This is a genomic window from Citrobacter sp. RHBSTW-01044 (assembly GCF_013781945.1).
Taxonomy (GTDB): domain Bacteria; phylum Pseudomonadota; class Gammaproteobacteria; order Enterobacterales; family Enterobacteriaceae; genus Citrobacter; species Citrobacter braakii.
The window spans coordinates 633780-690131 of the sequence record NZ_CP056180.1; the positions used below are offsets into that span (position 1 = coordinate 633780).

The 56352-nt window shown below is 53.3% G+C and carries 59 protein-coding genes, 1 tRNA gene and 1 riboswitch (2 of these 61 running past the window's edge); of the genes, 27 read left to right on the plus strand and 33 right to left on the minus strand.

The window, feature by feature from the left end:
* From HV352_RS03100 to HV352_RS03120, 5 genes are all read left to right on the plus strand, one after another.
* Window positions 1-135, plus strand: partial view of a propanediol/glycerol family dehydratase large subunit gene (locus HV352_RS03100; RefSeq protein WP_016154580.1) — the 3' end only. It extends 1533 nt beyond the left edge of the window; only the last 135 of its 1668 coding nucleotides appear in the window; its start codon lies beyond the left edge, outside the window; its stop codon occupies window positions 133-135.
* An 11-nt stretch (window positions 136-146) separates the two neighbouring features.
* Window positions 147-731, plus strand: coding sequence for a propanediol/glycerol family dehydratase medium subunit (locus HV352_RS03105; protein ID WP_016154579.1), 585 nt, complete (start codon window positions 147-149; stop codon window positions 729-731).
* Between the two features lie 2 nt (window positions 732-733).
* Window positions 734-1162 (plus strand): diol dehydratase small subunit, encoded by a 429-nt coding sequence (locus tag HV352_RS03110; RefSeq protein WP_049040243.1) that lies wholly within the window; start codon window positions 734-736, stop codon window positions 1160-1162.
* Between the two features lie 10 nt (window positions 1163-1172).
* A complete protein-coding gene (locus tag HV352_RS03115) occupies window positions 1173-2984 on the plus strand; it encodes a diol dehydratase reactivase subunit alpha (protein ID WP_019077734.1) in 1812 nt (603 codons plus the stop codon).
* 113 nt (window positions 2985-3097) lie between these two features.
* Window positions 3098-3421 carry a DUF1889 family protein gene (locus tag HV352_RS03120; RefSeq protein WP_071524484.1) on the plus strand — a complete coding sequence of 108 codons (324 nt, stop codon included), beginning with the start codon at window positions 3098-3100 and terminating at the stop codon, window positions 3419-3421.
* Window positions 3422-3904: 483 nt separating this feature from the next.
* On the opposite strand, the gene HV352_RS03125 is transcribed toward HV352_RS03120, so the two are convergent.
* Genes HV352_RS03125 through HV352_RS03135 form a run of 3 tightly spaced genes read right to left on the minus strand, consistent with a single transcriptional unit; the run spans window position 3905 to window position 5129 of the window.
* Window positions 3905-4171, minus strand: a complete 267-nt coding sequence (locus tag HV352_RS03125; protein ID WP_181635185.1) for a hypothetical protein — start codon at window positions 4169-4171, stop codon at window positions 3905-3907.
* On the minus strand, window positions 4171-4650 hold the full coding sequence (locus tag HV352_RS03130) for a DUF2778 domain-containing protein (protein ID WP_109017374.1): 480 nt from the start codon (window positions 4648-4650) through the stop codon (window positions 4171-4173). The genes HV352_RS03125 and HV352_RS03130 overlap by 1 nt, the downstream gene beginning before the upstream one ends.
* Entirely contained in the window at window positions 4647-5129 is a 483-nt protein-coding gene (locus HV352_RS03135) for an Hcp family type VI secretion system effector (protein ID WP_101701232.1), read from the minus strand. Before HV352_RS03135 ends, HV352_RS03130 begins: the two co-directional genes overlap by 4 nt.
* A 613-nt stretch (window positions 5130-5742) precedes the next feature.
* Here HV352_RS03135 and HV352_RS03140 point away from each other — a divergent pair.
* Window positions 5743-6054: a hypothetical protein gene (locus HV352_RS03140; protein ID WP_181599315.1), complete on the plus strand. Its 312-nt coding sequence runs from the start codon at window positions 5743-5745 to the stop codon at window positions 6052-6054.
* Between the two features lie 461 nt (window positions 6055-6515).
* Here the strand turns inward: HV352_RS03140 and HV352_RS03145 are convergent.
* Window positions 6516-6591, minus strand: a tRNA-Ile gene (locus HV352_RS03145).
* Window positions 6592-6716: 125 nt separating this feature from the next.
* On the opposite strand from HV352_RS03145, the gene mug reads away from it, so the two are divergent.
* On the plus strand, window positions 6717-7223 hold the full coding sequence (mug, locus tag HV352_RS03150; RefSeq protein ID WP_103767095.1) for a G/U mismatch-specific DNA glycosylase: 507 nt from the start codon (window positions 6717-6719) through the stop codon (window positions 7221-7223).
* Between the two features lie 45 nt (window positions 7224-7268).
* Here mug and rpoD read toward each other — a convergent pair whose 3' ends face one another.
* The 3 genes from rpoD to rpsU all read right to left on the minus strand — a co-directional run bounded on the left by rpoD (window position 7269) and on the right by rpsU (window position 11479).
* A complete protein-coding gene (gene rpoD, locus HV352_RS03155; RefSeq protein WP_016154549.1) occupies window positions 7269-9113 on the minus strand; it encodes an RNA polymerase sigma factor RpoD in 1845 nt (614 codons plus the stop codon).
* Window positions 9114-9277: 164 nt separating this feature from the next.
* Window positions 9278-11023: a DNA primase gene (gene dnaG, locus HV352_RS03160; protein WP_003828467.1), complete on the minus strand. Its 1746-nt coding sequence runs from the start codon at window positions 11021-11023 to the stop codon at window positions 9278-9280.
* Window positions 11024-11263: 240 nt separating this feature from the next.
* Window positions 11264-11479, minus strand: a complete 216-nt coding sequence (gene rpsU, locus HV352_RS03165; RefSeq protein ID WP_001144069.1) for a 30S ribosomal protein S21 — start codon at window positions 11477-11479, stop codon at window positions 11264-11266.
* Window positions 11480-11714: 235 nt separating this feature from the next.
* Here rpsU and tsaD point away from each other — a divergent pair, with 235 nt between their 5' ends.
* Window positions 11715-12728 (plus strand): tRNA (adenosine(37)-N6)-threonylcarbamoyltransferase complex transferase subunit TsaD, encoded by a 1014-nt coding sequence (gene tsaD / locus HV352_RS03170; protein WP_049259813.1) that lies wholly within the window; start codon window positions 11715-11717, stop codon window positions 12726-12728.
* A gap of 48 nt (window positions 12729-12776) precedes the next feature.
* Here the strand turns inward: tsaD and ureG are convergent, their stop codons facing one another.
* The 10 genes from ureG to ttdA all read right to left on the minus strand — a co-directional run bounded on the left by ureG (window position 12777) and on the right by ttdA (window position 20852).
* Window positions 12777-13394, minus strand: a complete 618-nt coding sequence (gene ureG, locus HV352_RS03175; protein WP_016154547.1) for an urease accessory protein UreG — start codon at window positions 13392-13394, stop codon at window positions 12777-12779.
* 9 nt (window positions 13395-13403) lie between these two features.
* Window positions 13404-14075 carry an urease accessory protein UreF gene (locus HV352_RS03180; RefSeq protein ID WP_047358659.1) on the minus strand — a complete coding sequence of 224 codons (672 nt, stop codon included), beginning with the start codon at window positions 14073-14075 and terminating at the stop codon, window positions 13404-13406.
* Window positions 14075-14533, minus strand: a complete 459-nt coding sequence (gene ureE / locus HV352_RS03185) for an urease accessory protein UreE (RefSeq protein ID WP_016157501.1) — start codon at window positions 14531-14533, stop codon at window positions 14075-14077. The genes HV352_RS03180 and ureE overlap by 1 nt, the downstream gene beginning before the upstream one ends.
* A 9-nt stretch (window positions 14534-14542) precedes the next feature.
* A complete protein-coding gene (gene ureC, locus HV352_RS03190; protein ID WP_181635468.1) occupies window positions 14543-16246 on the minus strand; it encodes an urease subunit alpha in 1704 nt (567 codons plus the stop codon).
* The gene (locus HV352_RS03195; protein WP_047414048.1) at window positions 16239-16559 is read right to left on the minus strand and encodes an urease subunit beta; all 321 of its coding nucleotides are present in this window, start codon (window positions 16557-16559) and stop codon (window positions 16239-16241) included. Before HV352_RS03195 ends, ureC begins: the two co-directional genes overlap by 8 nt.
* A 9-nt stretch (window positions 16560-16568) precedes the next feature.
* Window positions 16569-16871: an urease subunit gamma gene (locus HV352_RS03200; RefSeq protein ID WP_019077709.1), complete on the minus strand. Its 303-nt coding sequence runs from the start codon at window positions 16869-16871 to the stop codon at window positions 16569-16571.
* A 10-nt stretch (window positions 16872-16881) separates the two neighbouring features.
* Window positions 16882-17706, minus strand: a complete 825-nt coding sequence (locus HV352_RS03205; RefSeq protein ID WP_197710786.1) for an urease accessory protein UreD — start codon at window positions 17704-17706, stop codon at window positions 16882-16884.
* Between the two features lie 123 nt (window positions 17707-17829).
* A complete protein-coding gene (locus HV352_RS03210) occupies window positions 17830-19293 on the minus strand; it encodes an anion permease (protein WP_049283285.1) in 1464 nt (487 codons plus the stop codon).
* Between the two features lie 48 nt (window positions 19294-19341).
* Window positions 19342-19947 (minus strand): L(+)-tartrate dehydratase subunit beta, encoded by a 606-nt coding sequence (ttdB, locus tag HV352_RS03215; RefSeq protein ID WP_016154539.1) that lies wholly within the window; start codon window positions 19945-19947, stop codon window positions 19342-19344.
* The gene (gene ttdA / locus HV352_RS03220; RefSeq protein WP_016154538.1) at window positions 19944-20852 is read right to left on the minus strand and encodes a L(+)-tartrate dehydratase subunit alpha; all 909 of its coding nucleotides are present in this window, start codon (window positions 20850-20852) and stop codon (window positions 19944-19946) included. The genes ttdB and ttdA overlap by 4 nt, the downstream gene beginning before the upstream one ends.
* 212 nt (window positions 20853-21064) lie before the next feature.
* Between ttdA and HV352_RS03225 the strand changes: the two genes are divergently transcribed.
* The gene (locus tag HV352_RS03225; RefSeq protein WP_142418110.1) at window positions 21065-22006 is read left to right on the plus strand and encodes a LysR family transcriptional regulator; all 942 of its coding nucleotides are present in this window, start codon (window positions 21065-21067) and stop codon (window positions 22004-22006) included.
* A 31-nt stretch (window positions 22007-22037) separates the two neighbouring features.
* Here the strand turns inward: HV352_RS03225 and plsY are convergent, their stop codons facing one another.
* Window positions 22038-22655 carry a glycerol-3-phosphate 1-O-acyltransferase PlsY gene (plsY, locus tag HV352_RS03230; RefSeq protein ID WP_142418109.1) on the minus strand — a complete coding sequence of 206 codons (618 nt, stop codon included), beginning with the start codon at window positions 22653-22655 and terminating at the stop codon, window positions 22038-22040.
* A 106-nt stretch (window positions 22656-22761) separates the two neighbouring features.
* On the opposite strand from plsY, the gene folB reads away from it, so the two are divergent.
* Both folB and bacA read left to right on the plus strand, forming a co-directional pair.
* Window positions 22762-23130, plus strand: a complete 369-nt coding sequence (gene folB, locus HV352_RS03235) for a bifunctional dihydroneopterin aldolase/7,8-dihydroneopterin epimerase (protein WP_003828442.1) — start codon at window positions 22762-22764, stop codon at window positions 23128-23130.
* 86 nt (window positions 23131-23216) lie between these two features.
* Window positions 23217-24035 carry an undecaprenyl-diphosphate phosphatase gene (bacA, locus tag HV352_RS03240; protein ID WP_016154535.1) on the plus strand — a complete coding sequence of 273 codons (819 nt, stop codon included), beginning with the start codon at window positions 23217-23219 and terminating at the stop codon, window positions 24033-24035.
* Between the two features lie 52 nt (window positions 24036-24087).
* Here bacA and HV352_RS03245 read toward each other — a convergent pair whose 3' ends face one another.
* Together HV352_RS03245 and HV352_RS03250 are read right to left on the minus strand one after the other, a co-directional pair.
* Window positions 24088-25323: a multifunctional CCA addition/repair protein gene (locus HV352_RS03245; protein WP_047414044.1), complete on the minus strand. Its 1236-nt coding sequence runs from the start codon at window positions 25321-25323 to the stop codon at window positions 24088-24090.
* Between the two features lie 61 nt (window positions 25324-25384).
* Complete coding sequence (locus HV352_RS03250) at window positions 25385-26005, minus strand: TIGR04211 family SH3 domain-containing protein (RefSeq protein WP_016154533.1); 621 nt, start codon at window positions 26003-26005, stop codon at window positions 25385-25387.
* 241 nt (window positions 26006-26246) lie between these two features.
* Here HV352_RS03250 and HV352_RS03255 point away from each other — a divergent pair, with 241 nt between their 5' ends.
* From HV352_RS03255 to glgS, 4 genes are all read left to right on the plus strand, one after another.
* Window positions 26247-27548, plus strand: a complete 1302-nt coding sequence (locus HV352_RS03255) for an inorganic triphosphatase (RefSeq protein WP_047414043.1) — start codon at window positions 26247-26249, stop codon at window positions 27546-27548.
* Between the two features lie 125 nt (window positions 27549-27673).
* Window positions 27674-30514, plus strand: a complete 2841-nt coding sequence (glnE, locus tag HV352_RS03260) for a bifunctional [glutamate--ammonia ligase]-adenylyl-L-tyrosine phosphorylase/[glutamate--ammonia-ligase] adenylyltransferase (RefSeq protein ID WP_137380602.1) — start codon at window positions 27674-27676, stop codon at window positions 30512-30514.
* A 59-nt stretch (window positions 30515-30573) separates the two neighbouring features.
* The gene (gene hldE, locus HV352_RS03265; protein ID WP_016157492.1) at window positions 30574-32007 is read left to right on the plus strand and encodes a bifunctional D-glycero-beta-D-manno-heptose-7-phosphate kinase/D-glycero-beta-D-manno-heptose 1-phosphate adenylyltransferase HldE; all 1434 of its coding nucleotides are present in this window, start codon (window positions 30574-30576) and stop codon (window positions 32005-32007) included.
* A gap of 307 nt (window positions 32008-32314) precedes the next feature.
* Window positions 32315-32521 carry a cell surface composition regulator GlgS gene (glgS, locus tag HV352_RS03270; RefSeq protein ID WP_019077704.1) on the plus strand — a complete coding sequence of 69 codons (207 nt, stop codon included), beginning with the start codon at window positions 32315-32317 and terminating at the stop codon, window positions 32519-32521.
* Window positions 32522-32555: 34 nt separating this feature from the next.
* Here glgS and ubiK read toward each other — a convergent pair whose 3' ends face one another.
* Window positions 32556-32852, minus strand: a complete 297-nt coding sequence (ubiK, locus tag HV352_RS03275) for a ubiquinone biosynthesis accessory factor UbiK (protein WP_003024618.1) — start codon at window positions 32850-32852, stop codon at window positions 32556-32558.
* Between the two features lie 132 nt (window positions 32853-32984).
* Window positions 32985-33134: riboswitch (FMN riboswitch) on the plus strand.
* Between the two features lie 106 nt (window positions 33135-33240).
* Between ubiK and ribB the strand changes: the two genes are divergently transcribed.
* Entirely contained in the window at window positions 33241-33894 is a 654-nt protein-coding gene (gene ribB, locus HV352_RS03280; protein WP_181635186.1) for a 3,4-dihydroxy-2-butanone-4-phosphate synthase, read from the plus strand.
* Window positions 33895-33977: 83 nt separating this feature from the next.
* Here ribB and dsbI read toward each other — a convergent pair whose 3' ends face one another.
* Genes dsbI through HV352_RS03295 form a run of 3 tightly spaced genes read right to left on the minus strand, consistent with a single transcriptional unit; the run spans window position 33978 to window position 37158 of the window.
* Window positions 33978-34655 (minus strand): protein-disulfide oxidoreductase DsbI, encoded by a 678-nt coding sequence (dsbI, locus tag HV352_RS03285; protein ID WP_181635187.1) that lies wholly within the window; start codon window positions 34653-34655, stop codon window positions 33978-33980.
* 14 nt (window positions 34656-34669) lie between these two features.
* Window positions 34670-35338 (minus strand): thiol:disulfide interchange protein DsbA/DsbL, encoded by a 669-nt coding sequence (locus HV352_RS03290; RefSeq protein ID WP_019077701.1) that lies wholly within the window; start codon window positions 35336-35338, stop codon window positions 34670-34672.
* Between the two features lie 23 nt (window positions 35339-35361).
* The gene (locus HV352_RS03295; protein ID WP_016154526.1) at window positions 35362-37158 is read right to left on the minus strand and encodes an aryl-sulfate sulfotransferase; all 1797 of its coding nucleotides are present in this window, start codon (window positions 37156-37158) and stop codon (window positions 35362-35364) included.
* A 398-nt stretch (window positions 37159-37556) separates the two neighbouring features.
* Here HV352_RS03295 and HV352_RS03300 point away from each other — a divergent pair, with 398 nt between their 5' ends.
* Window positions 37557-37733, plus strand: coding sequence for a hypothetical protein (locus tag HV352_RS03300; protein WP_016154525.1), 177 nt, complete (start codon window positions 37557-37559; stop codon window positions 37731-37733).
* 65 nt (window positions 37734-37798) lie between these two features.
* Here the strand turns inward: HV352_RS03300 and zupT are convergent, their stop codons facing one another.
* A complete protein-coding gene (gene zupT, locus HV352_RS03305; RefSeq protein WP_016157488.1) occupies window positions 37799-38572 on the minus strand; it encodes a zinc transporter ZupT in 774 nt (257 codons plus the stop codon).
* A 147-nt stretch (window positions 38573-38719) separates the two neighbouring features.
* Here zupT and ygiD point away from each other — a divergent pair, with 147 nt between their 5' ends.
* Window positions 38720-39508, plus strand: a complete 789-nt coding sequence (ygiD, locus tag HV352_RS03310; RefSeq protein ID WP_181635188.1) for a 4,5-DOPA dioxygenase extradiol — start codon at window positions 38720-38722, stop codon at window positions 39506-39508.
* A gap of 85 nt (window positions 39509-39593) precedes the next feature.
* On the opposite strand, the gene HV352_RS03315 is transcribed toward ygiD, so the two are convergent.
* The 3 genes from HV352_RS03315 to tolC all read right to left on the minus strand — a co-directional run bounded on the left by HV352_RS03315 (window position 39594) and on the right by tolC (window position 43063).
* Window positions 39594-40754 (minus strand): glutathionylspermidine synthase family protein, encoded by a 1161-nt coding sequence (locus HV352_RS03315; RefSeq protein WP_016154522.1) that lies wholly within the window; start codon window positions 40752-40754, stop codon window positions 39594-39596.
* A 5-nt stretch (window positions 40755-40759) separates the two neighbouring features.
* Entirely contained in the window at window positions 40760-41437 is a 678-nt protein-coding gene (locus HV352_RS03320) for a DUF1190 family protein (RefSeq protein WP_016154521.1), read from the minus strand.
* 147 nt (window positions 41438-41584) lie between these two features.
* On the minus strand, window positions 41585-43063 hold the full coding sequence (tolC, locus tag HV352_RS03325) for an outer membrane channel protein TolC (protein ID WP_088583064.1): 1479 nt from the start codon (window positions 43061-43063) through the stop codon (window positions 41585-41587).
* Between the two features lie 199 nt (window positions 43064-43262).
* On the opposite strand from tolC, the gene nudF reads away from it, so the two are divergent.
* The 5 genes from nudF to parE are packed head-to-tail and all read left to right on the plus strand — an operon-like array spanning window position 43263 to window position 47668.
* Window positions 43263-43895: an ADP-ribose diphosphatase gene (gene nudF / locus HV352_RS03330; RefSeq protein ID WP_016154519.1), complete on the plus strand. Its 633-nt coding sequence runs from the start codon at window positions 43263-43265 to the stop codon at window positions 43893-43895.
* Complete coding sequence (locus HV352_RS03335) at window positions 43892-44314, plus strand: DUF1249 family protein (RefSeq protein ID WP_016154518.1); 423 nt, start codon at window positions 43892-43894, stop codon at window positions 44312-44314. Before nudF ends, HV352_RS03335 begins: the two co-directional genes overlap by 4 nt.
* 24 nt (window positions 44315-44338) lie before the next feature.
* Window positions 44339-45166, plus strand: coding sequence for a 3',5'-cyclic-AMP phosphodiesterase (gene cpdA / locus HV352_RS03340; protein ID WP_181635189.1), 828 nt, complete (start codon window positions 44339-44341; stop codon window positions 45164-45166).
* Window positions 45166-45747, plus strand: a complete 582-nt coding sequence (gene yqiA / locus HV352_RS03345) for an esterase YqiA (RefSeq protein ID WP_003024575.1) — start codon at window positions 45166-45168, stop codon at window positions 45745-45747. Before cpdA ends, yqiA begins: the two co-directional genes overlap by 1 nt.
* Window positions 45748-45775: 28 nt before the next feature.
* Window positions 45776-47668: a DNA topoisomerase IV subunit B gene (gene parE, locus HV352_RS03350; protein WP_003024571.1), complete on the plus strand. Its 1893-nt coding sequence runs from the start codon at window positions 45776-45778 to the stop codon at window positions 47666-47668.
* A 100-nt stretch (window positions 47669-47768) separates the two neighbouring features.
* Here the strand turns inward: parE and HV352_RS03355 are convergent, their stop codons facing one another.
* The 4 genes from HV352_RS03355 to qseB form a co-directional block, all read right to left on the minus strand.
* Window positions 47769-48083 (minus strand): putative quinol monooxygenase, encoded by a 315-nt coding sequence (locus tag HV352_RS03355; RefSeq protein ID WP_016154515.1) that lies wholly within the window; start codon window positions 48081-48083, stop codon window positions 47769-47771.
* Window positions 48084-48113: 30 nt separating this feature from the next.
* Window positions 48114-48695: an NAD(P)H-dependent oxidoreductase gene (locus HV352_RS03360; RefSeq protein WP_181635190.1), complete on the minus strand. Its 582-nt coding sequence runs from the start codon at window positions 48693-48695 to the stop codon at window positions 48114-48116.
* Window positions 48696-48804: 109 nt separating this feature from the next.
* Entirely contained in the window at window positions 48805-50154 is a 1350-nt protein-coding gene (gene qseC / locus HV352_RS03365) for a quorum sensing histidine kinase QseC (RefSeq protein WP_109017385.1), read from the minus strand.
* Window positions 50151-50810 (minus strand): quorum sensing response regulator transcription factor QseB, encoded by a 660-nt coding sequence (qseB, locus tag HV352_RS03370; protein WP_109017386.1) that lies wholly within the window; start codon window positions 50808-50810, stop codon window positions 50151-50153. The genes qseC and qseB overlap by 4 nt, the downstream gene beginning before the upstream one ends.
* 152 nt (window positions 50811-50962) lie before the next feature.
* Here qseB and HV352_RS03375 point away from each other — a divergent pair, with 152 nt between their 5' ends.
* From HV352_RS03375 to ftsP, 4 genes are all read left to right on the plus strand, one after another.
* A complete protein-coding gene (locus HV352_RS03375; RefSeq protein WP_016154511.1) occupies window positions 50963-51358 on the plus strand; it encodes a YgiW/YdeI family stress tolerance OB fold protein in 396 nt (131 codons plus the stop codon).
* Between the two features lie 118 nt (window positions 51359-51476).
* Entirely contained in the window at window positions 51477-53735 is a 2259-nt protein-coding gene (gene parC / locus HV352_RS03380) for a DNA topoisomerase IV subunit A (RefSeq protein WP_016157479.1), read from the plus strand.
* A 195-nt stretch (window positions 53736-53930) separates the two neighbouring features.
* A complete protein-coding gene (plsC, locus tag HV352_RS03385) occupies window positions 53931-54668 on the plus strand; it encodes a 1-acylglycerol-3-phosphate O-acyltransferase (RefSeq protein ID WP_049268740.1) in 738 nt (245 codons plus the stop codon).
* Window positions 54669-54739: 71 nt separating this feature from the next.
* A complete protein-coding gene (gene ftsP / locus HV352_RS03390; RefSeq protein WP_109017387.1) occupies window positions 54740-56152 on the plus strand; it encodes a cell division protein FtsP in 1413 nt (470 codons plus the stop codon).
* Between the two features lie 16 nt (window positions 56153-56168).
* Here the strand turns inward: ftsP and HV352_RS03395 are convergent, their stop codons facing one another.
* On the minus strand, window positions 56169-56352 hold the end of the coding sequence (locus HV352_RS03395) for a TrkH family potassium uptake protein (protein ID WP_181635191.1). Its footprint extends 1292 nt past the window's final position; 184 of the gene's 1476 nt are visible here — the last part of the coding sequence; its start codon lies beyond the right edge, outside the window; the stop codon is at window positions 56169-56171.

Sequence of the window (56352 nt, forward strand, 5' to 3'; positions counted from 1 at the left end):
CAGTTCGACGTCGTCAGCGCCGTTAATGACATCAACGATTATCAGGGACCCGGCACCGGCTATCGCATCTCTGCCGAACGTTGGGCGGAAATTAAAAATATTGCGGGCGTGGTTCAGCCCGGCTCGATCGAATAAGGCGGTACACAGTGGAATGCACAACTGAACGTAAGCCGGTTTTCACCTTGCAGGTGAGCGAAGGCGAGGCGGCTAAAGCGGACGAACGCGTGGATGAAGTCGTGATAGGCGTCGGCCCGGCCTTTGATAAGTATCAGCACAAAACATTGATTGATATGCCGCACAAAGCGATTTTGAAAGAACTGGTTGCCGGCATTGAAGAAGAGGGCCTGCATGCTCGGGTGGTGAGGATTCTGCGCACTTCTGATGTTTCATTTATGGCATGGGATGCGGCAAATCTCAGCGGTTCTGGCATCGGGATTGGTATCCAGTCGAAAGGAACCACGGTGATTCATCAGCGCGATCTGCTGCCTCTGAGCAACCTTGAGCTGTTCTCTCAGGCTCCGCTGCTGACGCTGGAAACCTATCGCCAGATTGGTAAAAACGCCGCGCGCTATGCACGTAAAGAGTCGCCTTCGCCAGTGCCAGTGGTTAATGACCAGATGGTACGCCCCAAATTTATGGCCAAGGCCGCGCTGTTTCATATCAAAGAAACCAAACACGTGGTGCAGGATGCTGCGCCTGTCACGCTGCATATTGCACTCGTAAGGGAATGACCATGAACGACAACATCATGACCGCGCAGGATTATCCATTAGCGACCCGCTGCCCGGAGAAAATCCAGACTCCTACCGGCAAACCGCTAACCGAGCTTACCCTTGAGAATGTGCTGGCGGGTCGCGTAGGTCCGCAGGATGTGCGTATTTCTCAGCAAACGCTGGAGTACCAGGCGCAGATTGCCGAACAGATGCAGCGTCACGCCGTGGCGCGTAATTTCCGTCGTGCGGCGGAGCTTATAGCAATCCCGGATGCCCGTATTCTTGAAATTTACAACGCGCTGCGGCCGTTTCGTTCTTCGTTCGCCGAGCTTCAGGCCATTGCCGATGAACTGGAACATACCTGGCATGCCACGGTGAACGCCGGGTTTGTCCGCGAGTCGGCAGAGGTGTATCTGCAGAGAAATAAGCTGCGTAAAGGCAGCCAGTGACGGAGGTTGTATGCCGTTAATTGCAGGGATTGATATCGGCAACGCCACCACCGAAGTGGCGTTGGCGCAGCATGGCCGGTTTATCGCCAGCGGGATTGTCGCCACGACCGGTATGAAAGGCACACGGGACAATATTGCCGGGGTGGTGGCCTCCCTGCAGCAGGCGCTGAATAACACCCCGTGGTCGCTTCAGGACGTGGCGAAAATCTGCATCAACGAGGCGGCACCGGTGATTGGCGATGTGGCGATGGAAACTATCACTGAAACCATCATTACCGAATCAACAATGATTGGGCATAACCCGCAAACGCCCGGCGGCGTTGGCGTGGGAATGGGAACTACCATCGCCGTGGAGAAGCTGGCGGCGTTGAGTGAAGATCGGTTTGCCCAGGGCTGGATCCCGCTGGTTGGTGAGGAGAGGGATTTCCTCGAGGCGGTTTGGTTTATCAATGAAGCGCTGGATCGCGGGGTCAACGTGGTAGCGGCGATCCTGAAAAAAGATGATGGCGTGCTGGTGAACAATCGTCTGCGTCGAACAATGCCGGTGGTAGATGAAGTCACCCTGCTGGAGAAGGTGCCGGAAGGTGTGCTGGCGGCGGTGGAAGTGGCGGCCCCAGGACAGGTGGTGCGAGTGCTGTCGAATCCTTACGGCATCGCGACCTTCTTTACGCTGACGCCCGAGGAAACGCAAACCATCGTCCCCATCGCCAGGGCGCTAATTGGCAACCGTTCCGCCGTGGTGCTGAAAACCCCGCAGGGTGATGTGCGCTCAAGGGTGATCCCGGCGGGTAAGATTTTTATCCGCGGCGAAAAGCGCGGCGGTGAAGCCGACGTAGCGCAAGGCGCACAGGCCATTATGCAGGCGATGAGCACCTGTGCGCCCGTGTGCGATATTCGTGGTGAAGCAGGTACGCATGCAGGCGGCATGCTGGAGCGGGTGCGTAAGGTGATGGCCTCGCTGACCGGTCACGACATGCACGCGGTGTATATTCAGGATCTGTTGGCGGTGGATACGTTTATTCCGCGCAAGGTGCAGGGCGGTATTGCCGGGGAGTGTTCAATGGAGAACGCCGTTGGCATTGCGGCGATGGTGAAATCCGATCGCTTACAGATGCAGGCCATCGCCAGTGAGCTGAGCGTCCGGTTAAACATCCCGGTTGAAGTCGGCGGCGTGGAGGCCAACATGGCTGTCGCCGGTGCGTTAACAACGCCCGGATGTGCTGCACCGCTGGCGATCCTCGATTTAGGCGCAGGCTCCACCGATGCCGCCATTATCAATAGCGATGGCGTAGTGAAAGCGGTCCATCTGGCTGGCGCGGGGAATATGGTCAGCCTGTTGATTCAAACCGAGCTGGGCTTAAGCGATCCGTTTCTGGCGGAGGAAATTAAAAAATACCCGCTGGCAAAAGTGGAGAGCCTGTTCAGCATTCGTCACGAGAACGGCGCGGTGGAGTTTTTTCGCGAACCGCTCAGTCCGTCAGTGTTTGCCAAAGTCGTTTATCTGAAAGACGGCGAGCTGATCCCCGTAGATAACCAGACCTCGCTGGAAAAAATTCGGTTGGTGCGCCGACAGGCCAAAGAGAAAGTTTTTGTGACCAACTGCCTGCGCGCTTTACGCCAGGTGTCACCCGGCGGCTCTATTCGCGATATGACTTTTGTGGTGCTGGTGGGCGGCTCCTCGCTGGATTTCGAAATCCCGCAGATGATCACCGACGCGCTGGCGCATTACGGCGTGGTTGCCGGACAGGGCAACATCCGTGGTACCGAAGGGCCGCGTAATGCGGTAGCGACCGGGCTGGTTTTGGCCGGGATAGCGAATTAATCGTGCAGAAAACAGCCGCCGCAAGCGTTTAGCTGCGGGGTAAATCAAATAAAGGTGATGTTCTCTTTGATATCCCGGCGGAGTTGGGTACATAGTATAAATGTGTCTCTCACGTGGTTAATTTTAAGGATAAGAGCATGCCAACAGCAATTGAGAAAGCATTGGATTTTATTGGTGGTATGAACACTTCGGCGTCAGTACCCCATTCAATGGATGAAAGTACCGCTAAGGGAATCTTAAAGTATTTGCATGACTTAGGTGTGCCAGCAAGTCCAGAAGCTGTGATGGCACGGGGTGAGCAGGAGGGATGGAATCCCGAGTTCACGAAAAAAGTGGCCGGATGGGCAGAAAAAGTGGCCTCCGGTAACCGCATCCTTATCAAGAACCCAGAGTATTTTTCAACTTATATGCAGGAGCAGCTCAAAGAGCTAGTTTGAGCTGACTATCGAATCAAACTCTAACGGACGTTTCCATCTCTGGATGGCGACGTCCAGAGGGGGTTGCCTTTCGCATGTTCTCGCCTTATCACGTGAAACACTTTCCGTCCCTGCCTGACTTGTTTTTCTTGTTACTCATTTCACATTTCGGTGCAAACAGGTAGAGCGCTATCAGCCAGGTTCAGTTGATTTGGTCTTAGCGAACAAGCTGGACATTATCGACGTGGCTGAAGTGGATGTTAACCACTTAATTTCATGATAAATATAATAAAAATCCAAAAGGTGAACCGGTGAACACTTTTTTATATAAAGTAATTTTTGTGATTTTTTGAGTATGGATTGTGGAGCGTTAAAAGTTACAGGTAATAAAAACGCGCCCAATAACTTCGGCGCGTTTGTGGTGTATTTCCGCTGTAGCAACCTGTCAGGTGGTCATGTTCGAATCACAAGGTAATACGTTGGCAGAGCCTGGACACGTAAACGTCATGTGTTTTCACCCTGTGATTTTTTCCACTTCCTCTGTCTGGCAGCAGCAATAAACCAGATCGCAAACGTAGTGATGGCTATAGCCAGAAAATACAGAATCAGTGAAAACCCGTCATTCCAGTGCGCTTCCTGTATGAATCCATAGTTTTCCTGATACCACGCCATAAACGCTTCATCAGGGATGAAGTAACAAAGCAGGGTGTAAACCACTGTCAGGGCGAGCAGTTCAGAAAGCCATAAAAAAACATGTGTGGCCGGTTTCATCAGTACACCTGTATTGTGCCGAACGCTTTTAATTGAGCCGTAACCATAACTGATGGTGTGCTTAATAAAGCCTCAAGTAAGATTGCGTAATCTGCATGGCTGGGTAGCGTAATGCAGCCATCACTAATGCCCGATTTACCCGCGGGATGTAAACGGAAGTTACCCCGCTCAACACCGTCTATGAATGAGATATCATCAATTTGGCTATCCTGGCGATAAAGCGCAAACCATAGATCGCGATCTGAGCCGCTCTCTAAGCCGTGCACCATATCCCGCCAGCGGGAGTGAAGCCCGCCTCTTTGGCGCGTCACGATGTAGTAAAGACCGGGCGGCAATGGCCCTTTTTTTACTACTGTAATCGAAGCAGGGTTATTCCTGTGTGGCCCTGCATTTCCTGAGTACGCCGGGAAAAAACCCATGCCCGGGCAACTTAATGTTGATAGCTGTCCGCCATTAAGATGGAAGGTGCACCGGATCATCTTTCATTCCACGCATCAGAAAACTGAATGTTGCCATCACAGTATTTCCAGGTAATCCGCTCATACCGCATGGCTACGTTTTCAAGATGATTATGTTTTTCGGTCGCCGGGTTTTTGATATCGAGCATATGCGGCGCGGAGCTGACGATCTTCACGTTCTCAAGCAACATGTTGAAGTATTCAACTTCTTGCCCGGCGTCGTTAATTCTGTACCATTTAAATTCTGCGCTTTTAAGTGTCTGCCCGGTGGCAATAGCCTTGTAAAGATACGGGCTGGAAGAGTCGAACTCTTTTTGAAAGTTAAGGGGGGCATGTTGCCTGGTGCCGGTGAGTTTTCCGGTTCTGCTGTCTGTCGGAATATGCAGACTATGACCAAAAGATAGAATCTCTATGCTTCCCTCTCTATCCTGGACATCAACTGAACCTTTGATATCCGCGCCGCCGTCGTCTTTTAAAAATAAATATGCAGGAATAGCCATTATATAAACGCCTTTTAGTTAATGAGGTGACTAAATCCTATAACCTAAGCCGCTAGTATGTCTAAAATAATTTTATTGTAAGCTGGTAAATAACATATATGTGAATGTGTTATTTGGATTTATATAAAAAATAAATGAAAGGAAAGTATAATGGAGAATATTGAAATCGAGAAACATAAAAAATTCATAAATGCGATAATTTGGAATTAAAAAAACTGGAAGAATATAAGTGATCTTTAAATTCTGAAGCATTTTTCTTTGTCGATTATCATGGATTTTTATGTGGTTCACTTTCTGGTGAGATGCTGGCCGCCAATCGGGAACAGCTCAATGTAATGATAGAATATTTGAATGGATTGCGCACCGAGATAAACCGATGAAATCATTCAGGGTAATGTAAATTATTTGTTCGATATTGTTTGTTATCTATCGGATATTGATTATCTGCATTTTAGGTTATTTTAATAATTATTAACCTGTTTTATTAATTAACGTGGCACTCAGACGTGAGCCGCCACTGATCGCCCGGTTTCCTTTTCCGCTCCTGCGGTTTTCCTTCTCCCGGCGGCGGGTAATCTTCAATTTTTCGGAAGTGGCCCAACGACGCAGACGTGTGTTTGTTGTCGCAAGTGCTCGAGATGATTTCTATCCCGCAGCGGTACTTTTTGAGTTCGACGGCGTGCGCCGGGATATTGCGCCGGGTACTGAGCAAAATATTTTGCCGACGTTACCCGGAGCAGGTAAGTTAAGACGGCACGGAGAAAAGAAAGACGATGCCAAAGATAAACAAACTGCGAATTCGCAAAAAAAAACTACGCAAAACTGCGCAAAAAAAACTGCGAATTCGGAGTCGGTAAAACGCGAAAAACTGATCGACGCATACCGCCTGGCGGGTGCAAATGCAAAGGGTTTGCGGCGTTTGTGACCGCCAGCCAGCCCCTAAGAATTCCTAAGGTTTTACGAGCCATTAGCTTGCGCCGGGGCAAGCCAGATGTTAAGAAATGTTAAGGTTCAAAGAGCCATTCTCATGCTTAGAAATGCCAGGGTTACACGGGCCATTCGCTGGCAGCGTGACAAACATCAGAAACGCTATTCATCAGATTGCGCAGTGAAAAACTGGGTACGCAAGGTACGCAAAAAGACGTGCCAGCCTTTTTTATATGATGCGGGTGGGCTTATGCGTGGAGTTCGTCCACCAGCTTCACACATCGTCAATGTATGCAAATGTTAACGTTTTGCGAATGGCACTAAGCAAGAAATGCTGTAGATATGGTGGGCGGTCATAAAATAACCATAAATCACCATGGTTACCTTTCTGGAATATCCCCGGCATATCCCCGGAAAAAACAAAAGGGCCGACGATTACTCGCCAGCCCTTGCTGTGTTTGGTGGCCCCTGCTGGACTTGAACCAGCGACCAAGCGATTATGAGTCGCCTGCTCTAACCACTGAGCTAAGGGGCCGTGGCGGTGGATTATAAAGTAACTCCGCGTTGCAATCCAGACATAAGCGTACGGATGCTGTTTTTATAAACAATGTATTTTCAGTCCGTTATACTTGTTCCTCTGATGTATTGATGGGAGTAATTATGGTTAAGGACATACTGGCGCCGGGGCTGCGGGTAGTGTTTTGCGGCATCAATCCGGGGTTGTCTTCCGCAGGTACAGGATTCCCCTTTGCACATCCCGCTAATCGCTTCTGGAAGGTCATCCATCAGGCGGGATTTACCGATCGCCAGCTCAAACCCGAAGAGGCACAACACCTGCTGGACTTCCGTTGCGGCGTGACTAAATTTGTCGACAGACCGACGGTGCAAGCCAATGAAGTGAAGTTACAGGAGATGCGCAACGGCGGTCGTAAGCTCATTGAGAAAATAGAAGAGTATCAGCCCGCCGCACTCGCAATCCTTGGGAAGCAGGCATTTGAGCAGGGCCTCAGCCAGCGTGGGGCGCAGTGGGGAAAACAAACGCTGACTATTGGCGCGACGCAAATATGGGTTTTGCCGAATCCCAGCGGGTTAAGCCGGATTACGTTGGATAAACTGGTGGAGGCGTATCGGGAAGTGAATGACGCCCTGGCCAGGCGGGGACTATAAAGAAAAACGCCACCTTGCGGTGGCGTTTATGCTTATGCGGCGAGATTAATCGTCGAGGAAGCTACGCAGCACTTCAGAGCGGCTCGGGTGGCGCAGTTTACGCAGCGCTTTCGCTTCGATCTGACGGATACGTTCGCGGGTAACGTCGAACTGTTTACCGACTTCTTCCAGCGTGTGGTCGGTATTCATATCGATACCGAAACGCATACGCAGAACTTTCGCTTCACGGGCGGTCAGGCCAGCCAGAACGTCGTGCGTTGCGGCACGCAGGCTCTCGGTAGTAGCAGAATCCAGCGGCAGCTCGAGGGTGGTATCCTCGATGAAATCACCCAGATGCGAATCTTCATCGTCGCCGATCGGCGTTTCCATGGAGATAGGCTCTTTAGCGATCTTCAGCACTTTACGGATCTTGTCTTCCGGCATCAGCATGCGTTCAGCCAGCTCTTCCGGCGTCGGCTCGCGGCCCATCTCTTGCAGCATCTGACGGGAGATACGGTTGAGCTTGTTGATGGTCTCAATCATATGTACCGGGATACGGATGGTACGTGCCTGATCCGCGATCGAGCGGGTGATCGCCTGACGGATCCACCAGGTTGCATAGGTAGAGAACTTGTAACCACGACGGTATTCAAACTTATCAACCGCTTTCATCAGACCGATGTTACCTTCCTGAATCAAATCCAGGAACTGCAGACCACGGTTGGTGTATTTCTTGGCGATAGAGATAACCAGACGTAAGTTCGCTTCAACCATCTCTTTTTTCGCACGGCGGGCTTTCGCTTCACCGATGGACATGCGACGGTTGATGTCTTTAACCTGCTCGATGGTCAGGCCGGTTTCTTCTTCAATCTGCTGCAGTTTCTGCAGTCCGCGGTGAACATCATCTGCCACGTCGTGCAGTTTTTCAGACCACGGTTTGTTCATCGCGATTGCCGCGTTGAACCAGGTTTCGCTGGTTTCGTTGCCAGTGAACAGGGTGATGAAATTTTTCTTCGGCATTTTGCACTGCTCAACGCAGAGCTTCATGATCAGACGTTCCTGAGTACGCACGCGGTCCATCATGACGCGCATGCTGTTTACCAGGTAGTCGAACTGCTTCGGCACCAGGCGGAACTGTTTGAACACTTCAGACAGCTTCTGAATTTCTTCCTGCGCGGCAGCATGGCTGCGGCCTTTCGCTTTGATGGTGTCGCGAGTGATTTCGTACTGAGTACGCAGTTCACCGAATTTTTCACGCGCTAATTCAGGGTCGATGCTGTTGTCGTCATCGCTGCTGTCGTCGTCATCTTCTTCATCTTCGTCTGCATCGTCATCCATCTCTTCCTGAGAGAGCTCAGAACCGACGTGTGTCGCCGTTGGCGCCATGTCTTCTTCCGCGTTCGGATCGACAAAGCCGGTGATCAGATCGGAAAGACGCGCTTCTTCAGCTTCTACACGATCGTATTGCTCAAGCAGGTAGGTGATGGCTTCCGGGTATTCGGCAACGGAGCATTGAACCTGGTTAATCCCGTCTTCGATGCGTTTAGCGATGTCGATTTCGCCTTCACGGGTTAACAGTTCAACGGTACCCATTTCACGCATGTACATGCGGACCGGGTCAGTTGTACGACCGATTTCGGACTCAACGCTGGACAGAACCTGGGCAGCCGCTTCTTCCGCGTCTTCATCGGTGCTGTTGGAGGTTTCAGCAAGCAGCAGATCATCGGCATCAGGTGCTTCTTCCATCACCTGAATACCCATGTCATTGATCATTTGGATGATGTCTTCGATTTGATCTGAATCGACGATATCTTCCGGCAGATGGTCATTGACCTCGGCATAGGTCAGATAGCCTTGCTCCTTACCACGTTGGACAAGTAGCTTCAGCTGTGACTGCGGGTTTTGCTCCATAAGACGGTATCCACACTTAATTCGTTTGATTGGTGTTGGGCGGTAAAACCGCCAACGGCAAAACGAGGGCATACTTATATTTTGCCGCTGCCTCTCCGTGCGGCTGTCGGGGGCTTCCCGAGCGATATTCGGCAGTTAAGCCGTTAAATACTTTTGTCTTTCTGTTATTTCTTGGCCAGTTCCTGGTTCAGCGTCCAGAGTTCCCGGCGTTCTTCGCTGCTTAAACCGTGTGTGCGCTCACGAGCTATCAACTCTTCCTGGCGCAGCTCAAGCATCGAATCAAACATATGGTTGAGTGAGTCGGTGAAGGTTTTTTCTGCGATATCTTTATCTGCTATATCGTCCCACATCGACAGTTTTTCAAGGGTCGCAGCATCATTTGTGCCACGATAGTGTTCTAAAAGTTGTCCGGTGGTCAGACCTGGCTGAGCCAGACAAGTGTTGACCAGTTCTCTGAATAAGCCAAGTCCAGGCAGTTTATTGCTATCCAGTGCGCCTAACGGCGGAACCAGCGGGGCGAGACCCGGGTTCTGTACCAGCAACCCTATAAGTATACGCATGGTCGTACGTTTTAGCTGTGGAACAGGGCGGGAAGCCCCATTTTCTGCCAGTTTTGGCATTAAACGTTCAAGCTGACTGTCATCCAGAATGCCGAGCTTGTTTCCCAACTCCTGTCGCAGATAAATGCGTAACGTTTCGCCTGGTACCTGAGTAATCAGCGGTAATGCCAGCGTGCTGAGCTGTGCGCGTCCGTCCGGGGTACTCAAATCCACCTGCGGCAACAGGCTGTTAAATAAAAACGCGGAGAGCGGCAGCGCCTGCTCCATCCGGGCTTCAAAGGCCTCTTTCCCTTCTTTACGCACCAGCGTATCGGGGTCTTCGCCGTCAGGTAAAAACATAAAGCGTAGCTGGCGTCCGTCTGTCATATAGGGCAGTGCGGTTTCCAGCGCGCGCCATGCTGCGTCGCGTCCGGCACGGTCACCGTCGTAACAGCAAATTACGTTGTTCGTCGCGCGGAACAACAACTGGATGTGATCGGCGGTGGTTGACGTCCCAAGGGATGCCACAGCGTAGTTAATGCCGTATTGCGCCAGCGCCACCACATCCATATAGCCTTCTACCACTAACAGGCGCTGCGGATCGGCGTTATCCTGCTGGGCTTCATAAAGGCCATACAGTTGGCGACCTTTATGGAAAATATCGGTTTCCGGGGAGTTGAGATACTTCGGCAGGGCATCGCCCAGCACGCGTCCACCAAAACCAATGACTCGCCCACGTTTGTCGCGGATGGGGAACATCACCCGTTCGCGGAAGCGATCGTAACTGCGTCCCTGATCGTTGGTGACCAACATTCCCGCATCGACCAGCGATTTACGATTCTCAGCATTGCCGCCAAACCGTTTCAGGACGTTGTCCCAGCCGGGGGGCGCAAAACCAATAGCAAAACGGGTGATCACGTCGCTACTTAATCCTCGCTTTTCCAGGTACTGGCGCGCGGGGGTAGCGGCGGGTTGCATCAAAGACTGTTGATAAAAAGTGTTCAGGCCGTCCATCAATTGATAAAGGCTTTGCCGTTGATGGCGCTCTATCTGACTAGGGCCACTGCCTGCTTCATAGGGCACTTCAAGGTTGTGCATTGCGGCCAGTTCTTCGACGGTTTCCACAAACTCGAGCTTGTCGTAGTTCATGAGAAAGTCGACGGCGTTGCCATGTGCGCCACACCCAAAGCAGTGATAAAACTGTTTCTCACCGTTTACGGTGAAAGAGGGGGTTTTTTCGTTATGGAACGGACAGCACGCGTGATAATTTTTGCCCTGCTTCTTCAGCTTTACCCGCGCGTCGATGAGATCGACAATGTCGGTTCTTGCCAGCAGGTCATTTATAAATACGCGTGGAATTCGTCCAGCCATATGCCCCGTTTATTTTTTTATGACTTATATACACAAAATCATTCAAGATGCTTCAAGACGGCAAGGGAGCGAATCCTCAGGAGCGTACATCAGTACGTGACTGGAGGGAACGACTGCAGCCAACGCAGAGGCAGCTTGAATGATGACGCGTATAAACGAAAACAAGCCGCGCATTCCTTCCGGAAGCACGGCCTTACAACTACAACTCTGTCTGAATTGAGAGCCTTGGCTCTCAATGGATTAGTACAGACGAGTACGGCGTGCGTTTTCGCGAGCCAGTTTCTTCGCGTGACGTTTCACAGCAGAAGCTTTAGCGCGCTTACGTTCAGTAGTCGGTTTTTCATAGAACTCACGACGACGAACTTCCGCCAGAACACCTGCTTTTTCGCATGAACGCTTGAAGCGACGCAGTGCTACGTCGAACGGCTCGTTTTCACGTACTTTAATTACCGGCATGTAACTCTCACCTTTATAAATTCGGTTTGCCGCTGGCATCAACGCCAGCTTATTTCAAAATGGTGCGGAATTTTACTGCAATTGCTGCTGCTTTGTAAAGCACCGACGCGATTTTGAAAGGGACTTTTATAAGGATAAGGAGTATACACGAGCGGAACTCCTGGGGCGAACAAAGTTTTACATCAACCCGCATTGGTCCTACACTGCGCGGTAATAGAGCGAGGTAAAACAAGTCATGCGTGTACTGGGTATTGAAACATCCTGCGATGAAACCGGCATCGCCATTTACGACGATGAAAAAGGTCTTTTAGCCAACCAATTGTATAGTCAGGTGAAATTACACGCTGACTACGGCGGCGTAGTGCCAGAACTGGCCTCGCGCGATCACGTACGTAAAACCGTACCGCTGATCCAGGCCGCGCTGAAAGAAGCGGGACTGACGGCAAAAGAGATTGATGCGGTGGCGTATACCGCAGGTCCTGGTCTGGTTGGCGCGCTGCTGGTCGGCGCAACCGTAGGACGTTCGCTGGCGTTCGCCTGGGGCGTACCGGCAATTCCTGTACACCATATGGAAGGGCATCTGCTGGCGCCGATGCTGGAAGATAATCCCCCTGCTTTCCCGTTCGTTGCGCTGCTGGTTTCCGGCGGTCACACGCAGCTGATCAGCGTCACCGGTATTGGGCAGTATGAATTGCTGGGTGAATCGATAGATGATGCCGCTGGTGAAGCGTTCGATAAAACGGCCAAGCTGCTGGGGCTGGATTATCCTGGCGGCCCAATGCTGTCAAAGCTTGCATCGCAAGGCGTTGAAAAACGCTTTGTCTTCCCGCGCCCGATGACCGACCGTCCGGGTCTGGATTTCAGCTTCTCCGGCCTGAAAACCTTCGCCGCGAATACCATTCGTAATAATGAAAATGACGATCAGACGCGTGCAGATATCGCTCGTGCGTTTGAAGATGCTGTGGTTGATACGCTGATGATCAAGTGTAAACGCGCGCTGGATCAAACCGGTTTTAAACGTCTGGTGATGGCGGGGGGCGTGAGCGCTAACCGTACGCTGCGCGCAAAACTGGCCGAGATGATGCAAAAACGTCGTGGCGAAGTGTTTTACGCACGTCCGGAATTTTGCACCGATAACGGGGCGATGATCGCCTACGCGGGCATGGTGCGTTTTAGAGCGGGTGCAACGGCGGATCTTGGCGTGACCGTGCGTCCTCGCTGGCCGCTGGCGGAATTACCGGCGGCATAAGCACATAATATTGTAGGCCCGGTAAGCGTAGCGCCACCGGGCAACTCTCTACTCCCGCAGCATCCCTTTCTCTTCCAGAAACGCGATAATTTTTTCCAGACCCTCTCCGGATTTTAAATTACTAAACGTCCACGGACGCTCGCCGCGCATGCGTAGGGTATCGCGCTCCATCACCTCCAGCGAGGCGCCCACGTAAGGGGCCAGATCGGTTTTATTGATCACCAGAAAATCAGATTTGGTGATCCCCGGGCCACCCTTACGCGGGATCTTCTCACCTTCGGCAACGTCGATCACATAGATCGTCAGATCCGCTAATTCCGGGCTGAAGGTGGCGCTCAGGTTATCGCCGCCGCTTTCCACAAAAATCAGATCCAGATTGCCGAATTTCTCGCTCAGCGCCTCTACGGCGGCCAGATTCATCGACGCATCTTCACGGATAGCGGTGTGCGGGCAACCGCCGGTTTCCACGCCGACGATCCTGTCTGGCTCCAGTGCGCCTGCTTCGGTGAGAATGCGCTGATCTTCTTTGGTATAGATATCGTTGGTTACCACCGCCAGTTGATAGCTGCTGCGCATGGATTTGCATAACGCTTCCAGCAGCGCCGTTTTGCCGGAGCCAACCGGGCCGCCAACGCCCACGCGCAGGGGATGCTTGTTGTTACTCATTTTTTCTCCTCAGGAGCGGAATAATCGGGAATATTGGGTTTCATGCCGGGCAGATGCGATGGCCGCCAACGGGGTTGCTGAGCCGAGGCTGGCGTCAGGACACGCCAGCGCCTGTGCCAGACCTTGTGCATACCGGTTGCAGAGCGCAATGATCAAACGCTGGGCCGCCTGCTGCCCAAAAGGGACCAGTTTGACGCCAGCCATCACTGCGCTTTCAATCCAGCTGTAGCCGAGGCTTAACGCCAGCTCGGTCAGGGGGATTTTCCAGCGCACACCCAGCCAGGCCATACCGCAGAGTTGGCTGTCGACAAAGAGCGCGCGCCACTCCCGCGAGCAATCTGCTTCCCAGTCGGTGACCAGCCGCGTAAACGCCGCGCCCCGACTGCGTTCTTCATCCCGTAGTTCGCGGGTTTCCCGACAGGCCAACAGGTAAGCGATCCAGCGGCGTGCTGCAGCGAGATCGTCTTGCTCGCAGGCGCGATACAGTCTCGCCAGTAGCGGTAGGTCGACGGTAAAGAAGTTCTGCTCCATCTGCTGGATTTGCCAGTCAGAGAAGTCATCGGCGCTTTTCACCCAGCCGATTTCAACCGCCCACTCCAGACCCTGGGACCAGGTAAACGACCCCACCGGGAGAGCGCTGCTGGCGAGCTGCATCAGACGCAGCTGTTGGATGTTATGCATCAGTGCGCATGGGCGTGATGATGCCCGTGTGATTCACTGGCATAAGCGCCTGCTTCCGGTTCAAACGGTAGTTGAGCAAACGTCACCTCCAGGCTGAACTGGCGCAACATGGCGTCCAGCACATGATCGTGATGGTAGCGCAACTCATCCGGCAGAATTTGCAGCGGAACGTGGCGATTGCCGAGGTGATAACAGGCTTTGGCGAGCAGGAAAGGATCGGCGCAGCGCACCACGGAAACCGACTCCGGCGCGGCGATCACTTCGATCACCTCGCTGCCATCTTCGGTGGTCAGCAGATCACCACTGCGTAACAGCAAACCGCGCGGAAGCATTAGCCCGGCTTCGCGACCGTCGTTCAGCGTCACTCTGGCACGGCTTTTTACTCGAATATCAATGGGTAGCGTGACGCTTGCGGTGACGCGGTGGGCGTGGTCAAGGCGTTGGGTCAGGTAGATCATCGTCACTCCTCAAAACAGGAAATAGCGTTGCGCCATCGGCAAAACGTCTGCCGGTTCGCTGGTGATAAGTTCGCCATCAATGCGCACCTCATAAGTCTGAGCATCGACGGTGATATTGGGTTGCAGGCCGTTGTGGATCATGTCGGCCTTTTTCACCGTCCGACAGCCTTTGACGACGGCGATGGCGCTTTGCAAATTGAGCTGCTGCGGGATGTTTTGCGCGTTAGCGGCCTGCGAAATAAAGGTCAGCCGAGTACGATGCCGCGCCGCGCCAAGTGCACCGAACATCATGCGGTAATGCACCGGCTGCGGGGTGGGGATCGAGGCGTTGATATCGCCCATCGGCGCACAGGCGATCATCCCGCCCTTTACGATCGTCGCTGGTTTTACGCCAAAAAAGGCTGGGGACCACAGCACCAGATCGGCCAGTTTGCCAGGCTCAACGGAGCCAACTTCGTGGGCGATGCCGTGGGTTAGCGCCGGGTTGATGGTGTATTTGGCGACGTAGCGTTTAACGCGCTGGTTGTCGTTGTCGCTTGTTTCTTCTGCCAGCGGACCACGCTGAACCTTCATGCGGTGCGCCACCTGCCAGGTGCGCAGGATCACTTCGCCCACGCGCCCCATCGCCTGTGAATCGGACGAGGTCAGGGAAAACGCGCCAATGTCATGCAGCACATCTTCGGCAGCGATCGTTTCCCGGCGAATGCGTGATTCGGCAAAGGCCACGTCTTCGGCGATATCCGGATCGAGGTGGTGGCAAACCATCAGCATGTCGAGATGCTCGTCGATGGTGTTGACGGTATAGGGCAGCGTCGGGTTAGTGGAGGAGGGCAGAATATTCGGATGCGCGCAGGCGGTGATGATATCTGGCGCATGGCCGCCGCCCGCGCCTTCGGTGTGGAAAGTATGAATGGTGCGATCGCCAATCGCCGCCAGCGTATCTTCAACGAAACCGGACTCATTGAGCGTATCGCTGTGCAGCGCCACCTGGATATCCATCTCCTCTGCCACTTCCAGGGAACAGTTGATGGCGGCTGGCGTAGCGCCCCAATCTTCATGGATTTTCAGGCCAATGGCGCCCGCGGTGATTTGCTCGCGCAGGGCGTCAGGGTTTGAGCCGTTGCCTTTGCCGAGCAAACCGATGTTAACCGGCAAGGCGTCTGCCGCCTGCAGCATGCGCGCGATGTACCACGGACCCGGCGTGCAGGTGGTGGCGTTAGTTCCTGCTGCCGGGCCGGTGCCGCCGCCGATCATCGTCGTTACGCCGGAAACCAGCGCCTCCTGTGCCTGCTGTGGGCAGATCCAGTGAATATGCGTATCCACACCGCCCGCGGTGACGATCTTGCCTTCCCCGGCGATGACTTCAGTTCCCACACCTATCGGGATCGTGACGTCGGGCTGAATATCGGGATTACCCGCTTTACCGATGGCGAAGATCCTGGCGTCCTTGATGCCGATATCCGCTTTCACGATCCCCCAGTGATCGACGATCAGGGCGTTGGTTATCACCAGATCCACACACGCTTGCGCGCGCATTTGTCCCTGACCCATGCCGTCGCGGATCACTTTCCCGCCGCCGAATTTGACCTCTTCGCCGTAGGTGGTGAAGTCTTTTTCCACCTCAATCCACAGGTCGGTATCCGCCAGACGTACCTTATCGCCGGTGGTTGGGCCAAACATGTCGGCGTACGCCTGCCGTGAAATTTCACTCATCATTTGCCTCCAGTGCCCCCATCACTTCGCTGCGAAAACCCACGATCCTTTGTGCGCCAGCGACGCGCACCAGTTCGACTTCGCGTTTTTGTCCCGGCTCAAAACGTACCGCCGTGCCCGCAGGAATGTTTAGACGAAAGCCGCGTGCAGCCCGCCTGTCAAAGCGCAGCGACGGGTTCACCTCGGAAAAGTGATAGTGCGATCCCACCTGGATGGGTCTGTCGCCATGATTTTCCACCACGATCGTACAGGTTTCCCGCCCCTGATTGAGCGCGATATTGCCTTTGGCTATCTGATATTCACCTGGGATCATTGCCGCTCCTTAAACGATCGGGTTGTGGACGGTGACCAGCTTTGATCCGTCCGGAAACGTTGCTTCAACCTGAATATCTGGGATCATCTCCGGAACGCCTTCCATCACCTGATCGCGGCGCAGGATGTGACGCCCGTCTTCCATCAGCGAGGCCACAGTTTGACCATCGCGTGCCCCTTCCATGATGAAAGCGCTAATTAGCGCCACCGATTCCGGATAGTTCAGCTTCAGCCCGCGGGCCAGGCGACGTTCTGCCACCAGCGCGGCGGTAAACAGCAACAGCTTGTCTTTTTCTCTGGGGGTCAGTTCCATACGGGGTCTCTTAGGTTTGCCAGATTCGCGGTAGAACGGGTGGTTTGTGTGTCAAAAGCGGGCGCAGAAATTGCCAAATGCCACGCATAACGCGCTGAACAATCAGGTTGTCGTCGGCAAGAAAGCGGATCGTCAGCAGTGAGTCGTTAAGCGTTGCCCCGGCGTAATCGCCAAGCGGCGTCAGCCGCTCGCGCGTGCCTTCCAGCATGTTTTCAGTGGCCGGATAACACAGCAACGTGCCTACCCAGGGATGGTGCGCGACGCCGCTCAGCTCCCCCTTCTGCAACTGCAAGCGCTCTATCAGCAGCGGCTGCCCATTTCGCCACACTTCCAGACGGTTTTGCAGCGTGCCGTGGCTGAAGGACTCCTGCATAACCGGTCGCCCGAGGCACAGCAGATCCCAGGCCAGCAGTCGACTCTCCGACGCGATGTGAAAGACGGACTGGATAGTGGCGTTGGCGCCAGGAAAGAGGATCGTATCCTGGGGGAGCCACTCCAGCGTGGCGTGCGGGGCGAGCGTGAAATGTTGGCGCAGCAACGCCTGCGGCCCACCGCTGCGATAAAACTTTCCCGCGCCGGGCTGGGTGATTAACGCATGGCTGTTTTCGTTGAGAGTTACGGCAATGTGTAGTTCATCCCCGCCGACGATCCCCGCGGGTGGATGAAGCAAATAGAGGTGGCAGACGCCCTCTTCCGGGTAAAACGGACGCTGAACCGTCAATGGACCATGATGACGCGCCGAGGCGAGCACCGTGTTGTGCCCAGTGCGGGTGAAATGCAGATCTAGTTCGGCCTGCCAGCCCCGTGTGAGTGTCTCGTGCGCAACCGTGTCCAGAGCGTTTCCCTTATCAGCATGAGGGTGTTTGCATACAAAAAAGTATGCCTCAGCACATCGGGAAATCGATCATATGAGAAGCTTATGGATAAAGGGGCGACAATATGCCGCCCCAATGGGGTTTTACAGTAAAACGAGGGGCATCCAGACCAGACCGGTAATCACCAGCAGCACAAGGAAAATCAGGCCAAAAATAGCACCGAGTCGCCAGTAATCCACCGTCGGCAAATAGCCGCTGCCGTAGTAGATAGGGCTAGGACCGGTGGCATACGGGGTCAGAATGCTGCCGAGACCAATGGCTGCGCCGACCATCAGGCAGAAGACCGGAAGTGGAATTTCCGGCATCGCCAGCGCGGCGGCAATCATCATCGGTGCCAGGGCGGAGGTATACGCCGTGGCGCTGGCAAAGAAGTAGCGCAGCAGATAGAACACCACAATGAGCGCCACCATCACCATCATCGGCGAATAGCCGCTCAACCCGTTTGCCAGCAGCTTGCCGAACCAGGTAATAAAACCGGTGTTATTGAGCCCGGTCGCCAGCGTTATCAGCGAGGCCAGCCAGAAAAAGACGTTCCACGCGGCTTTATTACTGACGATGTCATCCCAGCTAATGATGCGCAGTACCAGCATCAACGCCACTACGCTGTATCCGACCATCGCGGCGTCAATGTAATCGCCGCCGAAAATCCACAGCACCAGTGCGCCGACCATCAGCACCAACATCTTTTTCTCGCGTGCGCAGAGCGGTCCCATTGCTTTTAGCTCTGTATCCGCCCAGCGCGGAACCTGATCACCGGATTTCAGCACCGGTGGATACAACACGTACGCCAGCCAGGGCACAATCAGCACCAGTAAAATACTCAGCGGCAGCATGCCTAAGAACCAGTCGCCCCAGCTCAGCGCCGTGTGGGACGCGCCTTTCATCAGGCCGATTAACAGCAGGTTCGGCGCCATCGCCGTTAAGAAAATGGCGCTGGTGACGCAGTCGGCGACAATGCCCATCCACATAATGTACGAGCCAATGGAGCGAGAACTGGCGCTATTGGGCTGCGAGTTATACAGCGGCGGCAGGTTGCGGATAATCGGGTAGATTATTCCGGCCCCGCGCGCGGAGTTGGACGGCGTGACGGGAGCGAGGATAAGTTCAGAGAACATCACCGCATAGCCGAGAAACAGCGTCCGGTGCCCCATCTTTTTCACCAGCATCAGCGCGATACGTCGACCGAGCCCGGTTTTCTCATAGCCGGTACCAAACATAAAGGCCGCGAAGATAAGCCAGATTACCGAGTTTGAAAAACCTGATACCGCCCATGACAGCGATTTGGCGGTAAATTTAAAACCGTCCTGCGCGAGTTGCTCCGGGCTGAACAGCAGCCACGGTGAAAGGACGGCGATGATCGAAATGCCAATCATCGCTACCACCGCGCCCGGTACAGGTTCCAGAATAAGGCCCACAATCACACCGGTAAAAACGGCAAAATAGAGCCAGGTGTGGCTCTCAAGGCCGTTGGGGACGGGCAGTACAGCAATAATGGCGATGACCACCAGCGGAGCCAGGTATCGCCACCAACCAGCTAAAGGTGCCATTGTTGTATCCCTACGAAAAGGGAGAGGCGCAGCGCCTCTCCGGGAGGGTTATTTGATGTAGTGCACGTGCTCGCAGATTTCATCGACGATAGGATCGCGACGTTCAGCGAACAGCTTTTTGTTTTCGGCGATCAGGTTATTGCCGTGGGTATCGATGGAAACGATCAGCGGGCCGAACTCTTTAACCCGACATACCCACAGGGATTCCGGCATGCCAAGTTCGGTCCAGTGTACCTCTTCGATCTCTTCAACCTGGGTTGCCGCCACGACCGCACAACCTGCCGGGAAGATTACGTGCAGCGCTTTAAACTGTTTGCAGCCTGCTTCCGTTAGCGGTCCCATGCCGCCCTTGCCGACCACCAGTTTGACGCCCGTCTGCTCGATAAAGTCTTTCTCAAACGCTTCCATACGCATGCTGGTGGTTGGGCCAACGGAGACCATCTCCCATTTTTCACCGTTCTTACGTACGATGGGCCCCGCGTGGAAAATGGCTTTGCCGTTCAGGTCATAAGGAATCGGGCGCTTCAGTTCGATCAGGCGGCGGTGACACACGTCACGACAGGTCACCAGCGTACCGGTCAGGTAGATGACATCGCCAACGCGAATGTCGGCCAGATCTTCGGCTTTGATCGGGGTTGTGAGGATCTTTTTCATAACGCGCTCCGGGTGTGAGACAGGTTTTCGAAGGAGAGGTCAGCATGAACTAACAGTGTGCCGCGACGGTGTGCCCAGCAGCCGGTAGAAACGGCAACGCCGATAGTCGACGGATGGCGTGCGGCGGATTCGATATGCACGCCCATCACCGAGCTATTCCCGGTCAACCCTTGCGGGCCAATGCCCAGACGGTTCAGCCCTTCTTCAAGACGCAGTTCCAGTTCGGCCGCTTTTGGATTCGGATGACGTGATCCGATAGGACGTAGCACCGCTTTACGAGAAAGGACGGCGGCGGTTTCCACAGAGGTGGCAATACCTACGCCCACCAGCACCGGCGGACAAGCGTTGACTGCCAACGTGGAGATATTTTCGAAGACAAATTTCACCACGCCCTCGTAGCCTTCAGAAGGCATTAACACTTTTGAACGTCCCGGCAGCGTACAACCGCCGCCTGCCATGTAGACTTCGATTTCCGCGTCGTCGTTATCAGGGATGATGTCCCAGGTGACCCACGGCACACCGGTACCGGTATTTTTGCCGGTATTCACTTCGTCAAAAATCTCGACCGCGTTATGGCGCAGCGGCGCTTTTACCGTGGCGTCTTCAACGGCCTGTTTCAGGATGCTTTGCAGTTCGCCCAGCAGCGGAAAACGGGAGCCGACCTTCACAAAGAACATAATCTCGCCGGTGTCCTGACAGGCCGGACGGTTCAGGTCGATAGCTTTCTGCATGTTGTCAAACATGGTGTGGTAGATGATTTTACCCATCGGTGAAGTTTCGCCTTCACGCAGCTGTTTTAATTTATCTACGACGTCGTCAGGCATGCGGGTAGAAATCATGGCGGTAAAATCGGCGACAATGTTTGTCAGCGTAGTTATCGCATTTTGGTTATTTTGATTGCTCATCTTGTTAACTCCAGTTCTTTTATTTGTCTGGAAATAAATTCTCCGCCACAAACTACCACTAAAAATGTGGGTTTATATTATTTGCCACTGTGAATATCCAATTAACAGATCGTGAATGATGTTCAGATAAGCAATAAAAATTGCGCAAAGGCAGGGTTTAATACGCATGAGGGAATTACACTGCGGTTAACAACTTTACGGATATACCTATCATGCTGAACACGTATCCCCTCGCGAAAGACCTGCAGGTCCTGGTTGAAATTGTTCATAGCGGCAGCTTCAGTGCCGCCGCCGCGGCGCTGGGCCAAACACCCGCGTTTGTGACGAAACGCATTCAGATCCTTGAGTCCACGCTGGGGACGACGCTGCTAAGCCGCTCCGCGCGCGGCGTGACACTCACGGAGAGTGGTCAACGTTGTTATGAACATGCGCAGGCTATTCTTGCGGGCTATCAGCATCTGGTCGATGACGTCACGCAACTCAAAACACGCCCGGCAGGGATGATTCGTATCGGCTGTAGCTTTGGCTTTGGGCGCAGTTATATTGCACCGGCTATTACCGAACTGATGCATAGCTACCCTGAATTACAGGTGCATTTTGAACTTTATGATCGGCAAATTGATTTGGCGCAGGATAATATCGATTTGGATATTCGTATTAATGACGAGATTCCGGATTATTATATTGCGCATTTGTTAACGAAAAATAGAAGAATATTATGTGCAGCGCCGACGTATTTACAAAAATACGGTGAGCCGACAACGCTGCAGGAATTAAGTCGTCATGATTGCCTGGTCACTAAAGAACGCGATATGACGCACGGGGTGTGGGAGCTGGATAACGGCCAGGAGAAAAAGTCGATCAAGGTGGCGGGACATCTTTCCTCTAACAGCGGCGAGATTGTGTTGCAGTGGGCGCTACAGGGAAAAGGGATTATGCTGCGTTCCGAATGGGACCTGCAGCCGTTTCTGGCAAGCGGTGAACTGGTGCGTGTGCTGCCGGACTATGCGCAAAGCGCCAATATCTGGGCGGTGTATCAGGAGCCGCTGTATCGCAGCGTGAAGCTTCGGGTGTGCGTGGAGTTTCTGGCGACGTGGTGCCAGCACCGATTAGGCAAACCGGTGGAGGGGTATCACATTCCCCACGCCGGATAAGACGCTGTGGCGTCGCTATCCGACATTAAAATCACTCTGGGTCTCTTTCGCGTTTTTTCTTCAGCTTGGTCCAGATCTTTGGCTCCTGACGACGCCACAGACGCTGAATGTTGTCATGGTGGCGTAGCAGAATTAAGCACGACAGCATGGACACCGGGAAAGTGAACTGGGGATTGAACCACCAGACGTAAAAGGGGGCGATCAGCGCGCTGACGATAGCGCCTAATGATGAATAGCCGCTTAATAAGACGGTCAGCAGCCAGGTTCCGGCCATCACGCCGGTTAAGTCCCAACCAATCGGCGCAATTGCGCCAAAGGCGGTGGCAACGCCTTTCCCACCTTTAAAGCCGAAGAAGACCGGCCAAATGTGACCCAGACAGGCGGCGATCGCGATCAATCCCAGCCAGAAGGGGCTAATGCCTAGCGCATAGGCACCCCAGACGGGTAACATACCTTTCAGGACGTCGAAAATCAGCACCGCGACGGCGGCTCCTTTGCCACCGATGCGCAATACGTTTGTCGCGCCCGGATTCCCAGATCCGCTGTGACGCGGGTCCGGTAATCCAGCAAGGCGGCATACCAGAATAGCACTGGAAATTGAGCCACAGAGGTACGCGAAGATAATCATTCCAGGCGCGATTGCACTCATAAGCTGTTCCGTTTTGAAAATGTCGTGTAAAACGCTACTTCTGTGGATAATACGCATATTTCGCCGGAAGTGGTATCCGGGTTAGCCAAAAAGCAGGCAGGTCGTGATGGATATTGTATTTATAGAGCAACTTTCTGTAATCACCACTATTGGTGTTTACGACTGGGAACAAACGATCGAACAACAGTTGGTGTTCGATATCGAAATGGCGTGGGACAACCGTAAATCGGCTAAAAGCGATGATGTGGCTGATTGCCTGAGCTATGCTGATATTGCTCAAACGGTTGTTAATCATGTGGAAGGCGGGCGCTTTGCGCTGGTCGAACGCGTGGCGGAAGAAGTGGCGGATCTGCTGCTTAGCCGTTTTAATTCTCCATGGGTGCGGATCAAACTCAGTAAACCTGGCGCGGTTGCCCGTGCGGCGAACGTCGGGGTTATCATTGAGCGTGGCAATAATCTGAAAGAAAATAATTAACTTAATAATATCTAAACCAAACGGGTATAAAAGGGTCTTTATGTCGGCTCGTTTTCGCCGTGGTTTCTCTATCTAGAGGTTCATTAATGAGTGATATGCACTCGCTGCTGGTGGCGGCAATTTTGGGTGTGGTCGAAGGATTGACGGAGTTTTTACCCGTTTCCAGTACCGGCCATATGATTATTGTTGGCCACTTGCTGGGTTTTGAGGGTGACACCGCAAAAACATTTGAGGTGGTTATCCAGTTGGGCTCTATCCTGGCGGTCGTGGTGATGTTCTGGCGACGTCTGTTTGGCCTGATTGGCATTCACTTCGGTAAGGTCCCACATGAAGGCACTGGCAAAGGTCGGCTGACGCTGGGCCATATCCTGTTGGGGATGGTTCCTGCCGTCGTACTGGGACTGATTTTCCACGACATCATCAAATCGCTGTTTAACCCGATCAACGTGATGTATGCGCTGGTGGTAGGGGGCGTGCTGCTGATTGCCGCAGAATGCCTGAAGCCGAAAGAGCCGCGTGCGCCGGGTCTGGATGATATGACCTATCGCCAGGCGTTTATGATTGGCTGTTTCCAGTGTCTGGCGCTGTGGCCGGGTTTTTCTCGTTCCGGGGCGACGATTTCTGGCGGTATGCTGATGGGAGTAAGCCGTTACGCGGCCTCCGAATTCTCCTTCCTGCTGGCCGTGCCGATGATGATGGGCGCAACGGCGCTGGATCTCTACAAAAGCTGGACGTTCCTCAGCGCATCAGATATTCCGATGTTTGCAGTTGGTTTCGTGACGGCGTTTATCGTGGCGTTGGTGGCGATCAAAACCTTCCTGCAGCTGATTAAGCGCATCTCGTTTATTCCGTTTGCGATTTACCGCTTTATTGTGGCGGCTGCCGTTTACGTCGTGTTCTTCTGATTTTACTAGCTTGCCGGATAGCGGCGTTAAAGCTTATCCGGCAATGCTCTGTCTACGCTTTCGGGCAACGTTGTTCTTTCCAGGCGGCCACCGCCGCGATCCGACGCCGGGTCAGTTCCTCGCGAATAGCCTGACCTTTGAATCCCGCCTCAACGACGTCTTTCGTTGGTACCGCCTGCGCAACCTGCCAGGCTTCACGCAACAGCCTGCCTTGCGGATAATCCGCCGCTTCAAAACCGGTTCGCCCACGCACGTCGGCCTCGCTGGTCAGGGCGATTTGCTCCACGCGCTGCGGTTTGCGCCAGGCATCGATGGAATCAAACAGCTTAACGATGGTTTTCGGCTGCAGGATCGGGAAGGTATGAATGAGGTCGTGGAACTCGGCTACCAGTTTGGCTAAATCACGGATGTCATTCGGCACGCGCAGGCGTTGGCACAGTTGCTCGACCAGCTTCACGCCAGCCGGACCGTGACCGTGGTGGCGTGGCCACAGCGCTTTTGGCGTCAATGCCTTGCCAAGATCGTGGCACAGCGTGGCAAAACGCACGTCGACCTCCGGACTTAACATGGCCGCCATCGACAGCGTCATCAGCGTGTGAATACCGGTATCAATTTCCGGGTGCCATTGCGCGGGCGCGGGAACGCCAAACAGGGCATCTACTTCCGGAAACAGGACGTGCAGTGCGCCGCAGTCGCGCAGGACCTGAAAAAATACCTGTGGGTTGCGGGTGGTTAAAGCACCTTCTGTTTCTTTCCACACCCGCTCTGGCGTCAGGTGCTCCAGTTCCCCTGCGGCGTTCATATCGCGCATCAGCGTCATGGTTTCTTCAGCGATACGAAAACCGAGGTGCGCATAGCGGGCAGCAAAGCGCGCCACGCGCAGCACGCGCAATGGATCTTCGCTAAAGGCGGGGGACACATGGCGTAGCAGACGGTTTTCCAGATCGTCGCGTCCGTTATACGGATCGATAATCTCGCCGTCGTCATCGCGGGCCATTGCGTTGATGGTCAGATCGCGACGCTGAAGATCAGCCTCCAGCGTTACATCCGGCGCGGCGTAACAGGTGAATCCGGTATACCCCGAGCCTGATTTGCGTTCGGTACGCGCCAGCGCATACTCTTCCCGGGTTTGCGGATGCAGAAACACGGGAAAATCGCGGCCTACCTGCTGGTAGCCCGCGTCGAGCATCTCTTGCGGCGTGGCGCCGACAACAACCCAATCTTTATCTTTAATCGGTAGCCCTAATAACGCATCCCGAACAGCACCACCGACCAGATAAATCTTCACGCCACTTTCCTTTTGAAATTATGATCCCTTAATCATATGTCAGTGCGGCGGAGAAGGCGATTCAGTTCATCCAGCGATCTTTGCGTTTACGGCTGGGGATCATGTGTGGCAGAACCAGGCCGAGCAACAAACCAAGACCAAGCACGCCGCCGCCATACATAAACCACTGCATGATGATGGTGCGCTGTTTGTCATCAAGCTGAAGGTTGGCTGCGCTGACCTTCTTTTGCGCCACGATAAGCTCGTTCCTCAGCTTCTGGTTTTCTTGTTTCAGCCCGTCGATTACGCTGTCGCTTTGCGACACTTTTTGCTGCATATCGGCGGTGCGCTGATTCCACGTGGTGTCGATATTATTGAGCTTATCGGTCAAGGTCTTAACCTGGTTTTCCAGATCGGGAACGCGGGTACGCAGGCTCGGCGTACTATTCAGCTCTTTCAGTGGGATCCAGGCGGTACGTCCGGTGCTGTCTTTCACCTGGGCATAGTTAGTGTTGGCATCGGTCTGTAATAGCGTGACTTCCTCGCCGGCGTTAACCGTACCCACGAGGCGATAATTATCTCCCGGACCGCTGCGGACCCAGGTGTTCAGTTCGTCAGAAACATAGCGCTTTTCTTCGGCATGAGAGACTGCAGTGGCGCTAAGTGCGAGTAAAGTTAATCCAATCAGGCGTAATTTTGGCATCAGGCTGTCGTTATTGTCATAGAAAGTGGAACGATAGTAGTGGCATCAGTGTCTCTACGCAAAGCATTCGACATCAATCGGAATCATCTGTGTCCTTTTTGCCACCACTCGAAACTTTTACGCCCGTCAAATTGCTCGTTGCATGGCAATTTGGCGCAAAATACTATCTACTGACCATAAAGAACGAGCTTAGTTCGCAGTCAGTTTTCTCAACTGTGACATAACCCATAAGTACAAGACCATGGCCCAGGAAATCGAATTAAAATTTATCGTCAATAGTGACGCTGTAGATGCGCTACGTGAACGTCTGAATACGCTGGGGGGAGAGCATCATGCGCCCAGCCAGTTGCTGAATATCTACTACGAAACGCCCGATGCGTGGCTGCGTGGTCACGATATGGGGCTGCGTATTCGCGGTGAGAACGGTCATTACGAAATGACCATGAAAATTGCCGGACGAGTGACGGGTGGCCTGCATCAGCGGCCGGAGTTTAACGTTGCGCTGAACGCGCCAGAGTTGGATCTCTCCCTGTTTCCAACGGAAGTCTGGCCTGATGGCGAACTGCCCGCTGAACTTGCCTCTCAGGTACAGCCGCTCTTCAGCACCGATTTTTACCGTGAGAAATGGCACCTTGATATCGACGGTAGCCGCATTGAAATGGCCCTCGATCTCGGGGAAGTGAAAGCGGGCGAGTTGGCTGAACCTATCTGTGAGCTTGAACTGGAGTTGTTAAGCGGCGATACCCGTGCGGTATTGAAGCTGGCAAACCAGCTGGTATCGCAAACCGGTTTACGCCAGGGCAGCCTGAGTAAAGCGGCGCGCGGCTATCATCTGGCTCAGGGGAATGCGCCGCGTGAACTCAAACCGACGCGCATTTTGAAGGTTCCGGCAAAAGCGAGTATTGAGCAAGGGCTGGAAGCGGCGCTGGAGCTGGCATTATCACAGTGGCAGTACCATGAAGAGCTGTGGGTGCGTGGCGTCAAAGGGGCGAAAGCCGAGGTGCTGGCTGCGATGGGCCTGGTGCGTCACATTCTGATGCTGTTTGGCGGTAATGTGCCGCGAAAAGCGAGTGCTCACTTACGTGATTTGCTGACCCAGTCGGAAGCGATCATTGCGTCTGACGTTTCTGCCGTTTCCGCGGTTTACAGCACGCAAACGGCGATGGCCAAGCTGGCGCTGACCGAATGGCTGGTGACCAAAGGGTGGCAGCCGTTCCTTGATGCGAAGGCGCAGGGTAAAATAGCCGACTCCTTTAAGCGTTTCTCAGATACCCATCTCTCGCGCCATGCTGCTGAACTGAAAACAGCTTTTGCTCAGCCGCTGGGCGATCAGTACGCCGATCAACTTCCGCGCCTGACGCGCAACATTGATAGCATGCTGATGCTGGCGGGATACTACGACGAAAAGGTCGCATCGGAATGGATCGCCACCTGGCAGGGTTTACGTCACGCCATTGCGGCCAACCAATACATTGAAATTGAACACTTCCGCAACGAGGCGATTGCTTTGGAACCGTTCTGGCTGCACAGCGGAAAACGATAATCAGGGTGAGGCCGGGATGCCTGATGGCGCTGCGCTTATCAGGCCTACGCGATGGGCGGAAGCGGCATGCAGGCTGGATAAGGCAACATGCCGCTGCCCGGTACTATTCAAAGGATAATCCATAAATGAAGCAGCTCTCTTCACCGTTACAGCAGTACTGGCCGACCGTTGTTGAGCGGCTGCCAGCAGCAATATCTGAGTCCTCGCTTAGCATTCAGGCGAAGTCAGTGCTTACATTCAGTGATTTTTTTCGCGACAGCATTATTGCCCATCCCGAATGGCTGGTCGAACTGGAAAGCACGCCACCCGGGGCGGATGAATGGCAACACTATGCTGATTGGTTACAGCAAGCATTGGTCGACGTTAGCGATGAAAACACGCTGATGCGTGAGCTGCGCCTGTTTCGCCGTCGCATCATGGTGCGTATCGCCTGGGCGCAGACGCTGTCGCTGGTGACGGAAGAGAGTATCTTACAGCAGCTAAGCCATTTGGCTGAAACGCTGATCGTCGCCGCGCGTGACTGGTTATACGCCGCCTGCTGTCGTGAATGGGGTACGCCCTGTAATCCACAAGGTGTTGCGCAACCGCTGCTGATTTTAGGTATGGGGAAACTGGGCGGCGGCGAACTGAATTTTTCCTCTGATATCGATCTGATTTTTGCCTGGCCGGAGCACGGTAGTACGCAGGGCGGACGTCGCGAGCTGGATAACGCCCAGTTCTTTACCCGTATGGGCCAGCGGCTCATCAAAGTGCTGGATCAGCCCACAATGGATGGATTTGTCTATCGGGTAGATATGCGTTTACGCCCGTTTGGCGACAGCGGCCCGCTGGTGCTGAGCTTCTCCGCGCTGGAGGATTATTACCAGGAACAAGGGCGCGACTGGGAACGCTATGCGATGGTCAAGGCCCGCATTATGGGCGATTGCGACGGTACCTACGTCAGTGAGCTTCGCGCTATGCTGCGGCCTTTTGTTTTCCGCCGCTATATTGATTTCAGTGTGATCCAGTCTCTGCGTAACATGAAAGGAATGATTGCCCGCGAAGTGCGCCGCCGTGGTCTGAAAGACAACATTAAGTTGGGCGCGGGCGGTATTCGTGAAATCGAATTTATCGTGCAGGTATTCCAGCTTATTCGCGGTGGGCGCGAGCCGTCATTGCAATCCCGCTCGCTGTTACCCACGCTCAGCGCCATCAATGCGTTGCACCTGCTGTCAGACACCGACGCGGAACAACTGCGCGCAGCCTATCTCTATTTACGTCGTCTGGAGAACCTGCTGCAAAGTATCAATGATGAGCAGACCCAGACGTTGCCAGGCGATGAACTGAACCGCGCGCGGCTGGCGTGGGGGATGAACGTCGATGACTGGCAGCAGCTAACCGATGTGCTGGCCAGTCATATGGACAACGTGCGCCGGGTGTTTAACGAGTTGATTGGCGATGACGAAGCAGAAACCCAGGAAGAGTCGCTCTCAGAACAGTGGCGTGAACTGTGGCAGGACGCATTACAGGAAGATGACACCACGCCGGTGCTGACGCATCTGGCGGATGACGATCGCCGGCGCGTGCTGTCTCTGATTGCCGATTTTCGCAAAGAGCTGGATAAACGCACCATTGGCCCACGCGGACGCCAGGTGCTGGATCACTTAATGCCGCATCTGCTGAGCGATGTCTGTTCGCGTGACGACGCCTCAGTCCCGCTGTCGCGCATCACACCGCTGCTGGTAGGCATTGTGACCCGTACGACCTATCTGGAGCTGCTGAGCGAATTCCCCGGAGCGCTTAAGCATCTGATTTCGTTATGTGCCGCCTCGCCGATGATCGCCAGCCAGCTGGCGCGGTATCCGCTGTTGCTCGATGAACTGCTGGATCCGAACACCCTGTATCAACCCACCGCGACGGATGCCTACCGTGATGAACTGCGCCAGTATTTGCTGCGCGTACCGGAAGATGACGAAGAGCAGCAGTTGGAAGCGCTGCGTCAGTTTAAGCAAACGCAGTTGCTGCGCATTGCCGCGGCAGATATCGCTGGTACGCTGCCGGTGATGAAGGTGAGCGACCACTTAACCTGGCTGGCGGAAGCTATTATTGATGCGGTAGTCCAGCAGGCGTGGATGCAGATGGTCGCTCGCTACGGGCAACCCACTCATCTTGACGAGCGCGAGGGGCGCGGTTTTGCCGTCGTCGGGTATGGCAAACTGGGCGGCTGGGAGCTGGGCTACAGTTCGGATCTTGATTTGATCTTCCTGCATGACTGTCCTATGGACGTGATGACGGATGGTGAGCGTGAGATTGACGGGCGACAGTTCTATTTGCGTCTGTCGCAGCGCATTATGCACCTTTTCAGCACCCGCACCTCATCCGGTATTTTGTATGAAGTGGATGCGCGGTTGCGTCCGTCCGGCGCGGCGGGAATGCTGGTGACATCAACCGAGGCTTTCGCTGATTACCAGCGCAACGAAGCCTGGACGTGGGAGCATCAAGCGCTGGTGCGCGCTCGAGTGGTGTACGGCGACCCACGGTTGACCTCTCAGTTTGATGCGATTCGTCGCGATATCATGACCCTCGTCCGCGATGCGAAAACCTTGCAGACCGATGTGCGCGAAATGCGTGAGAAAATGCGGGCCCATTTGGGCAATAAGCATCGCGATCGTTTTGATATCAAAGCGGATGAAGGCGGCATCACCGACATTGAGTTTATTACGCAATACCTGGTGCTGCGCTATGCGCATGAAAAACCGAAGCTGACGCGCTGGTCGGATAACGTGCGCATTCTGGAGTTACTGGCGCAAAACGACATTATGGATGAGCAGGAAGCGCTGGCGCTTACCCGTGCTTATACGACGCTGCGCGATGAACTTCATCATCTTGCATTGCAGGAACTTCCGGGCCATGTGGCGCCGGAGCACTTCGACGCTGAACGTACGCTGGTGCGTGACAGCTGGCAGAAGTGGCTGGTTGCCGAGTGAAGTGTGCTATTATCGCGCGCAAATTTTAAGACCCTCAGAGAATCTCTCAGGAGACAGGAATGAAAGTAACGCTGCCAGAGTTTGAACGTGCAGGAGTCATGGTTGTCGGTGATGTGATGCTAGATCGCTACTGGTACGGTCCTACCAGCCGTATTTCACCTGAAGCGCCGGTTCCGGTGGTGAAGGTTGATACCATTGAAGAACGTCCCGGTGGCGCAGCAAACGTGGCGATGAACATTGCCTCTCTGGGAGCGAATTCGCGTCTGGTTGGCCTGACTGGGATTGACGACGCGGCGCGTGCGCTGAGCAAAACGCTGGCGGATGTGAACGTAAAATGTGACTTCGTTTCTGTGCCAACTCATCCGACGATCACCAAACTGCGCGTGCTTTCCCGCAACCAGCAACTGATTCGCCTGGATTTCGAAGAAGGTTTTGAAGGCGTGGATCCGCAGCCACTGCATGAGCGTATTAACCAGGCTCTGGGCTCCATTGGCGCTTTGGTGCTCTCCGATTACGCCAAAGGCGCGCTGGCAAGCGTGCAGCAGATGATTGCTCTGGCGCGTAAGGCTGGGGTGCCGGTGCTTATCGATCCGAAAGGGACCGATTTTGAACGCTATCGTGGCGCAACGCTGCTGACGCCGAATTTGTCTGAATTTGAAGCGGTGGTCGGTAAGTGCAAAAGCGAAGATGAACTGGTTGAGCGCGGCATGAAAGTGATTGCAGATTTCGACCTTTCCGCGCTGCTGATCACGCGTTCCGAACAGGGTATGACACTGCTGCAACCGGGCAAATCGCCACTGCATATGCCGACGCAGGCGCAGGAAGTGTATGACGTGACGGGGGCGGGCGATACGGTGATCGGCGTGCTGGCAGCGACGCTGGCGGCGGGGAACACTCTGGAAGAGGCGTGCTATTTTGCTAATGCCGCAGCGGGTGTTGTCGTCGGTAAACTGGGGACTTCCACCGTTTCCCCGATTGAACTGGAAAACGCCGTGCGCGGTCGGGCCGACACTGGCTTTGGCGTGATGAGCGAGTCTGAGCTGAAACAGGCCGTTGCCAGCGCCCGCAAGCGCGGTGAGAAAGTGGTGATGACCAACGGCGTGTTCGACATCCTACATGCTGGCCACGTTTCCTATCTGGCGAATGCGCGCAAGCTGGGCGATCGTCTGATCGTGGCGGTAAACAGCGATGCTTCGACCAAACGTCTGAAAGGCGAAACGCGTCCGGTCAACCCGCTGGAACAGCGCATGATCGTGCTGGGCGCGCTGGAAGCCGTCGACTGGGTGGTCTCTTTTGAAGAAGACACACCACAGCGTCTGATTGCCGGCATCCTGCCGGATCTGCTGGTAAAAGGCGGCGACTATAAGCCGGAAGATATTGCGGGCAGCAAAGAAGTGTGGGCGAACGGCGGTGAAGTGCTGGTGCTGAACTTTGAAGATGGCTGCTCAACGACCAATATCATCAAGAAGATCCAAAAAGACAGCGATAAATAACAAATGCTGGAAACGTATCGAACTTTTGGATGCGATACGTTTCTTGCTATTGATGCTGCTGTTTTCTTCAACCCAGAGTAAAGGAATAAGGGGAGAGGGGATTTCTCCCCCCGATTTACTTTTACATGACGTTACAATAAGCGTGCGTCACGCTGACCTTAAATCCGACCCCTCTTAGATTTCGTGGGAAACTGTGAACCAGCGCAGTGGTTTTGCGCACAATATGTACAGAATAACTTCGCATCCAGGGAAATACTGAAATTAGAAAAAGCATATGGCCTTAACAGATATTCAATAACTGGAGGGTATGCTCATGAACAGCAATATGTATTCAATGAACAATTTCGATTTCCTGGCCCGTAGTTTTGCCAGGATGCAAGCTGAGGGCCATCCCGTAGATATCCAGGCGATAACTGGGAATATGGATGAAGAACATCGTAGCTGGTTTTGCAAACGCTATGCGCTGTACTGCCAGCAGGCGACGGAGGCCAGGAAGCTAGAACTGGAACACTAACAGAAAAAACGGGCCTTGCGGCCCGTTGTCGTTTTTACTCTTGCGGATCGACTGACGGGATCGCGGGAGCAGGTTTAACTTCTGCCGTTTTTTCACGCGATTCCAGCTCAGTCAGACGTTGCTCAAGCAGCGCCAGCTTTTCACGGGTACGCAGCAAAACCTGAGTCTGTACATCAAACTCTTCACGGCTTACCAGATCCAGACGGGTCAGCTGTGACTGCAGCGTTTGACGAATTTTCTTCTCGACGTCTTCGCCAAACTCGCGGATCCCTTTCGGCATCGACTCGTGAACCTGACGAGCAATCTGCTCAATTTTTTTCGGGTCAATCATTGTGGTTTCCCTGAACTGGTACGTGTTGTTGCCTATTGTAGTGCGAACTGGCACAGGCATAAACCAGAATTGTGTGAAGCTAAGACGAGCAAAGGCGTTGATGAAGGTAATCAATAGCGTTATAGTTAACCCGCTTATTCTCAGGGCGGGGCGAAATTCCCCACCGGCGGTAAATCAACTCAGGTTGAAAGCCCGCGAGCGCTTTGGGTGCAAACTCAAAGGTCAGCAGATCCGGTGTAATTCCGGGGCCGACGGTTAGAGTCCGGATGGGAGAGAGTAACGATCCAGTCGGGCATGGACCCGCTCACGTTATTTTTTTGCCGCTTAGACGGTACTCCTAAGACTGCCCTGATTCTGGTAACCATAATTTTAGTGAGGTTTTTTTACCATGAATCAGACGCTACTTTCCTCTTTTGGTACGCCTTTCGAACGTGTTGAACTTGCGCTGTCTGCGCTGCGTGAAGGACGCGGTGTGATGGTGCTTGACGACGAAGATCGTGAAAACGAAGGCGATATGATTTTCCCGGCAGAAACCATGACTGTTGAACAGATGGCTCTGACCATTCGTCACGGCAGCGGTATTGTATGCCTGTGCATCACTGAAGACCGACGCAAACAGCTCGATCTGCCAATGATGGTGGAAAATAACACCAGCGCTTACGGTACCGGTTTTACCGTCACCATTGAAGCCGCAGAAGGCGTGACCACCGGCGTTTCCGCTGCGGACCGTGTTACTACGGTACGTGCGGCAATTCAGGATGGCGCTAAACCTTCCGATCTTAACCGTCCGGGGCACGTTTTCCCGCTGCGTGCTCAGGCAGGTGGCGTGTTGACCCGCGGTGGTCACACTGAAGCAACCATCGACCTGATGACGCTGGCAGGGTTTAAACCGGCAGGCGTGCTGTGCGAACTGACCAATGACGATGGCACCATGGCGCGTGCGCCAGAATGTATCGAATTTGCCGGCAAGCATCATATGGCGGTAGTTACTATCGAAGACCTGGTGGCTTACCGTCAGGCGCATGAGCGCAAAGCCAGCTAATCGCAAATTACCACGTTAGTCGCGGTAAGCATAAAAAACCGAAGCCATCTTCCAGGCTTCGGTTTTTTTGTTTCTTGCTCCGATTATTTGGCGCTCACCCGCTTTAATGCCCATGCGCCGCTCATAATGACGAGCAACAGTAAGCACAAACTAAAGGCCAACAAACAGGCCTGCGCCATGTTCATAAAATGCCAAGGCGGGATCAGATACCAGCCTTCTGACTGCTGGTACAGATCGACAAACCACTTTTGCGTACTGCTGAGCGCCACGCCGTCGGGAACGATGGGAGCGTCATAGCCGCAATCTCCTGTGGGTTTAAACCACTCCGGTGCCCAGTTGGCCAGAGGCAAATTAAAAGGGAATGTCGGATCGGTGGAACATCCCTGTACGCCAAACAACGAATCCGGGTCCGGGTTATGTACAGCATAATGAATGCCGTTAAGTTTAATGGAGAACTTAATGCCCAGGATGCTGCCGTAAAATGCCGCGATACAACCGATGAGCTTCAGAACAACATTTTTGGGGTTGATTGCCGCAATCAATCCGCCAAAAACCATCACCAGCATGGCAAAGCGAATATAGACACATTGCTCGCAGGGGGCCATGTAGAGATAGATTTGGAAGAACGAATGCGCCAGAATAATCAATCCACCCATTGCGCAAGCCATCAACAGCCACAGAAAGCGCTGTTCCTGCCATCTCACCAGGGTATCAACCGGTGTATTGCGTAAGTCTCGCCACGATCCTTTTATGAAAGCCATAGCCGGGTCCCTGTTTATTTTTTCGCGAGCTCTCTGACAAGCTCAGCCATGGAATCAATAGATTTGATATTTTTGGTGTAGATCAGGTATTTACCATTGACGACGTAAGCCGGAACGCCCTGGATTTTGGCGACATCATATGCTGCTTTCCATTTCTCCAGCGTTTGCTGGACGGCTGGATCCTTCAATGCCGCGTCAAAATCAGCCTGGCTCATGCCCGCTGCATCCAACCCTGTTTTGATGAATGAGGCGGGATCTTTACCCTCTGACCAGCGCTCTTTCTTATCGTGGTAGGCGGCGTAATAAGCGAACTTGGCTTTTTTAAACTGTGATTTGGCGTCAAACAATGAAATACCTGCAGCCATGTCCCTGGCAATCATTACGGCAAAGATTTCACTGGCCTGCTTACCGTATTCCCCTTTGGTTTCCAGATGAAACGGAGTGAAAGTAACGACATCGGCGACTTTGTCTGACACGGGCCCTGTCACGGCTTTATCATATTTGTAGCAAAATGGGCAGGCGTAACTGAATACTTTGATCAACGTCTTATCGGCATTGGGAATTGGTTTTTCCAGAACCATATAATCAGTGCCTTCAGTAAACGCTGATGCTGCAAACGGTGAGGCAAGCGCGGCGGTTAATACCACGCTTTTAAATAATGAAGTGATCCATTTAGATGACATAATTAATCCTTAATCTAACGTAATTATTTAAACATTTGGCGTGGATGAACCAGCAATGCACGGTAGTGAGTTTGATTTGGCTTATCGGACAGGACATTAATTTCGACTTTGACTTCTTTTGTTTTGTAGTCAATTTCGTTGATTTTGCCGATGGTTGGCTGTCCAACGTCAAATAAATTAATCGAACCACCAAAGCCAAACATGGTGTCGCGATCTTTTTGATATTCGATAACCGAGGTGATAGGGCTATAAAAATCATAACCGCGCTCTTTTCCGTACTCCCAAATTTGCTGGACGGTCCCTTTTTTCTCGTCAATTTTATATTCGACGAAACGGGAGTATTTCATTGTTGGTAACGCCGGTTGTTCGAGTCCGCGGCCATCGCCGTTGTCAAAAATGGTAAGCGTTCCTTTGCTGGAGAGCCATGCGGTGTGTTGAGTGTAGGTAAAATCGAAATCGGTATTCTCGCACTTGCCATTTTCATCACATTTCAGTGCGTTGCCTTTATCATCAACCGGTTTTAACAGCTTGCTTGCCAGCGCCTTATTCCAGCCTTTAGACGGTGCAAGGATCCACTTCACCTGTTTATCGCGACCGATTTTGACAACCCCCTGATGGCGGGAAGAGATAATGATGGCGTCATCTTTAGCATCAAAGGCGATAGAGTTAACGTGCGCCCAGTTACGACCAGCACCCACGCCGAGGGCGTCACCGTAGGGGGTATCTGGCTCCAGTTTTGCCTGCTGGCCGGCATGAGCGAGGTCCACGTTGACGCATACCGCGCCCGCATCCAACGCACCCAGCAGTGCGTCACGCATCGGATCGAGAATTTTTGTCAGATCCCACACGTCAACAACACGACCGGATTTGTCGACTTCAATAATCTGGTCGCGGATAGTTTGAACATGAATGCCATCTTCCTTACGATAATCACGTTTACCCACGCGAAGCAGTACGGTGCCGTTCACCGTTTCGACGGACTCATGCGATGCGTCGAGGAATCCGCGCGGCAGCTTATGGTCGGCCAGAATCTGGCCCATCATATCGAATTCATACCAGTGCTGGCCCTGTACGGCGGTGAAGGTGCCGCGCGGTGTCTCCCGTATGCCCATCAGGTAACCGCGCTTGTTGATATCCATGTCATGACCGTCATAGAAAGTGTCCTGATCCAGCCACCAACGATATTCGCCTTCCGTATCAACGACAAAGGTAAAGGGTGCGATATCAAAGGGTAATGCGCCACCGGCCGGACCAGCATCCAGGATACCGGCATTTTTATCTTTTTCACCATGCCAGTGGAATTCTGCGCCCTGCGCGGTAAAGGTGTGGGTATTCACCAGATAGAGACGGTCTTCAAAGCCAGGTGCGACCTTAATAACGTTTGTTTGCTGTAAATCGGAAATAGAACGGTTATCCATGTAGTGATTAACGATGGCAGATGTTTGCACCACGTAATCTTCCTTGATGGCCTTGCCATTTTCTTTATATTCAACAGTGACCTTATTAGCGAACTTTTGATAAAGGCCAAAAATAGGAACCCCATCGTAGGTGGCGAGGGATTCTTTGCCGACGGTATAGGTAATTGGGACTCCTTTTTCACCTTTACCATGAACGGTGACTTTAACATCCGAAATAACGTGACTATCTAATTCAACCAGTGCGGTAAGAGGGGCGTTTCCGTATGGGTCAACGACTATCGCACCCAATTTTCCTGCGGGCTGGGCTGGTTGGAAACCTGCGGCAAATGAATTACCTGCGACAAAGCCAAACGTCAGTGCAAGCGTTCCGGCTAGAAGTGTTTTTCGGTACTGTGTAAACATGGATATATCTCCTTATATTATCTTTAGATATAACAGTGCTGAATATATTATGTTTTTACGATGTGAATATAATAAAAAATGGTATTGCTGATGCTACTTTTATGGTGAATATATTAATATTGATGTGGTGTATTATTTTGCAGGCGCTAATTTTTATTATTTTTTTGGATGGTATGAGTGCGTTATTTTAAGGGCAATATTTATTATTGCGCAGTGTGATCTTGTCGACATTGTTTTATTTTTTATAACGGTGTCAACTATTTGCATAGCTGCTGGTTTATATGATCGAAATCATATATTTGTTTCTGGAATATGCCACTATAGGAGTATGTCAGAATAAGGTTGTGTAAAATTTTAACGTTAAATGTTTAATGATGTTAAATTTTAAGGGTAAAAGAATGTTTATCGCCTGGTACTGGATTGTATTAATTGCACTCGTTGCAGTTGGTTATTATTGCCATATGAAGCGTTATTGTCGGGCATTTCGGCAAGACCGGGATGCATTACTCGAGGCGCGAAACAAACTCTTTCGTCGTTCTGGCGAAGATAACAGCGCGGTTAAGGAACAGGAATAGTCCTTCACGTTCTGCTATGGATGAGCGGATGCTGTAAATTAGCAGGGTGGCATCCGCCCTCTGAATTAGCCGATCCCCATGGACTGGAGGATGACAAGACTTAACCCCATCACCGACATTCCACAAAGTACCCCATAGCTGGGATTATTATTCGGGTCGATCTCTTTTGCCAACGGCATTAGCTCATCGACGGACAGCGCCACCATAATTCCTGCGACTGCTGCCATTATTGCCGCCATCACTACCGGTGAGATCAGGCTTCCCAGAATTAACCACGCCAGTACGCCGCCCAGGATTTCCGCCATGCCCGAGATCCCGGCCCAGAATATCGCCGTCCGTTTGGATCCCGTGGCTGCATAGACTGGACCCGCAACGGCTAATCCTTCAGGAATATTGTGTAATGCGACGGCAAGGGCAATACCAAAGCCCAGCTCGAGGTTGCTGCTGGCGGTAACAAACGTCGCTATCCCTTCCGGGAAGTTGTGCAGGCTAATGCCGAGCGTTAATAAAATCGCGGTACGTTTAATGGAGCCGGGCAGAGGCCGCGTGGTTTTCTGTACCAGATCCTGAGGGTGCGCGTGCGGCAATAGGCGGTCCAGGCCAAAGTATCCCAGTAAGCCAACGATAAACATTCCGTAGCCCAATACCGGCGACATGCCTTCAGCAGCCAGTGCGGCTGGGAGCATCTCCATCAGTGAGATCAGTAACATAATCCCTGCGGCGAAGCCTAACGAAAAGGCGAGCACGCGGTTGGAGGGTTTTTGCCCTAACACGCCGAGAAATGCGCCGATAAACGTGGCGGCGCCTGCCAGTAAAGTCAGAAGTAAAGGTACTGACATCGACAAATAAAACTCCTTATCAATCTGCTGTCCGGGTCGGATCGTCAAAATAACTGATGATCTTCATCATGGTTATCTGAGTTCTTCATCAGCCGAATAAGCGTATTGTGGTGGTATCAAAATGACTCCCTCAGTAAGGATATCATCATGTCTTCAACTCGTATGCCAGCATTGTTTTTGGGTCACGGTAGCCCGATGAATGTTCTGGAAGATAACGTTTATACCCGCGCCTGGCAGCAACTGGGGGAAACGTTGCCGCGCCCGAAAGCCATTGTGGTGGTCTCGGCGCATTGGTTCACTCGTGGCACGGGCGTGACGGCGATGGAGGCGCCTAAAACAATCCACGATTTTGGCGGTTTTCCGCAGGCGCTGTATGACACCCATTACCCGGCTCCTGGATCACCGGAACTGGCGCAGCATCTGGTTGACTTGCTGGCCCCGGTGCCCGTTACCTTAGACAAAGAGGCGTGGGGTTTTGACCACGGTTCATGGGGCGTGCTGATCAAGATGTACCCGCATGCGGATATTCCGATGGTGCAGCTGAGCATTGACAGTACCAAACCTGCGGCCTGGCATTTTGAAATTGGCCGCAAGCTGGCGGCACTGCGTGATGAGGGCATTATGCTGGTAGCCAGCGGTAACGTGGTGCATAACCTGCGCACTGCGCGTTGGCACGGTGAGAACACGCCATATCCGTGGGCGACCTCATTCAACGAATATGTTAAAGCAAACCTGACATGGCAGGGACCGGTTGAACAGCACCCGCTGGTGAACTATCTCGATCATGAAGGGGGATCGTTATCGAACCCGACACCGGATCACTATCTGCCGCTGCTGTATGTATTAGGTGTCTGGGATGGCAAAGAGCCGGTGACTATTCCTGTTGACGGGATTGAGATGGGAAGTTTGAGTATGTTGTCGGTGCAGGTCGGATGATAAATGCCCGATGGCGCTGCGCTTATCGAGCCTACAGTTCGTGCTGTAGGCCGGGTAAGACGCAGCTACCACCCGGCACTCTCAGTCATTCGACAAAAATATGCGGATAGAAACGCGAGAGATCCTGCGTGATCAACGCACGGTCTTCGCGAATGCCGATGCCAGCTGGTTGATCGTTGATTAGCCAACTGCCGATCAACATATAGCTGTCGCCAAACTTCGGTAGCTGATGGAATTGCTGCACGATCATACCTTCTTCGCCGTACGGCCCTTCCACTGCTTCGATCGTTTTACCGTTTTCGATAATTGAAACGTTCGCGCCTTCACGTGAGAAGATCGGCTTTACGACGAATTTATCCATCTGAGGATAGTCATCTTCGGCGAAATACGCAGGCAGCAGATTCGGATGATCCGGGAACATTTCCCACAACAGCGGTAATAACGCTTTGTTGGAGATGATGCTCTTCCAGGCTGGTTCCAGCCAGCGAACGCCAGCGTCTTCCAGCTTGGTGGAGAACATTTCACGCAGCATGAATTCCCACGGATAGAGCTTGAACAGGTTAGCAATGACCTGATCCTGCATATCCGTGAACTGACCTTTTTCACCAAGACCAATATCTTCGACATAGAGGAATTCAGTGGCGATTTCAGCTTCGGCAGCGCAATCCTGCAGATACTGGATTGTTCCGCGGTCTTCCACCGTATCGCGACAACAGGTCAGATGTAGCAACTGAAAACCATACTGCTCACGCAGCTCGGCGAAACGCTCGATCAGCTTTTCCTGCAGACTGTTGAATTGATCGCTGCCTTCCGGCAGGTTGCCTGCATTGAGTTGGTCTTCCAGCCAGATCCACTGGAAAAACGCAGCTTCGTACAGAGAGGTTGGCGTATCGGCGTTGTTTTCTAACAGCTTAGGCTCGCCCGTGCCGTCCCACGCCAGATCGAGACGCGAATAGAGCGACGGTTGCTGTGTCTGCCAGGACTGGCGGACAAAGCCCCAGGTATGCTTCGGAATGCGAAACTTGGTCATCAGCTCATCGCTGGCGATGACCCTTTCCACCACTTTGAGACACATTTGATGCAGCTCTGCAGTGACCTCTTCCAGCTTTTCGACCTGAGCAAGCGTGAGCTTATAATACGCATCCTCACACCAGTACGGCTCGCCGTACATAGTGTGAAAGTTGAAACCGTATTCGGTGGCTTTATCGCGCCAGTCCGGGCGCTCAACAATACTGACTCTTTCCATGACGATCAGCCGCCCATTGAACGAGTGGTAGTACCGCTTGCGCTACGCTGCATGGTGCTCTGTTTAGCCACAGATTCGCCAAATCCGCCGCGGGTTACGGTAGAGGTGGTAGCCGGTTTCGGCGCCATGGCGGTTTTCGGTACGGTCATGGTGCGACCCGGCGTTGCGGCGCCGTAATTTTTGCCGCCGGCATCCGTATATTTGCCGTATGCCGGGCTGGCCGGATTTTTCGAGCTGAACAGCGGCTGCTGAGCGCCCATACCGCCACCCATCATGCGGCCCATCATATAGCCTGCCATCAGCGGCATCCAGAAGCTGCCGCTGCTTTGATTCTGCGCCTGAGCCTGGCCTTCACCGGTCGGCGCCATGCCCGCTTGTGCAGGTGCCTGTTGGCACTGGCCTTCGCCGAATTCAGCGATACAGTCTTCGCGAGTGGCGTATTTTGGCGCGGTGCGTTCAGCTTCTTTCAGCGCATTGTTAAACGCGGTGGTACATTCGGCGCTTTTACCCGGATTAGCTGCAGAGCAGTCGTCCGCGTTCTGATAAAGCGAAACCGTTTCGTCACTCTTTTCACAGCCCGCGAGCATAAAAACAGCGGTAACTGCCAGAGCGACAGGAGTCAGGTGGCGCGCGCTCCAGCTTTTGCGGAACGAGGCGTGATGTATAGATTTTGTCCGTTTCATTTATGTCTTCCAGGACCCAGTGGTAACTCTGCTCAGAATAGAGGATGACTGGTCGAAATTGAAGCGGGAAGAGGCGAGAATGCGGAAGAAGGGGCGGATCTTTACGTTGCCTTACGTTCAGACGGGGCCGAAGCCCCGTCATCAGCATCAGTTACGGAACGGGTTGTTACCGTTGCTGCTGGTTGAACGTGCAGCCGTTGGTTGAGCCGCAGGCATATTGCCGTTGCTGTTAAAGTCATTCACAGCGGCATCTTGCTGCGGATTTTGCGGCGCTACGTTATCCGGAGAAGTCGGGATCGGTTTACCCAGCGTATTATTCAGCGCCACCAGATCCTGCTCGTTCAGCGTACCGAGCGCAGATTTGACGTTAAGCTGGTTGATAAGATAGGTATAACGCGCATTCGCCAGTTGCTGCTTGGCGTTGTACAGCGTGGTGGTGGCATCCAACACATCCACGATGGTACGGGTACCTACGGAATAGCCTGCTTCCATCGCATCTAAAGAGCTTTGGGCAGAGACAACCGCTTGTTTGTACGCGTTAATGCTACTGATGGAAGCATTAATGTTGTTGAACGAAGAACGCACGGTTTGCACCACGCTGCGGTGCGCGCTTTCCAGTTGTTCGCTCGCGCCAACAAAGTTGTACTGCGCTTGTTTCACCTGCGAGTTAACCATGCCGCCCTGGTACAGCGGCAACGAGAAGTTCAGACCGATTTTGTTCTGGCCCATGTTGCTGTCGTCATACTGGGAGGTGTTGGTTTTCGACCCGTTGTAGGAGGTGTCAGAAACGCCGGTAGAGGCGGTCAAACCCAGCGTCGGTAAGTGACCATCCTGCGCCAGACGAATCTGTTCACGCGCCAGATCCTGGCTCAAACGCGCCTGCAATAATGAGAGGTTGCGGTTTTCTGCTTCTTTCAGCAGCGCGTTCACCGCTTGCGGTTTGTTGGTTTTAAAGCCATCAACGTTCAGCGAAGCCAGTTCCGGGTAGTAGTTACCGGTCACCTGGCGCAGCTGTTCTACCGCGTTGTCCAGATTGTTACGCGCGGTAACTTCGTTCGCCAGTACGGTATCGTATTGTGAACGGGCGTTCTGTACGTCAGTGATGGCGACCAGGCCCACGTTAAAACGCTGTGTGGTCTGATCTAACTGACGATAGACCGCATCTTTCTGTGCCTGAGTGTAAGACAGCACGTCAATCGCGTTCAGTACGTTAAAATAAGCGGTAGCGGTATTCAGGATCAGCGTTTGCTGATCGGTCTGATACGTTACGTCCTGGATGCCTGCTGCTTTTTCTTGCAGCGTCAGGGCACGCCATTTAGACATGTCGAACAGCGTCTGAGTCAATTGTAATGACGCGCTGGTTGCGTTGGAGTTGACGCCATTTGCATCACGGTAGCCATTGCTGTAGGTGTAATCGGCACCTAAACCTAGTTGCGGCAGTAATGGGCTACGCGCTTCGTTAATTTTTTCGAATGCAGCATCGCGATCGGCGGCGGATTTACGCAATTCCGGGTTGCTCAGGCGTGCTTGCTGATAAACCTGCATCAGGTTTTCTGCCTGGCTCAAAGTAGTGAACCCCGACAGGCTCAGGCCGATAAGGATGGGGAGCAATTTCTTCATTTGCATTCCTTGTTGTGAAGCAGTATTTAGCGCTGATCAAATTGTAAAAATATTTGCTGATTCTAGCAGAATCCGCCACTTCAAAAAGTTGGCGTTACGTGCCATACGGCGTTAATTTGCATCAATTTAACACAAGGGCGTTCAAACATCAGTCAAACGACCTTGAAATTCACATTTTAATCACTATTGGTTTCAGGACAGCACAATGCGTAAACCAGACAACTTGCCAATGACTTTCACTAAAAATGATGTAGAAATTATTGCACGAGAAACGCTATACCGCGGTTTTTTTTCACTGGATCTTTATCGGTTCCGCCATCGCCTGTTTAACGGCGGTATGAGCGGTGAGGTAAAGCGCGAAATTTTTGAGCGCGGACACGCGGCAGTCTTGCTACCCTTTGACCCTGAGCGGGACGAAGTTGTTCTGGTCGAGCAGATCCGTATCGCGGCGTTTGATACCAGCGAAAGCCCGTGGCTCCTGGAAATGGTGGCCGGAATGATTGAAGAGGGCGAAACCGTTGAGGATGTGGCTCGTCGTGAAGCGATGGAAGAGGCCGGGCTGGAAGTTAAACGTACCAAGCCCGTTCTGAGCTATCTGGCAAGCCCTGGCGGCACCAGTGAGCGCCTGTCTATTTTAGTTGGCGAAGTGGACGCCACGACCGCGAGCGGGATCCACGGTCTGGCTGATGAAAACGAAGATATTCGTGTTCATGTGGTGAGCCGGGAGCAGGCTTATCAATGGGTTGAAGAGGGGAAAATCGACAACGCGGCTTCTGTCATCGCCTTGCAATGGTTACAGCTGCACTATCAAGAGTTAAAAACTGAGTGGAAAAAATGAAGCGTTACACACCTGACTTCCCTGAAATGATGCGCCTGTGCGAAACCAACTATTCGCAATTGCGCCGTCTGCTGCCGCGTAATGACGCAGCCGATGAAACAGTGAGCTATCAGGTCGCAAACGCACAATATCGGTTAACGATCGTTGAATCGACCCGATACACTACGCTTGTCGCGATCGAACAAACGGCACCCGCGGTCACTTACTGGAGCCTGCCGTCATTGACAGTCCGCCTGTATCATGACGCGAGGGTGGCCGAAGTGTGTTCGAGTCAGCAGATCTTTCGCTTCAAAGCGCGGTATGATTATCCAAATAAAAAGTTGCATCAACGCGACGAAAAGCATCAAATTAATCAGTTTCTGGCCGACTGGTTACGGTACTGTTTAGCACATGGAGCGATGGCGATTCCGGTTTATTAGCGTCGTGAAACCTAAGGACACCATTTGGAAAGCCTGTTAACCCTTCCTTTGGCTGGTGAGGCCAGAGTCAGGATCTTACAAATTACAGACACTCACCTGTTTGCCGAAAAGCATGAAACGCTGCTGGGTGTAAACACCTGGGACAGCTATCAATCCGTACTGGATGCAATACATGCAGAGTCGCCTGAATACGATCTGATCGTCGCGACTGGTGATTTGGCGCAGGACCAATCCGCTGCGGCCTATCAGCATTTTGCTGAGGGCATCGCAAGCTTTCGTGCGCCCTGCGTTTGGCTACCGGGCAATCACGATTTTCAGCCGGCAATGTACAGCGCGCTACAGGACGCGGGGATCTCACCCGCTAAACGCGTCTTTATTGGTGAACAGTGGCAAATCCTGTTGCTGGACAGCCAGGTGTTCGGCGTTCCCCACGGTGAATTAAGCGAATTTCAGCTCGAATGGCTGGAACGTAAACTTGCCGATGCGCCTGAGCGCAATACTTTGCTGCTTCTGCATCATCATCCTCTGCCAGCAGGCTGTAGCTGGCTCGATCAGCATAGCCTGCGTAATGCCGCAGAGCTGGATAACGTGCTGGTGAATTATCCTCGTGCCAAGTATTTGTTGTGTGGGCATATTCATCAGGAACTGGATTTGGACTGGAACGGACGCCGCCTGCTGGCGACGCCGTCGACCTGTGTGCAGTTTAAGCCACACTGTTCCAACTTCACGTTAGATACCATCAGCCCAGGCTGGCGGACGCTGGAGCTTTTTGCTGACGGGACGTTGCAGACGCAGGTACGCCGTCTGCAGGGTAATTGGTTCCACCCTGATACCGCTTCAGAAGGCTACTGATGTCTACGCTTCTTTATCTTCACGGATTTAATAGTTCTCCTCGTTCGGCGAAGGCATGTTTGCTGAAAAACTGGCTGGCGGAGCATCACCCGCACGTTGAGATGATCGTACCCCAACTGCCACCGTATCCGGCCCAGGCCGCAGAGATGCTGGAATCGATCATTCTTGAACATGGCGGAGAGTCGCTGGGAATTGTCGGTTCCTCACTAGGAGGCTATTACGCCACCTGGCTGTCGCAATGTTTTATGCTGCCCGCGGTGGTGGTGAACCCTGCTGTCCGACCTTATGAACTGCTGGTCGACTATCTCGGTCAAAACGAGAACCCCTACACGGGGCAGCAATATGTGCTAGAGTCACGCCATATTTACGATCTTAAAGTCATGCAGATTGACCCGCTGGAAGCGCCGGATTTGATCTGGCTGCTTCAACAAACGGGCGATGAAGTGTTGGACTACCGCCAGGCGGTGGCGTATTACGCCTCCTGCCGCCAGACAGTTATTGAGGGCGGAAACCACGCATTCACGGGCTTCGAAGATTATTTCAACCCGATTGTCGATTTCCTTGGACTGCACAGTTTCTGACGATCAATTCGAATTGCTTATTTAAACCATGACGCAAACTTATAACGCTGATGCCATTGAGGTACTCACTGGGCTTGAGCCGGTACGCCGTCGCCCGGGGATGTACACCGATACAACCCGTCCGAACCATCTTGGACAGGAAGTGATTGATAACAGTGTGGATGAAGCACTGGCGGGCCACGCAAAACGCGTGGACGTGATTTTACATGCCGACCAGTCTCTGGAAGTTATTGATGATGGCCGCGGCATGCCGGTAGACATTCACCCTGAAGAGGGCGTTCCGGCGGTAGAGCTGATCCTCTGTCGTCTGCACGCGGGCGGTAAGTTCTCCAACAAAAACTATCAGTTCTCTGGTGGTTTACATGGGGTAGGGATCTCCGTGGTCAACGCCCTGTCGAAGCGTGTGGAAGTGAACGTGCGCCGCGACGGGCAGGTGTACAACATCGCGTTTGAGAACGGCGATAAGGTGCAGGATTTACAGGTTGTCGGTACCTGCGGTAAACGCAATACCGGAACCAGCGTGCACTTCTGGCCGGATGAAAGCTTCTTTGACAGCCCGCGTTTTTCCGTTTCGCGCTTAACGCACGTACTTAAAGCCAAAGCGGTGCTGTGCCCTGGCGTTGAGATCACCTTCAAGGATGAGGTCAATAACAGTGAACAGCGCTGGTGCTACCAGGATGGCCTGAATGACTATCTGAGCGAAGCGGTGAATGGCTTGCCGACGCTGCCGGAAAAACCGTTTATCGGTAATTTCAGCGGTGAAACAGAAACCGTGGACTGGGCGCTGCTCTGGCTGCCGGAAGGCGGCGAGCTGCTGACTGAAAGCTATGTGAACCTGATCCCAACCATGCAGGGCGGTACGCACGTTAACGGCCTGCGCCAGGGTCTGCTGGATGCAATGCGCGAGTTCTGTGAATACCGCAATATTCTGCCGCGCGGTGTGAAGCTGTCGGCGGAAGATATCTGGGATCGCTGTGCTTACGTGCTGTCGGTAAAAATGCAGGATCCGCAGTTTGCCGGACAAACCAAAGAGCGCCTCTCTTCGCGGCAGTGCGCGGCATTCGTCTCTGGCGTGGTGAAAGATGCTTTCAGCCTGTGGCTGAACCAGAACGTGCAATCAGCCGAACTGCTGGCTGAGATGGCGATTTCCAGTGCCCAGCGTCGTCTGCGTGCGGCGAAAAAAGTGGTGCGTAAAAAGTTGACCAGCGGTCCGGCGTTGCCGGGGAAACTGGCGGACTGTACCGCACAGGATCTTAATCGCACCGAACTGTTCCTCGTCGAAGGTGACTCGGCGGGCGGATCGGCTAAACAGGCGCGCGATCGTGAATATCAGGCGATCATGCCGCTGAAAGGTAAGATCCTCAACACCTGGGAAGTCTCTTCCGATGAAGTGTTGGCTTCGCAGGAAGTTCACGATATTTCGGTGGCGATCGGCATCGATCCGGACAGTGATGATCTGAGCCAGCTGCGCTACGGTAAGATCTGTATTCTGGCGGATGCGGACTCCGATGGTTTGCATATCGCTACGCTGCTGTGCGCGCTGTTTGTAAAACACTTCCGTACGCTGGTGAAACACGGTCACGTCTATGTGGCGCTGCCGCCGTTATACCGTATCGACCTCGGTAAAGAGGTGTATTACGCGCTGACGGAAGAAGAGAAAGCGGGCGTGCTGGAGCAGTTAAAGCGCAAGAAAGGCAAGCCGAACGTGCAGCGCTTTAAAGGTCTGGGTGAAATGAACCCGATGCAGCTGCGTGAAACCACGCTGGATCCGAATACCCGCCGCCTGGTGCAGCTCATCATCGATGACGAAGACGATCAGCGTACCAACGCAATGATGGATATGCTGCTGGCCAAGAAGCGTTCTGAAGATCGCCGTAACTGGTTGCAGGAGAAAGGCGACCTGGCGGATCTCGAAGGGTAATTGACCGTGAATGCCTGGTGGCGCTGGGCTTACCAGGCCTGAGGATTGCAGTATAAGCCGGATACGTCTGTTTATGGCGTTATCCGGCAAATCGACAATCTTAAATGCCAGACTCCAGAATACGAATACTCATGTCCAGCACGTCGCCTTTCACGGCTTCGCTATAGGCTTTCATATGCGGTGTCTGCAAATGCGCTTCAAGATGCGCAATGCTTTCCCACTGTTCAACCATCACGATTGAGTCCGGGGCTGTGGTCTGAAAACTGACGCCAGCAGCATGATCGACCATCGGCGCGTAGCCGTGGCAGCCTTCTTCTTTCAATACGGTTGGAACGATTTTAGCGAATTGATCCAGTACCGCCTGGCGGTGATGTTGACCTGGACGTGTACGGATTTCTGCAATAACGGTAAGCATGGTTAACTCCTTCTAATTCCAGGTTACCAGTTAACCAAAAATTTCGTTCAGATGCTTGCGATATTCTGCGATATAACGCGGGACGTCCGGCATTTTAATCACGTCATTGGTGATAAAGGTCGGCAGCGCTTCCATTCCCAGGAACTGGTTTGCTTTATGGAACGGGAGATAAACGCCATCAACGCCAACGCCATGGAAGAACTGATCTTTTTCAGTGAAAGCTTCTATCGGTGCGTTCCAGGTCAGTGACAGCATGTATTTTTTGCCCTGAATCAGCCCACCGGAGCCGTATTTTTTAGACGCATCTGAACGCGTGCGACCATCGCTGGCGTACAGCGTACCGTGACCTTCGGTAAACACGTCATCAATGTATTTTTTCACGGTCCACGGCGCACCCATCCACCAGCCAGGCATTTGCCAGATAACCACATCGGCCCAGACGAAGTTCTGTACTTCATCAGAAATGTCATAGTCGCTGTCGGCGCGCACGATTTTAACATCATGCCCGAGGTCGCGCAGAAGGCCATCCGCGACCTCGGTCAGGGTGTCGTTTAACTGACCGTTGGAGTGGGCGAATTTTTTCGCACCATTGATAATCAGAATGTTGCTCATTTTGTGTCCTCAGGGAAATACGTTTGAAGACGATTTTACCCCTACCAGCGACGCGGTGAAATTAGCAAAATGTGCAAAGTCTTTTGCTATTTGAGCAATAATAACGCAATTACCAACTGACCTTCGCTTCAAAGCCACCTTGCGGAGCGTTGCCAAACGAGGCTGACATTCCATGCAATATTGCGATACGGCGGACAATCGATAGGCCAAGACCGCTGCCGGTCACGCTTTGTCCCGGTGGACGATAAAAGCGTTCCCCGATGTGCGTCAGGACCTCTGGCGCAACGCCAGGACCATTATCCTTGACGCTAAAATTCCGGGCGTTGAGCGTCACTTCCACAATGCTACCCCGCGGGCTGTAGCGGATCGCATTATCCAGTAGATTTCGTACCATCAGGCTCAGCAACAGCGGCTGTCCTGTGCGCATGATGTTGTGCGCGTTAATCTGCAAACGCACGTCGATGTGCGCCTGCTGGGCTGGATGGTAGATATCCATCACCGCGGATTGCAAAAGCTCCTCCAGCGAGATTTCCGCCACATCCTGAAGATTGTCGAGGGAGTCGAGGCGTGAAAGCGTCAGTAACTGATCGACCAGTCGGGTGGCGCGTTCAATTCCCGCATGCAACTGTACCAGCGCTTTTTCCCGCGTTTGCGGGTCGTCGTCTGACAGTTGCACCACTTCTGTTTGTACTTTCAGCGCGGTCAACGGGCTGCGCAACTCGTGGGCAGCATCAGAAGTGAAGCGCCGTTCGCGGACCATCATGGAATGGGTGCGGGTAAACAACTGATTGAGCGATTCAACCAACGGGCGCACTTCGCTAGGTACACCTTTCGGATCGAGCGGCTCTTCCGATTCCGGTGAGCGCCAGCGCAGAGCCTGCGCCAGTTTTTTCAGCGGCCTGAGTTCACGGCTAATCATGACCACCAGGATTAGCAACATCAGCGGCAGCGCAATCAACCACGGTGTTAACTGGGCGGTGACGATCGACAGCGCCATATCCTCTCGATACTCCCACTCCTGGCCTACCACAATGCGGTATTTGCCGTCAGCGGAATTCAGCCACAGAAAACGCCATGCGTCGTTGTCCCCCTTGAGTTGGCCATCGGTAAAGCCTTCGCGGGTGTAGCCGTAGGGAATATCCTGGCCGTTGTCGCCATCGTGCAATACCATTTTGCCGTCGATGGTGAAGATGGCAAACGTCAGCGCGTCGTCATCAATATGGCCGTGCTTGAGCTTCTTCGGCGTGCGAGCCATATTGCTTGAGGTGGTGACGTCGCTGATATCCAGCGTGCTGAGCCGCTTGGCGAACAGCATCAGTTGGGTATCAAACAGCTCATCGACATTGTCGGTGGTCTGCTTCCAGGCTACAAAGCTGGAAACGGCCCAGGTCGCTGATGCCAGAATCAGAAAAATAAGCGTTAGCCTGACGCGCAGGCTGAGGCGTTGTGTGAGTTTCATGTGTCACCCAAGGTGTAGCCAATGCCATGCACGGTACGGATAAAGTCGCTGCCGAGCTTACGGCGTAAGTGATGGACGTGTACCTCAATCGCATTGCTGGAGACGGTTTCGTCCCAGGTATACAGTTTTTCTTCAATCAGTTTGCGGGGCAGGACGCGACCCTTATTGCGCATCAGCAGCTCCAGTAGAGCGAACTCTTTGGGTTTGAGAGACAAAGGCTCATCTGCCGACGTGGCAACCAGCGCGCCGGGATCAAGCGTCACCTGGCCATGGCGCAATATGTTGCTCGCCTGGCCGCTGGCACGGCGCACCAGCGCCTCCAGCCTGGCGGCAACTTCGATCAGCGCAAAGGGTTTGCACAGATAGTCATCCGCGCCGAGACGCAGACCCTCAACGCGTTCCGCCAGCGCGTCGCGAGCGGTCAGAATCAGCACTGGCTCCTGCTTCCCGTTGGCTCGCCATTCGCGCAAGATCTCCCGTCCGTCGATGCCTGGCAGCGTCAGGTCGAGGATCACCGCATCATAAGGGGCGCTGTAGAGCGCTTCTTTCCCCTGGCGACCCTCGGTAAACCAGTCGATGCTGAAACCCATTTTACTCAGACCTGTTTTCAGGCCGTCGCCGATCAATGTGTCATCTTCGATCAGTAAAATACGCATATGTTCTTCCCTGCAGCCGCTCTCATTAGCGTCAGTAAACCTTGCGACTACAGCCTCTGTACAGCAAAAAAAGTATCTTTTTTTGCCTTAAGAACTTGTTAAGGATTAACTTATTTAATAGTCGTAAACCAAAATGAAAGGGAGACATGACGATGAAAAAATTAGCTGCAATGGTTGCTGTAATGGCACTGTGTTCCGCACCTGTTCTGGCAGCGCAGCAGGGCGGTTTCTCTGGACCGACAACCACCACGCAAAGCCAAAATGGCGGATTTGTCGGCCCGAATGGTAGCAGCGCGACGGTAGAAAGCGCCAAATCACTGCGTGATGACACTTGGGTTACCCTGCGTGGGAACATCGTTGAGCGTATTTCCGACGACCTGTATGTGTTTAAAGATGCGACCGGCACAGTGAATGTGGATATCGACCACAAGCGCTGGAACGGCGTAACCGTCACACCGCAGGATGTGGTTGAAATCCAGGGTGAAGTGGATAAAGACTGGAACTCCGTTGAAATCGACGTGAAACAGATTACCAAAGTTGCCAAATAATCCCCATCAGGGCCGCACTCGTGGCCCTTTTCTTTGTGACTCAACACGCCAGATAGGGTAGTATCTGCGGCAATATTGCCCTTCAATAGAGGGGTACAAAGTTGAGGAACCACGATTAATGAGCGATATGGCAGAGCGCCTGGCGCTGCATGAATTCACGGAAACCGCCTATCTGAACTACTCCATGTACGTCATCATGGACAGGGCGTTGCCGTTTATTGGCGATGGTTTGAAACCCGTTCAGCGTCGCATCGTGTACGCGATGTCCGAACTGGGGCTGAATGCCAGCGCCAAATTTAAAAAATCCGCCCGTACCGTCGGTGACGTACTGGGTAAATACCACCCACACGGCGACAGCGCTTGTTATGAAGCGATGGTGCTGATGGCGCAGCCGTTCTCTTACCGCTATCCGCTGGTCGACGGGCAGGGGAACTGGGGGGCGCCGGACGATCCGAAATCCTTCGCGGCGATGCGTTATACCGAATCCCGCCTGTCTAAATATGCGGAAGTTCTGCTGGGTGAACTCGGCCAGGGAACGTCGGACTGGGTGCCAAACTTCGACGGCACCATGCAGGAACCGAAGATGCTGCCTGCGCGTCTGCCAAATATTCTGTTGAACGGCACGACCGGTATTGCCGTTGGTATGGCGACGGACATTCCGCCACACAACCTGCGTGAAGTGGCGAAAGCGGCGATTACCCTGATTGAGCAGCCGAAAACGACGCTGGATCAGTTGCTGGACATCGTGCAGGGGCCGGACTACCCGACCGAAGCGGAGATCATTACCTCGCGGGCAGAGATTCGTAAGATTTACGAAAACGGGCGCGGCTCCGTACGTATGCGCGCGGTATGGACGAAAGAAGACGGCGCGGTGGTGATTTCCGCACTGCCGCATCAGGTTTCCGGGGCAAAAGTGCTGGAGCAGATCGCCGCTCAAATGCGCAATAAAAAGCTGCCGATGGTAGACGACCTGCGCGACGAATCGGATCACGAAAACCCGACCCGTCTGGTGATTGTCCCGCGCTCCAATCGTGTGGATATGGAGCAGGTGATGAACCACCTGTTTGCCACCACCGATCTGGAAAAAAGCTACCGCATCAATCTGAATATGATCGGTCTTGATGGTCGTCCGGCGGTGAAAAATCTGCTGGAGATCCTCACCGAATGGCTGGCGTTTCGCCGCGATACCGTACGTCGTCGCCTGAACTATCGTCTGGAAAAAGTGCTTAAACGCCTGCATATCCTTGAAGGTTTGCTGGTGGCGTTCCTCAACATTGACGAAGTGATCGAAATTATTCGTCATGAGGATGAACCTAAGCCCGAGCTGATGTCGCGGTTTGGCATTTCTGAAACCCAGGCTGAAGCCATTCTTGAGCTGAAATTGCGCCACCTTGCCAAACTCGAAGAGATGAAAATCCGCGGCGAGCAGGATGAGCTGGCGAAAGAGCGCGATCAGCTGCAAGGCATTCTGGCTTCCGAGCGTAAAATGAGTAACCTGCTGAAGAAAGAGCTGCAGGCTGATGCCGAGGCCTATGGCGACGAACGCCGCTCTCCGCTGCAGGAACGTGAAGAAGCGAAGGCGATGAGCGAGCACGACATGCTGCCGTCAGAGCCAGTGACCATTGTGCTGTCCCAGAGTGGTTGGGTGCGTAGCGCGAAAGGCCACGACATTGATGCGCCGGGATTAAGCTATAAAGCGGGCGACAGCTTTAAGTCTGCGGTGAAGGGTAAGAGCAACCAGCCAGTGGTGTTCGTGGACTCGACCGGACGCAGTTACGCCATCGACCCGATTACGCTGCCGTCGGCGCGTGGACAGGGTGAACCGCTGACCGGGAAGCTCACGCTGCCGCCGGGCGCGACGGTTGAGCACATGCTGATGGAAGGCGACGATCAGAAACTGCTGATGGCATCCGATGCGGGTTACGGTTTTGTCTGCACCTTCAACGACCTGGTAGCTCGTAACCGTGCTGGTAAGGCATTGATTACGCTGCCAGAAAATTCGCGCGTTATGCCGCCGGTTGTGATTGAAGATGAAACCGATATGCTGCTGGCAATCACCCAAGCCGGTCGCATGTTGATGTTCCCGGTAAGCGATTTGCCGCAATTGTCAAAAGGCAAAGGGAACAAGATTATCAATATCCCTTCAGCGGAAGCGGCGAAAGGTGAAGATGGCCTGGCGCAGCTCTACGTGTTGCCGCCACAAAGCACGCTGACTATCCACGTCGGTAAGCGCAAAATTAAACTGCGTCCTGAAGAGTTGCAGAAAGTGACCGGCGAGCGTGGCCGTCGCGGTACGCTAATGCGTGGTCTGCAGCGTATCGATCGCATTGACATTGACTCGCCTCGACGCGCCAGTCACGGCGACAGCGAAGAATAACGCTACCGTCCGGCTCTCCCTGTTTTAGCCCGGGGAGAGCCAACGTTAAAAATTCCCGTGAAACCGTTGTTTATTCGTGCGTTGCGATTAACAATACGCTTTTCCAGAGAGCCGCCCTTAACAAAGCCCTAACCTGATACTGCGTGATGAATCAGGTGACGTAAAATGCCAGGCTCTTAGGCCTCAGAGGTTGTTATGCTATATATTTTTCGTTTAATCATTACTGTTATTTACTGCGTTCTGGTCTGTATTTTCGGTTGCATATACTGTCTGTTCAGCCCACGAAATCCAAAACACGTCGCAACATTCGGTCATATGTTTGGCCGCCTGGCTCCCCTTTATGGCCTGAAGGTTGAGTGCCGCATGCCGGCAGACGCGCAGAACTATGGTAATGCTATCTATATTTGTAATCATCAGAACAACTATGACATGGTTACCGCTGCGAATATCGTTCAGCCGCCGACGGTGACAGTCGGCAAAAAAAGCCTGTTGTGGATCCCATTCTTCGGGCTGCTGTACTGGTTAACCGGCAACCTGCTGATTGACAGAAACAACCGTACCAAAGCGCACAGCACCATTGCGGCGGTGGTGAATCATTTCAAAAAACGTCGTATTTCTATCTGGATGTTCCCGGAAGGAACGCGTAGCCGTGGTCGCGGTCTGCTGCCGTTTAAAACCGGCGCGTTTCATGCGGCGATTGCGGCGGGTGTCCCGGTTATTCCGGTGTGCGTTTCAACCACCTCGAATAAGATAAAACTCAACCGACTCAATAATGGTCTGGCGATTGTAGAGATGTTGCCGCCGATAGATATTAGCCACTTTGGGAAAGATCAGGTTCGTGAACTGGCAGCGCATTGCCGTACGCTGATGGAACAAAAAATCGCAGAACTCGATAAAGAAGTTGCTGAGCGGGAAGCCGCCGGTAAGGTTTAATCCGCGCAATTCGGGTTTGTTACAGGAAAAGATTTCCTGCGTGTTAATCGCCAGTTTTTCATGGAGTTTATATGTCATTCAGTCGGCGTCAGTTCATTCAGGCATCGGGGATCGCACTGTGTGCAGGTGCTGTTCCGCTGAAGGCTAATGCTGCCGGTCAGCAACAACCGTTACCCGTACCTCCGCTGCTGGAGTCCCGTCGGGGGCAGCCGTTATTTATGACGCTGCAACGCGCCCACTGGTCCTTCACGCAAGGCACGCGCGCACCTGTCTGGGGGATTAACGGTCGCTACCTGGGACCGACGATCCGCGTCTGGAAAGGGGATGACGTCAAGCTTATCTACAGCAACCGTCTGACTGAAAATGTCTCGATGACTGTCGCTGGATTACAGGTGCCAGGCCCGCTGATGGGCGGCCCGGCGCGCATGATGTCCCCTAATGCAGACTGGGCACCAGTGCTGCCGATTCGTCAGAATGCCGCTACGCTGTGGTATCACGCCAATACGCCAAATCGTACTGCCCAGCAGGTTTATAACGGTCTTGCCGGAATGTGGCTGATTGAAGATGAAGTGAGTAAATCACTGTCTATTCCCAACCACTACGGCGTGGATGATTTTCCGATCATTATCCAGGACAAGCGTCTGGACAACTTTGGTACGCCGGAATATAGCGAACCCGGCAGCGGTGGTTTTGTCGGTGATACCCTGCTGGTCAACGGGGCGCAAAGCCCGTATGTCGAAGTCTCTCGCGGCTGGGTGCGTTTGCGTTTGCTGAACGCTTCAAACTCACGTCGTTACCAGTTGCAAATGAGCGATGGCCGCGCGCTGCATGTGATTTCCAGCGATCAGGGCTTTTTACCTGCGCCCGTTTCGGTGAAGCAGCTCTCGCTGGCGCCTGGCGAGCGCCGTGAGATCCTGGTGGATATGACTAACGGAAATGAGGTCTCTATCACCTGTGGTGAGGCGGCCAGCATTGTCGACAGGATCCGCGGATTCTTTGAGCCTTCCAGTATTCTCATCTCCACGCTGGTATTGACGCTGCGCCCGACCGGTCTCCTGCCGCTGGTGACCGACAGTCTGCCAATGCGCCTGCTGCCAACGGAAATCCTCAGTGGTTCACCGATTCGCAGCCGTGATATCAGTCTGGATGACGATCCCGGCATCAACGGTCAGCTGTGGGACGTCAACCGCATGGATATTACCGCTCAGCAGGGCTCCTGGGAGCGCTGGACGGTACGAGCGGATATGCCTCAGTCTTTCCATATCGAAGGCGTCTCGTTCCTGATCCGTAATGTGAATGGCGCAATGCCGTTCCCGGAAGACCGGGGCTGGAAAGATACCGTCTGGGTCGACGGCCAGGTTGAATTACTGGTCTACTTCGGACAACCTTCCTGGGCTCATTTCCCGTTCTACTTTAACAGTCAGACGCTGGAAATGGCGGATCGTGGCTCGATCGGACAGATGTTGGTGAACCCGGCGCCGTAATGCGCCGGAGTTTCCGTTACGCCCGCCAGAACATGCGCGAGAACAGGATCAGAATGGGGTAAATCTCCAGACGCCCCATGATCATGGCCGCGCACATCAGAAGTTTTGCCTCCTCGTTTAAGGTGCCAAACGTCGTTGCGGTGATGCCAAATCCCAGCCCCATGTTATTGATGCAGGCGGCAACGGTGGCGAAAGAGGAG

Bases quoted from the DNA above. Each gene is read 5' to 3' on its own strand.
- HV352_RS03110 (WP_049040243.1), top strand. From the start codon at position 734: ATGAACGACAACATCATGACCGCGCAGGATTATCCATTAGCGACCCGC.
- HV352_RS03115 (WP_019077734.1), top strand. From the start codon at position 1,173: ATGCCGTTAATTGCAGGGATTGATATCGGCAACGCCACCACCGAAGTG.
- HV352_RS03125 (WP_181635185.1), bottom strand. From the start codon at position 4,171: ATGAAACCGGCCACACATGTTTTTTTATGGCTTTCTGAACTGCTCGCC.
- HV352_RS03130 (WP_109017374.1), bottom strand. From the start codon at position 4,650: ATGATCCGGTGCACCTTCCATCTTAATGGCGGACAGCTATCAACATTA.
- HV352_RS03135 (WP_101701232.1), bottom strand. From the start codon at position 5,129: ATGGCTATTCCTGCATATTTATTTTTAAAAGACGACGGCGGCGCGGAT.
- mug (WP_103767095.1), top strand. From the start codon at position 6,717: ATGGTTAAGGACATACTGGCGCCGGGGCTGCGGGTAGTGTTTTGCGGC.
- rpoD (WP_016154549.1), bottom strand. From the start codon at position 9,113: ATGGAGCAAAACCCGCAGTCACAGCTGAAGCTACTTGTCCAACGTGGT.
- dnaG (WP_003828467.1), bottom strand. From the start codon at position 11,023: ATGGCTGGACGAATTCCACGCGTATTTATAAATGACCTGCTGGCAAGA.
- rpsU (WP_001144069.1), bottom strand. From the start codon at position 11,479: ATGCCGGTAATTAAAGTACGTGAAAACGAGCCGTTCGACGTAGCACTG.
- tsaD (WP_049259813.1), top strand. From the start codon at position 11,715: ATGCGTGTACTGGGTATTGAAACATCCTGCGATGAAACCGGCATCGCC.
- ureG (WP_016154547.1), bottom strand. From the start codon at position 13,394: ATGAGTAACAACAAGCATCCCCTGCGCGTGGGCGTTGGCGGCCCGGTT.
- HV352_RS03180 (WP_047358659.1), bottom strand. From the start codon at position 14,075: ATGCATAACATCCAACAGCTGCGTCTGATGCAGCTCGCCAGCAGCGCT.
- ureE (WP_016157501.1), bottom strand. From the start codon at position 14,533: ATGATCTACCTGACCCAACGCCTTGACCACGCCCACCGCGTCACCGCA.
- ureC (WP_181635468.1), bottom strand. From the start codon at position 16,246: ATGAGTGAAATTTCACGGCAGGCGTACGCCGACATGTTTGGCCCAACC.
- HV352_RS03195 (WP_047414048.1), bottom strand. From the start codon at position 16,559: ATGATCCCAGGTGAATATCAGATAGCCAAAGGCAATATCGCGCTCAAT.
- HV352_RS03200 (WP_019077709.1), bottom strand. From the start codon at position 16,871: ATGGAACTGACCCCCAGAGAAAAAGACAAGCTGTTGCTGTTTACCGCC.
- HV352_RS03210 (WP_049283285.1), bottom strand. From the start codon at position 19,293: ATGGCACCTTTAGCTGGTTGGTGGCGATACCTGGCTCCGCTGGTGGTC.
- ttdB (WP_016154539.1), bottom strand. From the start codon at position 19,947: ATGAAAAAGATCCTCACAACCCCGATCAAAGCCGAAGATCTGGCCGAC.
- ttdA (WP_016154538.1), bottom strand. From the start codon at position 20,852: ATGAGCAATCAAAATAACCAAAATGCGATAACTACGCTGACAAACATT.
- HV352_RS03225 (WP_142418110.1), top strand. From the start codon at position 21,065: ATGCTGAACACGTATCCCCTCGCGAAAGACCTGCAGGTCCTGGTTGAA.
- plsY (WP_142418109.1), bottom strand. From the start codon at position 22,655: ATGAGTGCAATCGCGCCTGGAATGATTATCTTCGCGTACCTCTGTGGC.
- folB (WP_003828442.1), top strand. From the start codon at position 22,762: ATGGATATTGTATTTATAGAGCAACTTTCTGTAATCACCACTATTGGT.
- bacA (WP_016154535.1), top strand. From the start codon at position 23,217: ATGAGTGATATGCACTCGCTGCTGGTGGCGGCAATTTTGGGTGTGGTC.
- HV352_RS03250 (WP_016154533.1), bottom strand. From the start codon at position 26,005: ATGCCAAAATTACGCCTGATTGGATTAACTTTACTCGCACTTAGCGCC.
- HV352_RS03255 (WP_047414043.1), top strand. From the start codon at position 26,247: ATGGCCCAGGAAATCGAATTAAAATTTATCGTCAATAGTGACGCTGTA.
- glnE (WP_137380602.1), top strand. From the start codon at position 27,674: ATGAAGCAGCTCTCTTCACCGTTACAGCAGTACTGGCCGACCGTTGTT.
- hldE (WP_016157492.1), top strand. From the start codon at position 30,574: ATGAAAGTAACGCTGCCAGAGTTTGAACGTGCAGGAGTCATGGTTGTC.
- glgS (WP_019077704.1), top strand. From the start codon at position 32,315: ATGCTCATGAACAGCAATATGTATTCAATGAACAATTTCGATTTCCTG.
- ubiK (WP_003024618.1), bottom strand. From the start codon at position 32,852: ATGATTGACCCGAAAAAAATTGAGCAGATTGCTCGTCAGGTTCACGAG.
- ribB (WP_181635186.1), top strand. From the start codon at position 33,241: ATGAATCAGACGCTACTTTCCTCTTTTGGTACGCCTTTCGAACGTGTT.
- dsbI (WP_181635187.1), bottom strand. From the start codon at position 34,655: ATGGCTTTCATAAAAGGATCGTGGCGAGACTTACGCAATACACCGGTT.
- HV352_RS03290 (WP_019077701.1), bottom strand. From the start codon at position 35,338: ATGTCATCTAAATGGATCACTTCATTATTTAAAAGCGTGGTATTAACC.
- HV352_RS03295 (WP_016154526.1), bottom strand. From the start codon at position 37,158: ATGTTTACACAGTACCGAAAAACACTTCTAGCCGGAACGCTTGCACTG.
- HV352_RS03300 (WP_016154525.1), top strand. From the start codon at position 37,557: ATGTTTATCGCCTGGTACTGGATTGTATTAATTGCACTCGTTGCAGTT.
- zupT (WP_016157488.1), bottom strand. From the start codon at position 38,572: ATGTCAGTACCTTTACTTCTGACTTTACTGGCAGGCGCCGCCACGTTT.
- ygiD (WP_181635188.1), top strand. From the start codon at position 38,720: ATGTCTTCAACTCGTATGCCAGCATTGTTTTTGGGTCACGGTAGCCCG.
- HV352_RS03315 (WP_016154522.1), bottom strand. From the start codon at position 40,754: ATGGAAAGAGTCAGTATTGTTGAGCGCCCGGACTGGCGCGATAAAGCC.
- HV352_RS03320 (WP_016154521.1), bottom strand. From the start codon at position 41,437: ATGAAACGGACAAAATCTATACATCACGCCTCGTTCCGCAAAAGCTGG.
- tolC (WP_088583064.1), bottom strand. From the start codon at position 43,063: ATGCAAATGAAGAAATTGCTCCCCATCCTTATCGGCCTGAGCCTGTCG.
- nudF (WP_016154519.1), top strand. From the start codon at position 43,263: ATGCGTAAACCAGACAACTTGCCAATGACTTTCACTAAAAATGATGTA.
- HV352_RS03335 (WP_016154518.1), top strand. From the start codon at position 43,892: ATGAAGCGTTACACACCTGACTTCCCTGAAATGATGCGCCTGTGCGAA.
- yqiA (WP_003024575.1), top strand. From the start codon at position 45,166: ATGTCTACGCTTCTTTATCTTCACGGATTTAATAGTTCTCCTCGTTCG.
- parE (WP_003024571.1), top strand. From the start codon at position 45,776: ATGACGCAAACTTATAACGCTGATGCCATTGAGGTACTCACTGGGCTT.
- HV352_RS03355 (WP_016154515.1), bottom strand. From the start codon at position 48,083: ATGCTTACCGTTATTGCAGAAATCCGTACACGTCCAGGTCAACATCAC.
- HV352_RS03360 (WP_181635190.1), bottom strand. From the start codon at position 48,695: ATGAGCAACATTCTGATTATCAATGGTGCGAAAAAATTCGCCCACTCC.
- qseC (WP_109017385.1), bottom strand. From the start codon at position 50,154: ATGAAACTCACACAACGCCTCAGCCTGCGCGTCAGGCTAACGCTTATT.
- qseB (WP_109017386.1), bottom strand. From the start codon at position 50,810: ATGCGTATTTTACTGATCGAAGATGACACATTGATCGGCGACGGCCTG.
- HV352_RS03375 (WP_016154511.1), top strand. From the start codon at position 50,963: ATGAAAAAATTAGCTGCAATGGTTGCTGTAATGGCACTGTGTTCCGCA.
- parC (WP_016157479.1), top strand. From the start codon at position 51,477: ATGAGCGATATGGCAGAGCGCCTGGCGCTGCATGAATTCACGGAAACC.
- plsC (WP_049268740.1), top strand. From the start codon at position 53,931: ATGCTATATATTTTTCGTTTAATCATTACTGTTATTTACTGCGTTCTG.
- ftsP (WP_109017387.1), top strand. From the start codon at position 54,740: ATGTCATTCAGTCGGCGTCAGTTCATTCAGGCATCGGGGATCGCACTG.